Annotated in this window: 52 protein-coding genes (2 of these 52 only partly in view); 20 read left to right on the top strand and 32 right to left on the bottom strand. The window is 66.6% G+C overall.

The window, feature by feature from the left end:
• Both AB0L82_RS11445 and AB0L82_RS11440 read right to left on the bottom strand, forming a co-directional pair.
• On the bottom strand, nucleotides 1-598 hold the 5' portion of the coding sequence (locus AB0L82_RS11445; RefSeq protein WP_364635997.1) for a glycosyltransferase family 39 protein. It extends 947 nt beyond the left edge of the window; the window shows 598 of its 1,545 coding nt (coding positions 1-598); it begins with the start codon at nucleotides 596-598; the stop codon falls past the left edge of the window.
• Nucleotides 599-748: 150 nt separating this feature from the next.
• Nucleotides 749-1,129: a nitroreductase family deazaflavin-dependent oxidoreductase gene (locus AB0L82_RS11440; RefSeq protein WP_364633972.1), complete on the bottom strand. Its 381-nt coding sequence runs from the start codon at nucleotides 1,127-1,129 to the stop codon at nucleotides 749-751.
• Nucleotides 1,130-1,272: 143 nt separating this feature from the next.
• Here AB0L82_RS11440 and AB0L82_RS11435 point away from each other — a divergent pair, with 143 nt between their 5' ends.
• The gene (locus AB0L82_RS11435; RefSeq protein ID WP_364633971.1) at nucleotides 1,273-1,791 is read left to right on the top strand and encodes an NUDIX domain-containing protein; all 519 of its coding nucleotides are present in this window, start codon (nucleotides 1,273-1,275) and stop codon (nucleotides 1,789-1,791) included.
• A 334-nt stretch (nucleotides 1,792-2,125) separates the two neighbouring features.
• Here AB0L82_RS11435 and AB0L82_RS11430 read toward each other — a convergent pair whose 3' ends face one another.
• The gene (locus tag AB0L82_RS11430) at nucleotides 2,126-2,806 is read right to left on the bottom strand and encodes a TIGR00266 family protein (RefSeq protein ID WP_364633969.1); all 681 of its coding nucleotides are present in this window, start codon (nucleotides 2,804-2,806) and stop codon (nucleotides 2,126-2,128) included.
• Nucleotides 2,807-2,979: 173 nt separating this feature from the next.
• On the opposite strand from AB0L82_RS11430, the gene AB0L82_RS11425 reads away from it, so the two are divergent.
• Nucleotides 2,980-3,714, top strand: a complete 735-nt coding sequence (locus tag AB0L82_RS11425) for a peptidylprolyl isomerase (protein WP_364633967.1) — start codon at nucleotides 2,980-2,982, stop codon at nucleotides 3,712-3,714.
• A 6-nt stretch (nucleotides 3,715-3,720) separates the two neighbouring features.
• Here the strand turns inward: AB0L82_RS11425 and AB0L82_RS11420 are convergent, their stop codons facing one another.
• The 9 genes from AB0L82_RS11420 to AB0L82_RS11380 form a co-directional block, all read right to left on the bottom strand.
• Nucleotides 3,721-5,247 carry a glycosyltransferase family 39 protein gene (locus AB0L82_RS11420; RefSeq protein ID WP_364633965.1) on the bottom strand — a complete coding sequence of 509 codons (1,527 nt, stop codon included), beginning with the start codon at nucleotides 5,245-5,247 and terminating at the stop codon, nucleotides 3,721-3,723.
• Nucleotides 5,247-5,876 (bottom strand): TetR/AcrR family transcriptional regulator, encoded by a 630-nt coding sequence (locus AB0L82_RS11415; RefSeq protein WP_364633963.1) that lies wholly within the window; start codon nucleotides 5,874-5,876, stop codon nucleotides 5,247-5,249. Before AB0L82_RS11415 ends, AB0L82_RS11420 begins: the two co-directional genes overlap by 1 nt.
• 112 nt (nucleotides 5,877-5,988) lie before the next feature.
• Nucleotides 5,989-7,131, bottom strand: coding sequence for an ABC transporter substrate-binding protein (locus AB0L82_RS11410; RefSeq protein ID WP_364633962.1), 1,143 nt, complete (start codon nucleotides 7,129-7,131; stop codon nucleotides 5,989-5,991).
• A complete protein-coding gene (locus tag AB0L82_RS11405; protein WP_364633960.1) occupies nucleotides 7,128-7,901 on the bottom strand; it encodes an ABC transporter permease subunit in 774 nt (257 codons plus the stop codon). Before AB0L82_RS11405 ends, AB0L82_RS11410 begins: the two co-directional genes overlap by 4 nt.
• Nucleotides 7,898-8,749, bottom strand: coding sequence for an ABC transporter ATP-binding protein (locus tag AB0L82_RS11400; RefSeq protein WP_364633958.1), 852 nt, complete (start codon nucleotides 8,747-8,749; stop codon nucleotides 7,898-7,900). The genes AB0L82_RS11405 and AB0L82_RS11400 overlap by 4 nt, the downstream gene beginning before the upstream one ends.
• Complete coding sequence (locus tag AB0L82_RS11395; protein WP_364633956.1) at nucleotides 8,746-9,705, bottom strand: ABC transporter permease subunit; 960 nt, start codon at nucleotides 9,703-9,705, stop codon at nucleotides 8,746-8,748. The genes AB0L82_RS11400 and AB0L82_RS11395 overlap by 4 nt, the downstream gene beginning before the upstream one ends.
• A complete protein-coding gene (locus tag AB0L82_RS11390) occupies nucleotides 9,702-10,733 on the bottom strand; it encodes a TIGR03842 family LLM class F420-dependent oxidoreductase (protein WP_364633954.1) in 1,032 nt (343 codons plus the stop codon). The genes AB0L82_RS11395 and AB0L82_RS11390 overlap by 4 nt, the downstream gene beginning before the upstream one ends.
• Nucleotides 10,734-10,752: 19 nt before the next feature.
• A complete protein-coding gene (gene hydA / locus AB0L82_RS11385; RefSeq protein ID WP_364633952.1) occupies nucleotides 10,753-12,174 on the bottom strand; it encodes a dihydropyrimidinase in 1,422 nt (473 codons plus the stop codon).
• Nucleotides 12,174-13,010 carry a nitrilase-related carbon-nitrogen hydrolase gene (locus tag AB0L82_RS11380; protein ID WP_364633950.1) on the bottom strand — a complete coding sequence of 279 codons (837 nt, stop codon included), beginning with the start codon at nucleotides 13,008-13,010 and terminating at the stop codon, nucleotides 12,174-12,176. Before AB0L82_RS11380 ends, hydA begins: the two co-directional genes overlap by 1 nt.
• Before the next feature lie 122 nt (nucleotides 13,011-13,132).
• Between AB0L82_RS11380 and AB0L82_RS11375 the strand changes: the two genes are divergently transcribed.
• A complete protein-coding gene (locus AB0L82_RS11375; RefSeq protein ID WP_364633948.1) occupies nucleotides 13,133-14,584 on the top strand; it encodes an aminotransferase class I/II-fold pyridoxal phosphate-dependent enzyme in 1,452 nt (483 codons plus the stop codon).
• 3 nt (nucleotides 14,585-14,587) lie between these two features.
• On the opposite strand, the gene AB0L82_RS11370 is transcribed toward AB0L82_RS11375, so the two are convergent.
• Nucleotides 14,588-15,565, bottom strand: a complete 978-nt coding sequence (locus AB0L82_RS11370) for an alpha/beta hydrolase family protein (protein ID WP_364633946.1) — start codon at nucleotides 15,563-15,565, stop codon at nucleotides 14,588-14,590.
• 215 nt (nucleotides 15,566-15,780) lie between these two features.
• Here AB0L82_RS11370 and AB0L82_RS11365 point away from each other — a divergent pair, with 215 nt between their 5' ends.
• On the top strand, nucleotides 15,781-16,191 hold the full coding sequence (locus AB0L82_RS11365; RefSeq protein ID WP_364633944.1) for a hypothetical protein: 411 nt from the start codon (nucleotides 15,781-15,783) through the stop codon (nucleotides 16,189-16,191).
• Here the strand turns inward: AB0L82_RS11365 and AB0L82_RS11360 are convergent.
• Complete coding sequence (locus tag AB0L82_RS11360; RefSeq protein WP_364633943.1) at nucleotides 16,188-17,948, bottom strand: ABC transporter ATP-binding protein; 1,761 nt, start codon at nucleotides 17,946-17,948, stop codon at nucleotides 16,188-16,190. The two genes, AB0L82_RS11365 and AB0L82_RS11360, sit on opposite strands and share 4 nt — an antisense overlap.
• An 86-nt stretch (nucleotides 17,949-18,034) precedes the next feature.
• Here AB0L82_RS11360 and AB0L82_RS11355 point away from each other — a divergent pair, with 86 nt between their 5' ends.
• Nucleotides 18,035-18,481 carry a MarR family transcriptional regulator gene (locus tag AB0L82_RS11355; protein WP_364633941.1) on the top strand — a complete coding sequence of 149 codons (447 nt, stop codon included), beginning with the start codon at nucleotides 18,035-18,037 and terminating at the stop codon, nucleotides 18,479-18,481.
• On the opposite strand, the gene AB0L82_RS11350 is transcribed toward AB0L82_RS11355, so the two are convergent.
• The 5 genes from AB0L82_RS11350 to arc all read right to left on the bottom strand — a co-directional run bounded on the left by AB0L82_RS11350 (nucleotide 18,478) and on the right by arc (nucleotide 26,230).
• Nucleotides 18,478-20,010 (bottom strand): serine/threonine-protein kinase, encoded by a 1,533-nt coding sequence (locus AB0L82_RS11350; RefSeq protein ID WP_364633940.1) that lies wholly within the window; start codon nucleotides 20,008-20,010, stop codon nucleotides 18,478-18,480. The two genes, AB0L82_RS11355 and AB0L82_RS11350, sit on opposite strands and share 4 nt — an antisense overlap.
• Nucleotides 20,011-20,027: 17 nt before the next feature.
• Nucleotides 20,028-21,560 carry a serine/threonine-protein kinase gene (locus AB0L82_RS11345; RefSeq protein WP_364633938.1) on the bottom strand — a complete coding sequence of 511 codons (1,533 nt, stop codon included), beginning with the start codon at nucleotides 21,558-21,560 and terminating at the stop codon, nucleotides 20,028-20,030.
• A gap of 4 nt (nucleotides 21,561-21,564) precedes the next feature.
• Nucleotides 21,565-22,821 carry a hypothetical protein gene (locus tag AB0L82_RS11340; protein WP_364633936.1) on the bottom strand — a complete coding sequence of 419 codons (1,257 nt, stop codon included), beginning with the start codon at nucleotides 22,819-22,821 and terminating at the stop codon, nucleotides 21,565-21,567.
• Nucleotides 22,822-22,832: 11 nt separating this feature from the next.
• Nucleotides 22,833-24,302: a serine/threonine-protein kinase gene (locus AB0L82_RS11335; protein WP_364633934.1), complete on the bottom strand. Its 1,470-nt coding sequence runs from the start codon at nucleotides 24,300-24,302 to the stop codon at nucleotides 22,833-22,835.
• Between the two features lie 167 nt (nucleotides 24,303-24,469).
• Nucleotides 24,470-26,230: a proteasome ATPase gene (gene arc, locus AB0L82_RS11330; protein ID WP_364633933.1), complete on the bottom strand. Its 1,761-nt coding sequence runs from the start codon at nucleotides 26,228-26,230 to the stop codon at nucleotides 24,470-24,472.
• 243 nt (nucleotides 26,231-26,473) lie between these two features.
• On the opposite strand from arc, the gene AB0L82_RS11325 reads away from it, so the two are divergent.
• Nucleotides 26,474-26,935, top strand: a complete 462-nt coding sequence (locus tag AB0L82_RS11325) for a hypothetical protein (RefSeq protein ID WP_364633931.1) — start codon at nucleotides 26,474-26,476, stop codon at nucleotides 26,933-26,935.
• 40 nt (nucleotides 26,936-26,975) lie between these two features.
• Nucleotides 26,976-27,401 (top strand): hypothetical protein, encoded by a 426-nt coding sequence (locus tag AB0L82_RS11320; protein WP_364633929.1) that lies wholly within the window; start codon nucleotides 26,976-26,978, stop codon nucleotides 27,399-27,401.
• Between the two features lie 128 nt (nucleotides 27,402-27,529).
• Here the strand turns inward: AB0L82_RS11320 and AB0L82_RS11315 are convergent, their stop codons facing one another.
• Nucleotides 27,530-28,363, bottom strand: a complete 834-nt coding sequence (locus tag AB0L82_RS11315) for a tRNA (adenine-N1)-methyltransferase (RefSeq protein ID WP_364633927.1) — start codon at nucleotides 28,361-28,363, stop codon at nucleotides 27,530-27,532.
• Between the two features lie 105 nt (nucleotides 28,364-28,468).
• Here AB0L82_RS11315 and AB0L82_RS11310 point away from each other — a divergent pair, with 105 nt between their 5' ends.
• Complete coding sequence (locus AB0L82_RS11310) at nucleotides 28,469-29,341, top strand: PD-(D/E)XK nuclease family protein (protein WP_364633925.1); 873 nt, start codon at nucleotides 28,469-28,471, stop codon at nucleotides 29,339-29,341.
• Between the two features lie 91 nt (nucleotides 29,342-29,432).
• Here AB0L82_RS11310 and hisG read toward each other — a convergent pair whose 3' ends face one another.
• The 6 genes from hisG to AB0L82_RS11280 all read right to left on the bottom strand — a co-directional run bounded on the left by hisG (nucleotide 29,433) and on the right by AB0L82_RS11280 (nucleotide 34,920).
• Nucleotides 29,433-30,284, bottom strand: coding sequence for an ATP phosphoribosyltransferase (hisG, locus tag AB0L82_RS11305; protein WP_364633923.1), 852 nt, complete (start codon nucleotides 30,282-30,284; stop codon nucleotides 29,433-29,435).
• An 87-nt stretch (nucleotides 30,285-30,371) separates the two neighbouring features.
• Nucleotides 30,372-30,635, bottom strand: a complete 264-nt coding sequence (locus AB0L82_RS11300; protein ID WP_309230825.1) for a phosphoribosyl-ATP diphosphatase — start codon at nucleotides 30,633-30,635, stop codon at nucleotides 30,372-30,374.
• Nucleotides 30,636-30,737: 102 nt separating this feature from the next.
• Nucleotides 30,738-31,319, bottom strand: coding sequence for a TerD family protein (locus tag AB0L82_RS11295; RefSeq protein ID WP_364633921.1), 582 nt, complete (start codon nucleotides 31,317-31,319; stop codon nucleotides 30,738-30,740).
• Between the two features lie 47 nt (nucleotides 31,320-31,366).
• Entirely contained in the window at nucleotides 31,367-33,169 is a 1,803-nt protein-coding gene (locus tag AB0L82_RS11290) for a choline/carnitine O-acyltransferase (protein ID WP_364633919.1), read from the bottom strand.
• The gene (locus AB0L82_RS11285) at nucleotides 33,166-33,906 is read right to left on the bottom strand and encodes a class I SAM-dependent methyltransferase (RefSeq protein ID WP_364633917.1); all 741 of its coding nucleotides are present in this window, start codon (nucleotides 33,904-33,906) and stop codon (nucleotides 33,166-33,168) included. The genes AB0L82_RS11290 and AB0L82_RS11285 overlap by 4 nt, the downstream gene beginning before the upstream one ends.
• A 96-nt stretch (nucleotides 33,907-34,002) precedes the next feature.
• The gene (locus AB0L82_RS11280) at nucleotides 34,003-34,920 is read right to left on the bottom strand and encodes an arpA protein (protein ID WP_364633915.1); all 918 of its coding nucleotides are present in this window, start codon (nucleotides 34,918-34,920) and stop codon (nucleotides 34,003-34,005) included.
• A 201-nt stretch (nucleotides 34,921-35,121) separates the two neighbouring features.
• On the opposite strand from AB0L82_RS11280, the gene AB0L82_RS11275 reads away from it, so the two are divergent.
• Together AB0L82_RS11275 and AB0L82_RS11270 are read left to right on the top strand one after the other, a co-directional pair.
• Nucleotides 35,122-36,507 carry an FAD-dependent oxidoreductase gene (locus tag AB0L82_RS11275; protein WP_364633913.1) on the top strand — a complete coding sequence of 462 codons (1,386 nt, stop codon included), beginning with the start codon at nucleotides 35,122-35,124 and terminating at the stop codon, nucleotides 36,505-36,507.
• A gap of 245 nt (nucleotides 36,508-36,752) precedes the next feature.
• Nucleotides 36,753-37,679, top strand: coding sequence for a hypothetical protein (locus AB0L82_RS11270; RefSeq protein ID WP_364633911.1), 927 nt, complete (start codon nucleotides 36,753-36,755; stop codon nucleotides 37,677-37,679).
• 73 nt (nucleotides 37,680-37,752) lie between these two features.
• Here the strand turns inward: AB0L82_RS11270 and AB0L82_RS11265 are convergent, their stop codons facing one another.
• Both AB0L82_RS11265 and AB0L82_RS11260 read right to left on the bottom strand, forming a co-directional pair.
• Nucleotides 37,753-38,109, bottom strand: a complete 357-nt coding sequence (locus AB0L82_RS11265) for an MmcQ/YjbR family DNA-binding protein (RefSeq protein WP_364633909.1) — start codon at nucleotides 38,107-38,109, stop codon at nucleotides 37,753-37,755.
• A gap of 108 nt (nucleotides 38,110-38,217) precedes the next feature.
• Nucleotides 38,218-39,174 (bottom strand): YafY family protein, encoded by a 957-nt coding sequence (locus AB0L82_RS11260; RefSeq protein ID WP_364633907.1) that lies wholly within the window; start codon nucleotides 39,172-39,174, stop codon nucleotides 38,218-38,220.
• A gap of 104 nt (nucleotides 39,175-39,278) precedes the next feature.
• Here AB0L82_RS11260 and AB0L82_RS11255 point away from each other — a divergent pair, with 104 nt between their 5' ends.
• The 4 genes from AB0L82_RS11255 to AB0L82_RS11240 all read left to right on the top strand — a co-directional run bounded on the left by AB0L82_RS11255 (nucleotide 39,279) and on the right by AB0L82_RS11240 (nucleotide 42,987).
• Nucleotides 39,279-40,403 (top strand): epoxide hydrolase family protein, encoded by a 1,125-nt coding sequence (locus AB0L82_RS11255; protein WP_364633905.1) that lies wholly within the window; start codon nucleotides 39,279-39,281, stop codon nucleotides 40,401-40,403.
• Between the two features lie 156 nt (nucleotides 40,404-40,559).
• Entirely contained in the window at nucleotides 40,560-41,366 is an 807-nt protein-coding gene (locus AB0L82_RS11250) for an acyl-ACP thioesterase domain-containing protein (protein ID WP_364633904.1), read from the top strand.
• A gap of 436 nt (nucleotides 41,367-41,802) precedes the next feature.
• Nucleotides 41,803-42,234 (top strand): nuclear transport factor 2 family protein, encoded by a 432-nt coding sequence (locus AB0L82_RS11245; RefSeq protein ID WP_364635994.1) that lies wholly within the window; start codon nucleotides 41,803-41,805, stop codon nucleotides 42,232-42,234.
• Between the two features lie 78 nt (nucleotides 42,235-42,312).
• Complete coding sequence (locus AB0L82_RS11240; RefSeq protein ID WP_364633901.1) at nucleotides 42,313-42,987, top strand: CPBP family intramembrane glutamic endopeptidase; 675 nt, start codon at nucleotides 42,313-42,315, stop codon at nucleotides 42,985-42,987.
• On the opposite strand, the gene AB0L82_RS11235 is transcribed toward AB0L82_RS11240, so the two are convergent.
• From AB0L82_RS11235 to metH, 3 genes are all read right to left on the bottom strand, one after another.
• Entirely contained in the window at nucleotides 42,974-43,636 is a 663-nt protein-coding gene (locus tag AB0L82_RS11235) for an HAD family phosphatase (protein WP_364633899.1), read from the bottom strand. The genes AB0L82_RS11240 and AB0L82_RS11235 overlap by 14 nt on opposite strands.
• Before the next feature lie 119 nt (nucleotides 43,637-43,755).
• The gene (locus AB0L82_RS11230; protein ID WP_364633897.1) at nucleotides 43,756-45,465 is read right to left on the bottom strand and encodes a serine/threonine-protein kinase; all 1,710 of its coding nucleotides are present in this window, start codon (nucleotides 45,463-45,465) and stop codon (nucleotides 43,756-43,758) included.
• Nucleotides 45,466-45,549: 84 nt separating this feature from the next.
• On the bottom strand, nucleotides 45,550-49,128 hold the full coding sequence (gene metH, locus AB0L82_RS11225) for a methionine synthase (protein ID WP_364633895.1): 3,579 nt from the start codon (nucleotides 49,126-49,128) through the stop codon (nucleotides 45,550-45,552).
• Nucleotides 49,129-49,326: 198 nt separating this feature from the next.
• Between metH and AB0L82_RS11220 the strand changes: the two genes are divergently transcribed.
• Complete coding sequence (locus AB0L82_RS11220) at nucleotides 49,327-50,220, top strand: PAC2 family protein (RefSeq protein WP_309230821.1); 894 nt, start codon at nucleotides 49,327-49,329, stop codon at nucleotides 50,218-50,220.
• 69 nt (nucleotides 50,221-50,289) lie between these two features.
• Entirely contained in the window at nucleotides 50,290-52,911 is a 2,622-nt protein-coding gene (locus AB0L82_RS11215; RefSeq protein ID WP_364633892.1) for an AMP-binding protein, read from the top strand.
• Here AB0L82_RS11215 and AB0L82_RS11210 read toward each other — a convergent pair.
• The gene (locus AB0L82_RS11210) at nucleotides 52,813-53,118 is read right to left on the bottom strand and encodes a hypothetical protein (RefSeq protein WP_067562883.1); all 306 of its coding nucleotides are present in this window, start codon (nucleotides 53,116-53,118) and stop codon (nucleotides 52,813-52,815) included. The two genes, AB0L82_RS11215 and AB0L82_RS11210, sit on opposite strands and share 99 nt — an antisense overlap.
• A 244-nt stretch (nucleotides 53,119-53,362) precedes the next feature.
• Between AB0L82_RS11210 and AB0L82_RS11205 the strand changes: the two genes are divergently transcribed.
• From AB0L82_RS11205 to AB0L82_RS11190, 4 genes are all read left to right on the top strand, one after another.
• Complete coding sequence (locus AB0L82_RS11205) at nucleotides 53,363-54,502, top strand: XRE family transcriptional regulator (protein WP_364633890.1); 1,140 nt, start codon at nucleotides 53,363-53,365, stop codon at nucleotides 54,500-54,502.
• A gap of 133 nt (nucleotides 54,503-54,635) precedes the next feature.
• Entirely contained in the window at nucleotides 54,636-55,409 is a 774-nt protein-coding gene (locus AB0L82_RS11200) for a DUF2127 domain-containing protein (RefSeq protein ID WP_364633888.1), read from the top strand.
• Nucleotides 55,410-55,736: 327 nt separating this feature from the next.
• On the top strand, nucleotides 55,737-57,350 hold the full coding sequence (locus AB0L82_RS11195) for a TIGR02677 family protein (RefSeq protein ID WP_364635991.1): 1,614 nt from the start codon (nucleotides 55,737-55,739) through the stop codon (nucleotides 57,348-57,350).
• Nucleotides 57,350-57,671, top strand: partial view of a TIGR02678 family protein gene (locus AB0L82_RS11190; protein WP_364633887.1) — the 5' end (the start) only. The gene runs 1,229 nt beyond the window's last position; only the first 322 of its 1,551 coding nucleotides appear in the window; its start codon is at nucleotides 57,350-57,352; the stop codon falls past the right edge of the window. Before AB0L82_RS11195 ends, AB0L82_RS11190 begins: the two co-directional genes overlap by 1 nt.

Raw genomic sequence — 57,671 nt, 5'->3', positions numbered from 1 at the left:
AGACCAGACTGCTCGCGGCCACGGCCAGCCAGAAGAAGGGGATCAGCCATTTGACCTGCATGTCCACCGCGGTGACCAGGGCCGCGGCCAGCAGCAGGCGGTCATCGCGGGTGCGCACCCAGCGCACCACCAGCCAAGTGATGATCACCCATAACGCGGTGTCGACCGCGTTGGTGGTGAGCATGGTGCCCTGCAGCAGCAGGAACGGTGAGGTGGCATAACCGGCGGCGGCCAATGCCTGCGCCCAGCGTCCGCCACCGAATTCGCGAGCGAGCAAGGCGCACAGGACGATCGCGGTCACCGTCAACGCCACCGCGGGCAGGCGCAGCACGAAATAGGAGCCCGGCGCGATGGTGTCCATGAGGCGCGCCAGCAGCGGCAGCACCGGTCCCTGATCCGCGTAACCGAATGAAGGCCGTCGTCCGGCGGCCAGGAAATACAGTTCGTCGCCGAAGTAGCCGTACCGCGTCGCGGCGAGTAGCAACACCACAGCAGCCGGTACCGCGACGGCCGCGATCGCCGTCCACGCGATGATCGGACGATCCGGTTCCAGCCGGTGCCGACCGGAGGAATTCGGCTGGGCCGGACTATTCACCACCTCGGTCAACAGCATGCTCCTGCCCGGTGAAGTACTGCTCGACCTGATGACGACGGGACATCAGCAAATCTACAGCTTCACTTCGGGCGAGAGCGCTTACGACAGCAGGGGAAGACCGGGGCGGCCCGGACGGCGTCCGCGACCGTTCGGCTATTCCGCCAGCCGAGCCTGCACGTAGTACTCCACCGACAGCGCGGTCAGCACCTGGCGCACCCCGATCGGGGCCCAGGCCGCCGACGAGTCCTGCCTCAGCACCGGATCGGTGAGGGTGATCACGCGCCCCCGGGTCTCGAATTCGAATCTGCCCGCCGCCCGAATGTTCTTCAGCCAGTCCACCTTCGGTCCGTAGGTGAGCGCGATCCGGTAGCCGCCGTCGCGCCGGAACACCATCACCGGCGACCGGTACACCCGCCCCGATTTGCGCCCGGTATGGATGACGATCCCGTATCCCGGTGCGATCCGGGCCATTACACCGAGTACGGGATTGCTGATCCGGCGATTGACGCGCGCGAGCGCCTGGGGCAGCGGCATGGGTCTCGTCCTCTCCGACGAAATCGATTGCGCCCCAGACGCTACGCGCCCAGCACCCCCTCCGCGTCCCGGATCTTGCCCCGATATGGCTAGTCTGCTCCCGATGCCGCCGCCGACCCCCGGCGGCACGGAAGGGAACCGCCATGCCGGAGATGATCGCGGTATACGACGCCGCGGGCCGCGAGATCGGCGCCGAGGATCGCGCCGTCGTCTACGCCGAAGGTCTCTGGCACGCCAGTGCGGGCGTCCTGGTCCGCTCCCTGGACGGCACCCGCGTCTACGTCCACCGCCGCACCGACACCAAATCCGTCTTCGCCGGTATGCACGACTGCCTCGCCGGCGGCGTGCTGGACCCCGGCGAGGATCCCGCCGCAGCCGCCATCCGCGAACTGGGCGAAGAACTCGGCATCCATCTCACCCCCGCCGACCCCCGCCCCACTCCCCTGATCACCTCATCCTGGGACGGCGAATGGGCCGGAATCCCCATGCGCTGTCACCTGTTCGCCTACGAGGTCCACTCCGACGGCCCCTTCACCCATCAACCCTCCGAGGTAGCCGATGCCTGGTGGTGGACCGATACCGAACTCCGCACCCACCTGGCCGACCCCGCCTGGCCCTTCGTCCCCGACACCCGCACCCTCATCCCCCACCTGCTGCGCTAGCGGCATGGTCCGGACATGAGGACGGCCCCTTACGAATCCCGCGCGATTCGTAAGGGGCCGTTCGCGTTTCCGCGAGTTACTGGCCGGTGCTGCCGGTGAACAGACCCTGGAGGGTCTTGATCAGTACCTGGGCCAGGAAATCCGAGGCGGATCCGGACACGCGTTACTCCTCATCTATGAAATGACATGTCGACATGTGAAGCATGCACGATTCACTTTGGTTGGTGAATGATTTTCGAGAGAAAAGCATCGCCTGTCGACGGGCGCACCAAGTAGAACCTGTTCCAGCTGGGGTTATTTGAGAACAGGCGAAGAGTGATGTATCTCACAAGATCTAGCCGGAGGAGGCCGACGAACCGGCCCAGGCGGCGAAGGCACCGGGATTGCGGGTTTGCAGCAGGACGCGGCCCGGGCCGACGAAGTCGAAGACGAAACCCTCGCCGGATTTGAGGGATTGCAAGGAGCGGCCGGAGACTGCGCGGCGGATGGTGAAGTTCATGGCGAGGTCGTACGCGACGACGTGGCCGGTATCGATGGTGACCGGTTCGCCGGGAGCCAGGTCGATGACGTCGATGGCGCCGAAGACGCCCAGCACCACCTCGCCGTCGCCGTGCGCGCGCAGGCCGAAACCGCCCTCACCGCCGAAGAGATTGGCCAGGCCACCCCATTTGGCCTCGACGGTGACCCCGTGCGAATTGGCGATCCAGCCGCCGCGGCTGATGAAGTACGGGCGGTCCTGGGTGATGGAGAGCGAGAGCATGTCACCGGGGAGCGCGGGCGCGACATCGACCCAGCCGCCCGCGGCGGGCGCGGTGAAAGTGGACACGAAGAACGATTCGCCCGCGAGCACCGACCGCTTGAGTCCGGCGATGATGCCGCCTTCGGCCTTGGCGGCCAAGGTAACTCCGGCGGAGTGCGCCACCATGGCGCCGCTCTCGACCCGCATGGGCTCACCGCCCGCGAGGAAGCAGCGGGCGATGGTCGACGACGGATTGTGCCGCAGTTGAACCTTCATGTGCGCCAAGTTAGCAGCGAAAACCCGGGGCAGGGGTGTGATCCCGGCGCGTTGGCGCGAGCAGTCCGGTGAACCACCCCCGCGCACGGCCGGGAGATGGAATGATGCCGACCGCATAGTCCGATCACTATGCGGTCCGAAGCGCAATCCGCGAATGAAGGAGATCCCGACCGGTGAATACCGAACCGCACGCGCAGCCCGTCGACGGCGATACCGCCCGGCAGCCCCGCCGTATCCGCCTCGAACGCAAGGCGCTTCGGCGGGTCGGCCTGCTCGGGCTGACCATCGCGGTCGCCCTGCTGGTCACCGGACGGGCCCAGGCCGCCCCCGCGCCGCGGTTCGAGACCGCCCCCGGCTGCTCCCCCGCCGCGAGCGGACAGCCGAACGGTTTGCAGTGGCAGAGCGAACCGGGCATGACCATCGACCAGAACGCCGCGTACACCGCGGATCTGGCGACCAACTGCGGCACGGTCACCGTCGCCCTGGACGCCGCCCGCGCACCGCATACGGTGAATTCCTTCGTATTCCTGGCCCAGCAGCAGTATTTCGATCACACCACCTGCCACCGCCTGACCACCCAGGGCATTTTCGTACTGCAGTGCGGTGATCCGACGGCCACCGGCACCGGCGGTCCGGGCTACAAGTTCACCGATGAGAACCTCGCGGGCGCAACCTATCCCGCGGGCACGCTCGCGATGGCCAACTCCGGACCGAACACCAATGGCAGCCAGTTCTTCCTGGTGTACAAGGATTCTCAGCTGCCCCCGAACTACACCCCGTTCGGCAAGGTCACCGGCGGCCTGGACGTGCTGCAGAACATCGCGGCCGCCGGTGTGGCGGACGGATCCGGCGACGGTGCACCCGCCGCCGGAGTCACCCTCGACACCGTCTCCGCGAACCGGAACTGACCGGATTCACCCCAGCCGCAACATAGTCGGCCACTCGCGCGACCACGGTGCGCGCGGGTGGTCGCAGCGCCGGAGGGTGATATCGCGGGTGACGCCCGGAATCCCCAGTCGCGCATCGGCTCTGCCGATATCGCTGACCTGCTCGCACCGCGAGCGCGGTTCACCGCCGTCACCGCCGACCCAGATCACCGTGGTGGCATCATCCGGCGGGGTGCCGAAGTAACCGAACCCTCGATTGGGACTGTAAACGGGCGGCAGTCCATGCTTGGCCCGATCCAGGTCCAATGCGCTTGCCTGCCAGTAGGAATCGGTGATGATCACCGCACGCTCCCGCTCCGGCGCGGGCAGCGCCTGATAGGCGGCCTCGGTCGCCTGCGCCAGGTCCTCCCAGCCGAACCGGCCGTATACGCTCAGGCTCATCCACGCATCCTGTTCGGACGCAGCGGGTTTCACCTTCGATTCCGGTTGCAGCGGCAGCGTCAGCGCGAGGACCGCCACCGACACCACCGCCAGCGCGCCACCCACCCAGCGCCGCCACCCGGCGATACCGTGGCGAGTGGCGAAGACCGCACCGGCCGCCATCACCGCGGCGTAGCAGCCGACCACGTAATACGCACGGCCGCCGGTGATCACGAAGGCGATGGTCAGCAGCACCGGCACCAGCCCGAGGAACCGGTAGGGCCGCAGCTCGGGCATGCGCAGCAGCGCCACGATGCCGCCCAGCAGCAATACCGCGCCCAGTACGCCCGCCGAGGCGAGGGCCATGGGCACGAACATCGCGCGCCCGCCGATATCGGCCTGTTCGGATGCCACCTGCGCACCCATGCCCAGCTGCGGCCAGCCGTGCCGGGCCTGCCAGATCAGGCTGGGCACCATGGTCATCGCGACACCGGCCGCACCCGCCCACAGCACCGGGCGGCGCAGCAGCTCGCGCGGCCCGAAACAGAGCACCCCGATGGCGATCGCGCCCCACAGGAACGGCACCAGCCATTTCACCTGCAGATCCAGTGCGGTCACCACTGCCGCCCACAGCAGCAGACTGTCCTGCCGAGTGCGCACCCAGCGGATCACCAGCCAGCTGATGAACACCCAGAACGCGGTGTCGATGCTGTTGGTGGACAACTGGGTTCCCTGCACCAGCAAAAACGGCGAGGTGAGATAGGCCAGGGCGGTGAGCACCTGCGCCGCGCGGGAGCCGCCGAGTTCACGGGCGATCAGCGCGCTCACCACCAGGGCCGCCACGGTGAGCAGCACCGACGGAAGCCGCAGCGCCACCATCGATCCCGGTGCGAGCAGATCCATGAACCAGGCGATGGCGGGCACCAGCGGCCCCTGATCGGCGTAGCTCAGCGCGAGCCGATGCCCGGCCGAGACGAAATACAGTTCATCGCCGAAGAATCCGTACTGGCCCAGGGTGGCCAGTAGCGCCAGCGCGCCGATCGCGGCGATGGCGCTCACCCAGCCGAGCGCGAACGGCGGTAACTCATCCGCCGAATCCTGCCGTGTCACTTCGATATCCAGTGTTCTTGTCATTACTCCCCCGGTTTGCCCGTAGCCAGATCGAAAATGCGGCACACGTGTGCCGCGTACGCACGCGCGTCGAAATCCGGTTCATTGATGACCCGCCCGCCGGTGCCGTCGATGGCATCGCGAATGGATTTCGCCATCAGAATCGGATCGAAGTCCCCGAACTCGCCCTCGCGCTGCCCTTCTCGCAGCATGTCCGCGATGGGCCGCAGGATCTCCCGCGCGCTCTCCACGTTCACGAACCGCGATTTGCCCTCGGCGTCACGCAGATTGAGCACCACATCGGTCATGGCGGCCACATAGCGCTTATTGGCGGCGATGAACTCCAGATTGGATTCGATGTACGCCAGTACCTTGCCACGCCAGCCCGGCGCGGCACCGATGATCGGGGTCATGTACTCCGCCCCGGAGACGTACAGCTGGATGACCAGCTGCGTCATCAGATCGTCCTTACCGTCGAAGTGGTAGGAGATGACGCCCTTCGAGATTCCGGCGTGTTTGGCGATCCGAGCCAGTGAGGCATTGCCGTAACCGAATTCGGAGATCACCTCGACGGCCGCGGCGATGATCTGCCGTCGCCGCGCCTCCTCGATGAACGACCTCGGCTGACCGTCTGGCTCATTTTCTGACCGCACGGCCAAATTTTATGACAGACGGTCAACCTAGGGGAAGCCCCAGAAAACAGGGGTGCCCGCCGCCCCGGGCGCGAAGCGCGGGACGACGGGCACGATCAAGCCGGTGAGCTGGTTATTTACCGCCCTCGGTCAGGGTCACTGGCTGTGCGGTGTACCCGCTGCCGGTCACATCCAGGCCCTGCGACTTCAGCAGATCGAGGGCCTTGGTGGCGTATTCGGTCGTATAGGCGTCCGCGTCCGGATCCTTGGTGAGCACGGTCGCTCCCTCCTGATTGCGGGCGGTCTTGGCGATCGATACCGTCCGATCCCATGCGGCCTTGTCCATCAGGCCAATACCGTTGGGCGAGGGCCAGATGAGTTTGTTGACCTCGGTGATCTGCCACTGCTGATGGCTCGCGCCGAGCGTGGACCCGGCGGCGACGGTGATATCGCGGCATTTATCGACATTGTCGCGGCAGAACGCCCAGCCCTTGAGCGAGGCGGCGATGAACTTCACCGTCTGATCGGCGTATTTGGTGTCCTTCAGCTTGGACGTATTGGCCCAGATGGCGTCCTGCAACATGGCCACGCCCTGATCATTCCAGTCCAGGGCGGCGAAATCGTCCGCGGTGTAGAGCTTTCCGGTCGCCGGGTTCTTGGTTTCCAGCAGCTGCGCGTACTCGTTGTACGACATCGCCTGTGCCGCATCGATATCGTGCGCGAGGAAGGCGTTCATATCGAACTGCTGCTGCACGAGTTTGACGTCCTTGGCCGGATCGATACCGACCTTGGTCATCCCCGCGAAGAGCTCGAACTCATTGCCGTAGCCCCAGTTTCCGACCTTCTTACCGCGCAGATCCGCCGGAGCGTTGATGCCCGCGTTCTTGAACGACACCTGTTTGGTGCCCGAGCGCTGGAAGATCTGCGCCACATCGGTGATGCCCGCCCCGGCCTCGCGCGACGCCAGCGCCTTGGGCACCCACGCGATGGCATAGTCGGCCTGCCCCTGTGCCAGCACGGTCTGCGGCACGATATCGGTTCCGCCGTCGAGGATTTCGACGTCCAGACCCTGTTCCTTGTAGAAACCCTGGTCGACCGCCGCCAGATACCCGGCGAACTGTCCCTGTTTGAACCACTGCAGTTGCAGCTTCACTTTGGTCAGGCCGTCGGAGGTGGTGGTGCTGTCGGTGGTGCTGCACGCCGTCAGCGCTGCCAAGCCCAGCGCCGCGACGGCCAGACAGGCCCGGAATCGGTATTTGTGTGCGGTACTTCTCATTCGGATCTCCAGAGGGTGGTGCGGGGTCGGCGGGTGAGTTGTTCGAGCAGCAGGACCGCGGCCAGGAAGAGCAGGCCGAGCACCATGGCGGCGACCACATAGGCCCAGGCGCGGGGGTACGCGGTATTGGCCGCGGCCGAGGTGATCCGGCTGCCCAATCCGTGCTGCAGACCGCCGAAGTATTCGGCGATGATGGCGGCGATCACCGCGCCCGGTGCCGCGATGCGCAGGCCGGTGAACAGATGCGGCAGCGCGGCGGGCAATCGCACGGTGCGGGTGATCTGCCAGCCGGTGGCGGCGTAGGCGGTCATGAGGTCGTGCTGTACACGCGGGACCTGACGCAATCCCCGTGCGGTGCTGACGAATACGGGGAAGAACACCACGATGGCGGCGACCAGCCGGCGCGGTAGATCGGTGGTGGTCGAGTACATGGAGTTCAGCAGCGGGGCCAGCGCCACGATGGGCACGGCCGCGGCACCGGCGGCGAGTGCGCCGAGCAGTCCGCCCACCACCTCGAAGCGCACCGCCAGCATGGCGGCGGCGATTCCGAACCAGCTCCCGACGATCAGGCCGATGAGCGCATTGGTTCCGGTCGCGGTGGCGGCCTTGACGATCGCGTCGAAATTGCCGGTGAAGGCATCGGCGATCGCGGACGGTGACGGCAGCAGGAAGGATGGCACCCCGGCCGCGACGGTCAGCACCTGCCAGAGCACGAGAATGGTGATGCCGAAGAGCACCGGCGGCAGCGCGGTTCTGAGCAGTCGAGTCACCGGATATCCCGTCCCGGGGTGTCCTGCGGATCGGTGCCGTGACCCTCGTGCAACGCGGCGCGCACGGCCGCGACCGAGGCGAAGAAGGCGTCGCTGGAGCGCACATCGGTGTCGGTATCGCGATCCCAGCCGCCGGTATCGAGGACGGCGGTGATGCGTCCGGGCCGCGGTGTCATGACCACCACGCGATCGGAGAGGAAGACCGCTTCGGGAATCGAGTGCGTCACGAAAATGACCGCCGCGCCGGTCTCTTCGGCGATGCGCAGCAGTTCGCCCTGCATGCGCTCGCGCGTCATCTCGTCGAGCGCGCCGAACGGTTCGTCCATGAGCAGTAGTGGTGGTTTGCGAGCCAATGCCCGGGCGATGGCGACGCGCTGCTGCATACCGCCGGACAGTTCGGCCGGATAGCGGCGCGCGAAGTCGGTGAGCCCGGTGATCTCCAGCAGTTCGGCGCTGCGGGCGCGCCGCTCGCGTTTGCCGATTCCGTGCAATTGCAGTGGGAGCTCGACGTTTTCCTGCACGGTCCGCCAGTCCAGCAGGCCCGCTTGCTGGAAGGCGATGCCGTAGTCCTGGTCCAGGCGCGCCTGCCGCGCTGTCTTACCGTGCACCACAACGGTTCCCGAACTGGGTTGTTCGAGATCGGCGACAATGCGCAGCAGTGTGGATTTACCGCATCCGGAAGGTCCGATGAGCGAGACGAATTCGCCCGCGGCGACGGTCAGGCTCACCTGTTCGAGCGCGGTCACCGCTCCGGCGGTGAAGATCTTCCCGACCGCGTCCAATTCCACGGCGGGCACGGAATCCGTTGTGGTCGATGTTTTTTCGGATAGCGAGGGTTCGACGGTCAACGGGTATCTCCTGAAGAATGACCTGGTCTGCTGTAGCGGCGCAGGGCGAACTCGGCCAGCCCCACCAGCGCGGTGAGCACCACCCCGAGCAGCGCCGCCGCGATGACCGCCGCGTAGAGCCGGGCCGCATTACCGGTGGACTGCTGCGAGAAAACGATGATCTGGCGGCCGATACCGCCCGCGGTGCCGGTGGATATCTCGGCCACCACCACCCCGATCACGGCGGCGGCCGCGCCCAATCGGAGTGCGGGCAGCAGATACGGGACGGCGGCGGGCAGGCGCAGATGCAGCAGTGTGCGCCACCATCCGGCCGCGCAGCTGTGCAGCAGTTCGACCGAAGCCCTGGCGGGCGACTGCAAGCCGCGCAGCATGCCGATGGCGACGGGGAAGAACACCAGGTACGCGGCGATCACGACGATGCTCATCCACGGTTTCCAGGGCTGGCCCGCGATGACCACCCGCCCGCCCCAGCCCGCGACCAGTGGTGCGAGCGCAATGAGCGGAACCGTCTGGGAGACGATCACATACGGCAGTAGTCCGCGCTCGATGACCGAGAACCGCTGCATGAGCACCGCCAGCGCGATACCGACCACGGTGCCCAGCACGAGCGCCAGCAGTGCCAGGCCGAGGGTGAATCCGGCGGTGTGCAGCAGGGTCGCGCCGACCGACCGCTTACCGTCCTTCTCCCCCAGTACGGTGAGCACCGCCCATACATGCGGCAGTGCGCCGTCCGAAGTGCGCGGCAGTATCCGCTGATCCCCGATGCTGACACCGTTCTCCGGCACCAGCGTTTTCACCAATTCCCATGCGGCGAGCAGCAATACGAACGCGGCGACCGGATACCCGAGCGCGCGCAGCGTTGCCGCTCCGCGCACCGGGGCACGCCGTCGCATGGGCCGGACGACCGCGGCGGGTTCGAGCGCGGCCGCCGCGGTCAGCGTCGATGAATCGGTCATGCGCTGGTCGCCGTCACGGGATGGGCCAGGCGTGGTAGCACTGATTCGCCATAGGCCTCGAGTGTCGAGGTCTTGGCATCGTGTTGCAGGTACACCGCGAACTGGTCGACGCCGAGGGCTTCCAGCTCGCGGAGCCGCGCCAGGTGTTCATCGGGTGTGCCGAGGACGCAGAAGCGGTCCACGATGGCATCGGGGACGAAGTCCGCGTGTGTGTTTCCCGCTCGGCCGTGCTGGTTGTAGTCGTAACCCTGCCGCCCCGCGATGTATTCGGTCAGCGCGGCCGGAATCTCGCTGTCGGCACCGTATTTGGCGACGATATCGGCGACGTGATTGCCGACCATGCCGCCGAACCAACGGCATTGCTCCCGGGCGTGTTTCAGCCCGGCCTCGGTGCCATCGGTGATGTACGCGGGTGCCGCGACACAGATGGTCACCTCGTTCGGATCGCGCCCCGCGCGCTCGGCCGCCGCCCGCACCCGCGCGATGGTCCACGCGGTGATATCCGGATCGGCGAGCTGGAGGATGAAGCCGTCGGCCACCTCGCCGGTGAGATCCAGTGCGCGCGGGCCATATCCGGCCACCCACACCGGCAGGCGGGAATCGCCCGCCCACGGCAGTCGCACCGTGGTGTCACCGATGGTGACCTCACGACCATTGCCGAGTTCCCTGATGACACCGATGGATTCGCGCAGCGTCGCCAGATTCGACGGCCGCCCGCCCAGGGTGCGCACCGCCGAATCACCGCGTCCGATACCGCAGATGGTGCGATTGCCGAACATCTCGTTGAGGGTGGCGAAGGTCGAGGCGGTGACCGTCCAATCCCGGGTGGCCGGATTGGTCACCATCGGCCCGACCACGACTTTGCGGGTCACGGCCAGGATTTGGCTGTAGATGACGTACGGCTCCTGCCACAGCAGATGCGAATCGAATGTCCACACGTGCGAGAACCCGTGCGTCTCGGCCACTCTCGCGAGTTCGACCACCCGTGACGCGGGCGGCGTGCATTGCAGCACCACTCCGATATCCATCCCGCACACTCCCTTCGCGTCAGATGAGGTTCTGTGACAGTGCGCGTTTGACGAACCGGCCGTGTCCGGCCGCACCCAGGTACTGCCCGCCGTCGACGATCACCCGGCCACGCGAGAGCACCGTGTCCACATGCCCGTCGATCTCGAAGCCCTCGTAGGCGGAGTAATCCATATTCATGTGATGGGTCTTGTCCACCCCGATGCTGGTGTGCCCGTTGGGGTCGTAGATCACCACATCCGCGTCCGCGCCGGGGCTGATGATGCCCTTGCGCGGGTACATGCCGAACATGCGCGCGGGTGTGGTGCAGCAGATCTCCACCCACTTCTCCAGCGAGATGCGACCGTCCTTGACGCCCTGGAACATCAGATCCATTCGATGTTCGACACCGCCGATGCCATTGGGGATCTTGCTGAAATCGCCGAGCCCCAGCTCTTTCTGGCCCTTCATACAGAACGGGCAGTGATCGGTGGCGACATTGGCGACGTCACCGGTGCGGATATACCGCCACAGCTCGTCCTGATGCCCTTCCTCCCGGGAGCGCAGCGGGGTCGAGCACACCCATTTCGCGCCCTCGAAACCCGGTGCGCCCAACTGCTCTTCGAGTGAGAGGTAGAGGTATTGCGGACAGGTCTCACCGAAGACGTTCTGCCCCTTACCGCGTGCGGTCGCGATCTGTTCCAGGGCCTGTTTCGCCGAGACGTGCACCACGTACAGCGGCGCACCGGTCACATTCGCCAGCATGATGGCGCGGTGGGTGGCCTCCTCCTCCAATTGCCAAGGGCGACTGGTGCCGTGGAAGTACGGTGCGGTGTCACCGCGCGCGATCGACTGTTCGACGAGCACATCGATGGCGATGCCGTTCTCCGCGTGCATCATCAGCACCGCGCCCAGCTCACCGGCGGTCTGCATGGCGCGCAGGATCTGCCCGTCATCGGAGTAGAAGACGCCCGGATACGCCATGAACAGTTTGAAACTGGTGACGCCCTCGGACACCAATTCGCTCATGCCCTTGAGGGATTCGGCATTGACGTCACCGATGATCTGGTGGAAGCCGTAGTCGATGGCGCACTGCCCGGCGGCCTTCCGATGCCACAGCGCGAGACTGTCCTGAACGCGCTCACCGGGTTTCTGGATGGCGAAGTCCACGAAGGTGGTGGTGCCGCCCCAGGCGGCGGCGCGACTGCCGGTCTCGAAGGTGTCCGAGGCTTCGGTGCCGCCGAACGGCATCTGCATATGCGTATGCGCGTCCACGCCACCGGGAATCACGTATTTGCCGGTGGCGTCGATCACCGTATCGGAGGCGGCGGCCAGATCGGTCCCGAGCGCCGTACTGCCCGGTTGTACAACAGCCGCAATGGTTTCCCCGTCGATGAGTACGTCGAGGAGTTGGGAACCGGTGGGCGACACCACCGTTCCGCCGTGAATGAATGTGCGCGTCATCAGGGGTTCACCAGCGGTCCGTAGGCGTCCGGGCGGCGGTCGCGGTAGAAGGCCCAGCGATCGCGCACCACTTTGATCAGATCCATATCGAGATCGCGCACCACCAGTTCCGGGCTGGTGTCCGAGGCGACCTCACCGACGAATTTGCCTTCCGGATCGACGAAATAGCTGGTGCCGTAGAAATCGTCATCGCCGAGTTCCTCGATGCCGACCCGGTTGATCGCGCCGATGTAGTACTCGTTGGCCACCGCCGAGGCGGGCTGTTCCAGCTTCCAGAGATAACTCGACAGTCCGCGCGAGGTGGCCGAGGGATTGAATACGATCTCCGCGCCCGCCAGGCCCAGCGCCCGCCAGCCCTCCGGGAAGTGCCGGTCGTAGCAGATGTAGACGCCGACCTTGCCGACCGCGGTATCGAAGACGGGCCAGCCGGAATTGCCGGGGCGGAAGTAGAACTTCTCCCAGAAGCCCTTGACCTGCGGAATATGGTGCTTGCGGTATTTGCCGAGGTAGCTGCCGTCGGCATCGATGACGGCGGCGGTGTTGTACAGCAGTCCCGACTGCTCCTGCTCGTACACCGGCAGCACCATCACCATGCCCAGCTCGCGCGCCAGCGCGGCGAACCGGTCCACCGTGGGGCCGGGCACGGATTCGGCGTAGTCGTAGAACTTGGCATCCTGGACCTGGCAGAAATACGGCCCGTAGAACAGCTCCTGGAAGCAGATCACCTTCGCCCCGGCCGCAGCGGCCTGCCGCGCATAGTCCTCATGCGCCTTGATCATGGACTCTTTGTCGCCGGTCCAGTTCGTCTGGACCAGCGCAGCTCGAACGATTGCCATACTTTGTGATACTGCACCCGAAACGAATTTCGTTGTGTTACATGTTGACGGAAACAGTTTCGTGACCGTAAATCTTGCGGACCGCACCCGTCACCCGGCATGCGTCAACGCAGAATGAAAGCGTGACAACGGAACTCGGCCCCACGGTCCCGGACGACGCGCCCAGCGCCGATCCGGCCCCGGCCGGTCCGGCGGCCATCGAATTCCTGTCGGGGGTGCACGACCGCACCGCCGCGGGCATCGCCGCCGCCGTCAGCCGCCGTATTCGGTCCGGCGCGCTGGCGCCGGGCACCCGGCTGCCCACGGTTCGCGAGGTCTCCCGGGTGCTGAAGGTCTCCCCCGCCACGGTCACTCAGGCCTGGCGCGCCCTGGCCGCGGCGGGGGCCATTCGCGCGCGCGGACGCGCCGGGACCTTCGTCGCCGCCCTGCCGCAGCCGGTGCCGGTCACCGCCGCAGGCCGCTATCAGCGCCTGCATTCACACTCGGACAACAACTTTCGCATCGACCTCTCGCGCGGTGTCCCCGATCCGGCGCTACTGCCCGACCTGACGGCGGCCCTGCGCGCCCTGGGCGGCGAGGACGCCATCGATGATCTCTCCGCCACCTACCTGGGCGAGGCCGTGCTGCCCGAACTGGAAGCCACGGTGCGCGCCGACTGGCCCATGCGCGCCGAACGCTTCACCGTGCTGGACGGGGCCTTGGACGCCATCGACCGCCTGCTCACCGCCCACATTCACCTCGGCGACGCGGTACTGGTCGAGAACCCGTGCTTCCCGCCCTTCCTCGACCTGCTCTCCCGCATCGGCGCACGCCCCATCCCCCTCCGCATGGATGAATCCGGTCCGCTGCCCGCCGATCTCGCCGAATCCCTCCCCCGCCACTCCCCCGTGGCGCTGCTACTCCAGCCCCGAGCCCAAAACCCGACCGGCGCTTCCCTTTCCGCGACCCGGGTCCGCGAACTCGCGGACATCCTCACCGCGTCCCCCCTGCTGATCATCGAGGACGATCACTCGGACGGCATCGCCCACACCCCCATCCGCTCGCTCGGCAGCCGCCTACCCGCCCACACCGTCCACATCCGCTCCTACTCCAAATCACACGGCGCGGACCTGCGCCTCGCGGTCGCGGGCGGCCCCGCCGCCTACCTCGACCCCATCATCGAACGCCGCATGCTCGGCCCCGGCTGGACCAGCCGCCTCCTGCAGCGCGTCCTGCTCCACATGCTCACCGACGACACCGCCCGCACCACCGTGGCCACCGCCCGCACCACCTACCGCACCCGAGCCACCGCCCTGCGCAAAGCCCTGCACCGCCACCACCTCCCGGTCACCCGAGGCGACGGCATCAACCTCTGGCTCCCCGTCACCGACGAGAACGCCGCCATGATCTCCCTCGCCGCCGCCGGCATCAAAGCCGCCCCCGGCGGCCCCTTCGAGGTGACCGACCACCCCGACACCGACCACCTCCGCCTCACCATCGCCACCCTGCATGACAGCGAAATCGCTGATTTGGCAGCGCATTTGGCCTTGGCGGCAGCGGCAGCACCGGCCTACCGGCGCATCCGCCGGATATGAGTATCAGGCCTGCAACGCGGCCAGGATGGCGGGGCGGGCTTTCCAGAGTTCGGCTTCCCAGTACTTCCAGGTGTGGATGCCGGAGGCGGGGAAGTCGAAGGTGGCGGGGATGCCGAGGGAATTCAGGCGGGCCTGGAAGGATCTGGTGTTGACCAGGGCTACCGCTTCGATGCCCATGCTGACTCCGGTGTCGAAGACCTGAGCCACGCTCGCGGGGCGGTCGTCGGGGCCGGGCAGGGCGCTGCCCGCGGAGATGTACATGGGGAGGTTCTTCAGCTGGGGTGCGAAGACGAAGGGGTCCATGCGCAGCCAGGCGGGGCTCCAGGGGGCGGCCATGGCGTCGATATTGTATGCGCCCCAGCGCAATACGGCGACGCGAACGGCTTCGCGCATACCGGGGGCGGAGATGTTCAGGGCTCCGGAGAAGGTTCCGGCGAATTTGAACTGGTCACGGTGGAAGGCGGCAAGCATGAGTGCCGCGCCGCCGCTCATGGACAGGCCGACCACGGCGTTATTGGTGCGCGAGACGCCGTAGCCGGCGAGGAAATCGGGAAGTTCCTTGGTGAGGAACGTTTCCCAGCGGTACGTGTACTTCTGGCCGTTGGTATTGCTGGCCGAGGCCCAATCGGTGTAGAAGCTGGACTGGCCGCCGACCGGCATCACCAGGGTGACATCGTCGTCGCCGAACTGTTGCAGGGCATTGGTTTCGAAGGACCAGGCGTTGCGATCGTCCCGGGCCGCCATACCGTCGAGCAGATACAGCGCCGAGCCGCCACCGCGTTTGGCCCACTGCACCTGCACCTTGACCGGGCCCATACTCGACGGAACCATCAGTTCCACGAAGCCACCGGCGGGCGCGCGATGCACCGGACCTGATATCGGTGCGGCCGATGCCGTCGGCGGGGCGGCCACCGCGGCCGCGAGCGGAATGGCAAGAGCCGCCGCGCTCATCGCGAGCAGGCGTGCGGAATCGAAACGCATCAGGACTTTCCCCTCCAGGTGCCCATCATCCAGTCATGCAGCCAAATACGCTGCACACCAGCAGAACTCGTTCACTCGACAATCCCCCGACGGTCGAGGTAGACCGTATGCGATACCTCGGGTTATGACAACACGAACATCACGATGCAACGTTCGCCGGGGCGCGCACGATGGATGATCGACGCCGTATGGCATTCGAATTCGATGGAGGGGTAGTGCAGACAAGCGTTCGAAACATCACCCGCCTCGCCGCCACCGCGGCCGCGACCGGAACGGCCCTGGCCTTCGGTGCGGGCGTGGCGGCGGCCGATGACTGGCCGCAGCAGCAGCCGAACAGCCCGATCTACGTGATCGAGACCAAGAACTTCCTGACACCCACCGATATCGGGTACTGGAATCCGCTCGATTCCAGCCCCCGGCTCACCTCCCCGTACGGCACCAGCACGCGCATCGTGTGCACCGGATTCCACGGCGTGTCCACGGGCTGCTGGCAGGCCGACGCGGACGGCAACCCGCACAAGCTGATCGCGCTGCCGTTCAACTTCCCGTCCTTCACCGGATCGGGCGCGCCGGGCGGCGGCGCCAGCCATTACGTCTACCCGGGGTTCATTCCGGGCAGCGGTTAGGCCACCGCCAGCACCTCGTCGCGGGCGAGCAGATCGGCGTAGAAACCGTTGCTCGCCAGCAGTTCCGCGTGCGTACCGCGCTCCACCACGCGACCGTGGTCGAGTACCACGATCTGATCGGCATTGCGGATGGTGGAGAGCCGGTGCGCGATGGTGATCGTCGTGCGGCCCTGCGACAGCGCGTCGATGGCGGCCTGGACCTCGCGTTCGGTGCGGGTGTCCAGGGCGCTGGTGGCCTCGTCCAGCACCAGGATCGGCGGATTGCGCAGGATGGCGCGCGCCACCGCCAGGCGCTGTTTCTCACCGCCGGAGAAGCGGTAACCGCGCTCGCCGACCTTGGTGTCGTAGCCGTCGGGCAGCGAAGCGATGTGCTCGTGGATCTGGGCGGCGCGCGCGGCGGCGTACAGTTCCTCGTCCGTCGCATCGGGTTTGGCGAAGCGCAGATTCTCCGCGACCGAGGCGTGGAACAGGTAGGTCTCCTGGGAGACCACGCCGACGGTGGCGGACAGATCCGCGAAACTCAAGTCCCGCACATCGATTCCATCGACGGTGACCGCACCCGTGCTCGCGTCGTACAGCCGCGCGGCCAGATAGCCGAGAGTCGTCTTGCCCGAACCGGTTTCGCCGACGATCGCCAGGCTGGTCCCGGCGGGAACGTTGATATCGATATCGTTCAGCACATTCCGATCGGCGGGATCGTAGGCGAACCCGACCCGATCGAACCGCACCGCGCCGGTCACGCCCGCGGCGGGCAGCGCCACCGGATGCTCCGGTTCGGCGATGTCCGGTCGCAGATCCAGATATTCGAAGATCCGCCCGAACAGCGCCAGCGAACTCTGTACCTCGACACCGGTGGACAGGAGCATGACCGCGGGCCGCAGCAGTCCGGCCTGCAGGGTGGTGAATGCCACCAGCGTGCCGATGGACACCAGCGGATGTCCCGCCGCGACAGTCAATCCCGCCCCCCAGTAGACGACCGCGGGCATGGCGGCCATCACGATGGTGATGGTGGACTGCCGCCACCGACCGGCCATATTGGAGCGAATCTCCAAGTCCACCAGGCCCCGTGACTCACGGGAGAAATCATCGACCAGTGCGGGCGAGCGACCCATGGTGCGGCCCAACAGGATTCCGCTCACCGACAGCGATTCCTCGACGATCGCGGACATGCCGACCAGCTGCTTCTGCCGCTCCCCGGTGATGCGGCGGCGCTCGGAACCGACCTTGCGACTGATCCATACGAAGAACGGCAGCATGAGCAGCGATACCAGGGTGAGCCGCCAGTCCAGCGCGAACATGGCGATCACGGCGGCGAACACCGAGGTGAAATTGGAGATCAGCGAGGTCGCGGTCGAGGTGACCGTCGATTGCATCCCGCCGATGTCATTGGCGATCCGCGACTGCACCTCACCGGTGCGGGTCGCGGTGAAGAACGCGAGCGGCATGGACTGCAACCGCGAGTAGACCGCGGTCCGCAGATCATGCATGACCCGCTGGCCGACCGCGGTCGACAGATAGGTCTGCCAGACGCCGAACACGGCGGTGAGCGCCGCGACGGCGATCATGCCCGCCGCCAGCGCGGTCAGCAGTCCGGTGCGCCCCTGCGGCAGCGCGGTGTCGATGACCCCGCGCACCATGAACGGCGAGGCCAGTCCCACGATCGAGGACAGGCCGACCAGCACGCCGACGATGGCGAGCCGGGAACGATAGGGATGGAACAGCCGGAGTATCCGGCGGAGTTCGGATCGGGCAGCCATAGGCGCCTCCTTCCAACGGGAATCTCTCCCCATAACTGAGCTAGGCTCACAATTATTCCACATGACAGTGAGCTATGCTCAGCAATATGGAGAAGGTATCCGAAGGCGACCTGCCCGACCTGTTCCTGCGCACCGCCAAACGCATCCGGCACAGTCAGATGGCCAACCTCGCCCCCCTGGGCCTGACACCCGCCCAGGCTCGCGCGCTGCGCACCCTGAGCCGCGCGGCCGAACCCCTGCGCATGTCCGACCTCGCCGAGCGCCTGGGCATCGTCCCCCGCTCCGCCACCACCGTCGTGGACGCCCTGGAAGCCGCGGGCCTGCTCACCCGCACCCCCGACCCCACCAACCGCCGCGCCACCCTCGTAGAACTCACCGACGCGGGCCGCACCCTGCTCACCCGCATGTCCGAGGCCCGCGTCCAAGCCGCCCGCGACCTCTTCTCAACCCTCTCCCCCGACCGCCGCGAAACCCTGCGCGACATCCTCGCCGAACTCGACACCGCGAATTCGATATCGCGCGAACAGAATTAGATCGGCGCGTCCCGCCACCAGCGATCGAGAAGGTCCTGACCCGAGGTACCGCCGTAGGCCACCAGGCGGCAGAACCGGTGCGCCGCATCGTCGAACGAAACCGCCACCGTTCCTGCCGGATCACCGGCCGGACTCGGCATATCACCCCAGCGCACCTGTCCGCTCGCGGAGCCACGCCGCCATGCCTGATCACCGACCCCCGTCGCCTTGGAGTCCAGTTCCGGGGCATCCATCGCACTGCGATCTGCATTGCAGCGCACGGTCAGTAGATACACCGGATTCTTGTTGCCGCTGCAGGACAACAGATTCGAGCCGGTCGCCGGAACGCCGATGTCGGCCGGACGGCTATCGGAATCCAATGCGGCACAGTGAATCGATTGATAACCGGCACTTTCCGGCGCGGACGGCAACAGCGCCGGAAAGGCTTGCGCGATATAGGAATAGCCGCCCCACAGCGACACCGTATCCGCCACGCCGCTCGTCGCGCCGGTGGTCGCGAGTGCGGCAGTCCCGCCACCGGATACCCGATCGGACGAGATCGCCAACGCCACAACGGCTCCCAGTACGGCGACCGACAGCACCGCCCCGACGGCGAGACCGCGCCGACCACGAATCCCCCACCACGGCGACGTGATCGCGGTCCGATCCTGACCGCCACCGGCCGATCCGCCATACCGTCGGACGACCGGCTCATCCATGCCCAATGCCGCGGCGGCAGCGGCGGCCAGGGCACCGCAACTCCGATAGCGGTGCTCGGGCCGCTTGGCCAGGGCGCGGGCGATGACATCGTCGATCGCCTGCGGCAGTGCCGGATTCAGCGCGGTGGGCCGCGGCGGCGGATCCATCAGGTGTGCGTGCATGACCGCGACCGCGGACGGGCGCGGGAAGGGTTTCGCACCGGTCAGCAGTTCGTAGAGCGTGCAGCCGAGCGCGTACACATCGGTGCGCGCATCGATCGCGGCCGCGGCCAGCTGTTCCGGAGCCGCGTACGCCAGCGTGGCGAGCACCGTCCCGGTCTCGGTGAGCACCGTGCCGCCCGCACCGCGACCGATGCCGAAATCGGTGACGAGCACCCGATCCGGTTGTCCTGGACGAGATTCCACCAGTAGGTTCGCCGGTTTCACGTCTCGATGCACTACACCCGCGCGATGCGCCTCATCCAGTCCCGATGCCGCCTGCTTGACAATACGCAGCGCTCGTTCCGGTTCGAGCGCGCCCCGGCGCAGCAGGGCGGCGGCATCGGTTCCGTCGATGAGCTGCATGGCGATCCACAACCGCCCCTCCGCCACCCCACGATCATGGACGGCGACGATATTCGGGTGATTCAGGCGCGCGGTCAGATCCGCTTCGCGCGCGAATCTGGCCCGGAACTCGACATCGTCACCGTGTTCGGCCGACAACACCTTGAGCGCGTCCACTCGCGGCAGGCGCGGATGCCGGGCCGCGTAGACGGTTCCCATGCCGCCACCGCCCAGTACCCGCTCTATCCGGTAGTCGCCGAATACCGAGCCCGGACGCAACTCCACCACCGTCGAACCTCATCCCCTCACAGCGGCACATCGCGCCACCAGCGATCCACCAGTTCCTGCCCGTTCGCCCCGCCGAAAGCCGACAGATAGCAGAAGTTCCGCGCCGGATCGTCGAATCCGACCTCCAGCGAACCCATATCCGAATCGTCGATCGACTCGTTCCCCCAGACGATTCGGCCGCTGTCCGCGCCGCGCTGCCAACGGGTGTCGCCGAGCTGCACCTGTCCCAGGTATCCGCGCAGCGAGGTCGGCGTGCGACTGGTATTGCAAATCACCGCCAGGGTATTGAGCGGATTCTTATCGCCCCGGCAGAATATTCTGGCCAGCGTCTCGGGCCGGACATTCGGATCGAGCATCTTCCACTCCTTGTCCACAACCTGGCACCGAATCCCCTGATATCCACCGGCCACGGGGCTCACGGGCAGCAATTTCGGAAACGCCGCCACGATGAACGCGTACGCACCCCAGGTCAGCCCCGCCTGACCCGACGAGGTCACGGTCGGGACGGGACTCGCTGCCGTGGTCGGCGCGGCGGCACTCGGGCGCGAATGCGCTGTGCGCCCGGCGAATCCGAACCAACCCACACCCGCCAGCGCCAGCGCGACGACCACGGCCAGGACCACCGGCGCTCGGATCGCGCGCCGTCGACGCGGCCGATCGATTGCCGGGACCTGCGCGGGGAGGGGCGCCACAGCGGCACCGACATTCGGCGTATCGAAGGCCGCCGCGGCCGCCGCCGCCAGTTCCCCGCATGAGCGATACCGGGAATCTGGACGCTTGGCCAGGGCACAGGCGATCACTTCGTCGAGTGCGGCCGGGAGAGCGGGATTGTGCGCGCTCGGGCGGGGCGGCGGATCGGTCAGATGCGCCCGCATGATCCGCACGACATCCGCGTGCGGATACGGCTTGGCACCGGTCAGCAGCTCGAACAGGGTGCAGCCCAGCGCGTACACGTCCGCCCGATGATCCCGGGCAACCCCGGTGAACTGTTCGGGTGCGGCGTAGGCGAGGGTCACCAGGATCGTTCCGGTATCGGTCAGGACGGTGGACTCCGCGGCCGTACCGGCAATCCCGAAATCGGTGACGTAGACCCGTGGCGGACCGTCCGGGCGTGACTCCAACAGTATGTTCGCCGGTTTCACGTCCCGATGCAGCACCCCGGCTCGATGCGCCTCGTCCAGTCCGCGGGCGGCGTCGGTGACGATACGCACCGCCGATTCCGGAGTGATACCGCCCGGATGGCGGGCGATGAGTTGCGCGGCATCCTCACCATCGACGAATTGCATTGCGATCCATTGCGAATCGTCCTCGACCCCGCGGTCCCGGATCGCGACGATATTCGGGTGGTCGAGCCGCGCCAGCACATCGGCTTCCCGCGCGAATCTGGCGCGGAACTCCGGTTCATCGCCCGCGGCAAGCACTTTGAGCGCATCGGCGCGCGGCAGTCGCGGATGTTCGGCCAGGTACACCACGCCCATGCCGCCGCTGCCGAGCATACGGATTATCCGGTATCCCGCGAAAACCGTTCCCGCACTCAGTATTCGCACCATGGCGCTAGTCGCCCCTCGCCAGCAGACCGTACTGTGCCGCGACTCGCTGTAGCGTGTTCGTCCGCTCGGCACCCGACAGCACCGCGATATAGCGGCCGTAGAGAACACGGCAGGTGAATCTGGCGGTGTCCATCGGAGGCTTGTCGGACGCCTGCTTGCACTGCGCATCCGCCAGCCCGATAGGGCCCGGTATGACATCGGCCGCCACATCGGTGCGCACCGCCCGGGCGTACGCGGACCGGGCGGACTTCACATCGGTGAATCGGATGAGCGCGGTCGTTCCGGTGAGCGCGAACGCATCTCGCTTGCTCTGCGCCGCGTCCGTGACCATCCCCCCGTCCGCGGTGCGCTTGAACGACAGGTAGGTGGCGCGCGGCCCGAAAACGATGCCCACCGGATTCAACCCGCCCTGCCAGCCCGCGATCCGCTGCGTGGTCGTCATGGCCACCGCCGGATACGTCCAGCGCCGGGGTGCTTCCGGCACCATGCGCGCGAGCATGCCGTCCCGGTCCAGCGCGAGCTGGGTCAGACGCTCCGGCGGGGTGGCGACGAACTCTCGCAGGCGCGGCAACTGCGCGTTGAAAGCCTTGTGCGCCAAGTCCGTCAGGGCGCCCAGATCGGTGGTGGTATGTGCCACGAGCAGACTGATCACGTACGAACCCTCTGCCAGCGTCGCCGCCAGCGTGGGTGCGGTGGGACGCCAATGACCGTACGCGCCAGGATGATCCGGGATGCTCACCGCCACGTTCTCGGCGCTCACCGCCGCGTCCGCGGCATCGATTTCCCGGGCGGCCCGCCGCGCCGCCTCGGCATCGCCGAAGCGCAGCACCACCGCGACCAGTTGGCGCATCCCGCCGACCCGCACCGCGCCCGTCGCCGAATCGCGATCGCGCGCGCCCGTCGCCACACCGGCCACCATGCCCTCACGCTCCAGTACCGGACGCACCGCGTCCGACAGCAGCACCGTGGCCGTCGCCGGAGTCGGCAGCGGTACCACACTGTCACCCTCGAGCAGAACGTTCAGGGCCGGATCGGCTTCGACCGGATCGAGCAGAGCCTCACCGAGCCGCACGGATTCCAGTACCCGGCCATAGCGCTCGGCGTCGTTCACCGGAGTCGCCAGCGGAACGCTGCCGTAGCGACCCATATCCAGCGCCGCCAGGTCGACATGTTCGGGTTCCGGCTTCCCCGAAACGGTGCAGCCCACCGTCAGCACCATGAGTGCGACGGCGAACAGCACACGGACGTGACCGCTCCGCACGGTCGTCCCCCTCACAGCGGCGCATCCCGCCACCAGCGATCGCGCAGTTCCGCGCCGCCGGTCCCGCCCACCACCTGTATCCGGCAGAAGTTCCGATACGAATCCTCGAACAGCACCTCGAGGAAACCGATCGGCTGCCCCAGCGGATGCGAGATGAAGATCTCCGAATCCAGGCTGTGCCCCCAGAACACATGCCCCTTGCCGGAGGACCGCTGCCAGGATTCATCGCCCTCGACGGTGTCGAGCAGCGGACCGGGCAGAATCGCCTTTCGATCGGTCCGGCACACCACATCGACGCCCTCCACCGGATCACGATTGCCGAGACACACCATTCGCACCTCGGCGACCGTGGTGAAGAGTGAGATCTGGTGATCGCCCTCATCCATGGGCTGGCAGATGGACAATTCCTGATAGCCCGCGCCGATCTGCGAGGGCGGGAGCAATCGGGGAAACAGCTCGGCGATATACCCGTACACGCCCCAGCGATCCGGATCGACACTCGCGGGATCGACTGCCAGGAACTTCCGCGCCCCCGCACCGTCGTCCCTGCTCGTGACGAGCGCCGCGGCCACCGCGACGGCGGCGACCAGGGCGATGATCGCGGCACCGAGCAGCCACGGTCGACGCGATCGAGCCGAGGTTCGCACCCTGCCGTAGACGGCATCGCGCGCCGCGGCCGCGAACGCGCCACAGCTCTCGAAGCGATCCCCCGGCTGTTTCGCCATAGCGGTCGCGATCACCCGGTCCAGGGCCTTGGGCAAGGCCGAATCATGCTGCGAGACAAGGGGCGGCGGATCGTGCAGATGCGCGTAGATGATCGCGCCCGCACCCTCCCGCCGGAATGGAACTGTGCCGGTGAGCATCTGGTACAGCGTGCAACCCAGGGCGTACACGTCGGCCCGGCGATCCACCGGATCTCCGGCGAGCTGTTCCGGCGCGGCGTACGCGAGCGTCCCGACCGTGCCGTGTACGGACAGCGTGGCGGAATCGTCTGCGGCGCGGGCGATCCCGAAGTCGGTTACCAGCACCCGCTCCGCGCCACCGTTCGACGGGGCGATCAAGATATTCGCGGGCTTCACATCCCGATGCAGCAGTCCGACACGATGTATCTCGTCGAGCCCCGCCGCCGTCTCGTCCAGAATGCGCAGCGCTCGTTCGATATCGAGCGGACCCTGCCGCAGCAGCCCGGCGAGATCCGTCCCGGCGATATACTGCATGGCGATCCACAGCCGCCCGTCCTGCTCGCCGCGATCGTGAATCGTCACCAGATTCGGATGTTGCAGGCGCGCGGCGATTTCGGCCTCACGAAAGAACCCGGATCGGAAGTTGGCATCGCCGCTGCGTTCGGCGGACAGCACCTTCAGCGCGTCGAACCGATCCAAACGGGGATGCCGGGCGAGGTAGACCGTACCCATCCCGCCGCTGCCGAGCTCCCGCTCGATGACATAGCCGGAAACCACACTGCCCTGGGCGAATTGCACCCGGACCCCTCCCCCGCGACACGCTCTCGCCGACCACAGCGACCGTGGCGGCGTGCCTGCATACGATACGCCGCACGGTACAAACCCGCATGCGATATCGAACCCGCCGGTCCGGAAATACGAAAGGGGCGCGCCACCAATGGTGGCGCGCCCCTGACGATTCCGATCTACAGGTACTGACCCGTATTCGACTCGGTGTCGATGGCGCGGCTGGCGGAGGCGTTCTTGCCCGTCACCAGGGTGCGGATGTAGACGATCCGCTCGCCCTTCTTGCCCGAGATGCGAGCCCAGTCATCGGGATTGGTGGTGTTGGGCAGGTCCTCGTTCTCAGCGAACTCGTCCACGATGGAGTCGTAGAGGTGCTGAATGCGCAGACCCGGGTTGCCCGATTCCAGAACCGATTTGATGGCGTACTTCTTGGAGCGGTCCACGATGTTCTGAATCATGGCGCCGGAGTTGAAGTCCTTGAAGTACAGGACTTCCTTGTCACCGTTGGCGTAGGTGACCTCCAGGAAGCGGTTGTCCTCGCTCTCGGCGTACATCCGGTCCACCACCCGCTCGATCATGGCCTTCACGCACTTGGCGCGCTCACCATCGAATTCGGCGAGATCGTCCGCGTGCAGCGGCAGCGTCTCGGTGAGGTACTTGGAGAAGATGTCCTGTGCCGCTTCGGCATCCGGGCGCTCGATCTTGATCTTCACGTCCAGGCGGCCGGGCCGCAGGATGGCCGGGTCGATCATGTCCTCGCGGTTGGAGGCGCCGATGACGATGACGTTCTCCAGGCCCTCGACGCCGTCGATCTCCGAAAGCAGCTGCGGCACAACGGTGGTCTCCACATCGGAGGAGACACCCGAACCGCGGGTGCGGAAGATCGAATCCATCTCGTCGAAGAACACGATCACGGGGGTGCCCTCGGAGGCCTTCTCCCGAGCCCGCTGGAAGATGATCCGAATATGACGCTCGGTCTCACCGACGAACTTGTTCAGAAGCTCGGGGCCCTTGATGTTCAGGAAGAACGACTTGGCTTCCTTGGCATCCTCACCGCGCGCCTCGGCGATCTTCTTCGCCAGCGAATTCGCCACAGCCTTGGCGATCAACGTCTTACCGCAACCGGGCGGGCCGTAGAGCAGCACACCCTTGGGCGGCCGCAGCGCGTACTCGCGGAACAGATCCTTGTGCAGGAACGGCAATTCCACCGCATCGCGGATCTGCTCGATCTGGCGCCCGAGGCCGCCGATATCGTGGTAATCGACATCGGGCACCTCCTCCAGCACGAGATCCTCGACCTCTGCCTTGGGGATTCGCTCGAAGGCGAAACCGGCCTTGGTATCGACCAGCAGCGAATCACCCGGGCGCAGTTTGCGAATGGGGCGATCCGGATCTTCCATATCGTCCACGTCGACGAGCGCGGAGAGCGGGCCGGACAGCCACACCACTCGCTCCTCGTCGGCATGACCGACAACCAGTGCTCGACGGCCGTCGTCGAGAATCTCGCGCAGCGTGCCGATTTCGCCGATTGATTCGAACTTGCCCGCCTCGACCACGGTCAGTGCCTCGTTGAGACGCACGGTTTGACCGTAGATGAGGGTGTCGGTGTCGATATTCGGCGAGCACGTCAAGCGCATCTTGCGTCCTGAGGTGAACACGTCGACCGTCTGATCGTCATATACACCAAGCAGAACGCCGTAACCGCTCGGTGGCTGACCGAGCCGATCGACTTCCTCACGGAGAGCGACGAGTTGCTGTCGCGCTTCCTTGAGGGTGTCCATGAGTTTGGTGTTGCGAATTGTCAGCGAATCAACGCGCGCTTCCAATTCCCGTGAGCGATCCGGCGAGTCGGCGAGTTGCCTCCGGAGTGCAGCCGCCTCGGCGCGGACGGCCTCGAGTTCCCTCCAGGCCGCCGAGTCCGAATGTTCGTTGGGGCTCATGATGCTGCTCCTCCCAGTCCCGGTCTATCAACGCTACCGGGCGATACTCGTTCTCGCTTTCCGACATGGTTTCGTCGTGATCACATCTAGGCTGCGGCTAGCGGACCGGACGGACATGTTAGCCTGCCCTAACATGTTTCCGGTGAGTTAATCACCGGCCGATCCGAAAGGGTGCCGTTGATGCTCCTTCCCACCAGTCGAACTTCTGGTATGCGCAACGCCTCGCGGACGCTTCGTGTTTCCGTGGCTACCGTTGCGGCGGCCCTCGCCGTTACCGCAACCCTGGCTGGCTGCGGCTCGGATGACAAGACCTCCACCGACTCCGCGGCCACCACCTCGGCCGCGGTGACCAAGGCGGCCACCGCCCCCGCACCCACCGCCGAGCAGCTCCAGGGCGTGCTGACCGCGTTCGCGGATCCGGCGAAACCCGCCGCGGACAAGGCGAAACTCGTTGTCGACGGAGACAAGCGAATCGCGCTCATCGAGACAATGAACCAGGGTCTGGCGCATTACGCGGTGTCTTTCACCGTCGGCGAAATCAAGCAGACCGGCGATAAGGCCGATGCCAAGGTCTCGGTGGTGTCCCCGCACGGCACCATGGCCGATGTACCGATGTCGTTCCAGTACGTGGACGGCACCTGGAAGCTCGCCGATGCCGGCGCGTGCACCATCCTCGGTATGGCGCGCGCCGCCTGTCAGCCGTAAACCCAGCAGTAACCGCTCCGATCGAAAGGCTCGACCGCTCATGCTCGCTCGCTCCGCCCGCATCTGTTTGGCCGCCCTCGGCGCGAGTCTCGCGCTCGTCTCGGGTGCGGGACTCGCCAACGCCGATTCCCCCGCGCCCTCGCCGGAGGAGTTGCGGTCCACCCTGGAACGCTTCGTCGACCCGAATATCGCCACGGTCGACAAGGAGCAGCTCATGGTGGGCGGCGATCGGCGCGCGAGCAATATCGACACCATGACCTCGAAGCTGGGCAATTACGGCAAGATCGGCTTCGGCGTCTCGAACATCCAGGTCGACGGCGATAACGCCAATGCCTCGGTCGCGGTCATCTCCCCGCACGGCACCATGCCGGGCGTGCCGATGTCCTGGCAGCACACCGCCGCGGGCTGGCAGCTCTCGGAGAGCACCGCCTGCACCATCCTGTCGATGGGCCGCGCCCCCTGCTGATTCGCACGGGGTGAAAACCCGCACGGGCTGAAAAACTCTCGGCCCGGAACACACGAATGTGCCCCCTTTCCAAGCGGAAAGGGGGCACATCGTGTTGAAAAGCATGCGAGGCAGGCCGATTCGCGGTGTCAGCCCTTACCGGCGCGACGCTGCGGCTTGGGCGCGACCACACCGTCGGCGAGGCGGCGGGCAGTCACCAGGAACGCGGTGTGACCCTGCATGCGGTGCTCCGGGCGCACGGCCAGGCCGACCACATGCCAGCCGCGGACCATGGATTCCCAGGCGCGGGGTTCGGTCCAGCATTCCTGGCGGCGCAGATGCTCGACCACCTCGGACATCTGCGTGGTGGTGGCCACATAGACCATCAGCACACCGCCCGGGACCAGCGCCTTGGCGACCGCGTCCAGGGTGTCCCAGGGCTTGAGCATGTCCAGGATGACCCGGTCCACCTGCGGGCCGGAGTACTCGGCGACATCGCCGAGGGTCAGTTCCCAGTTGTCCGGGCGCTCACCGAAGAAACGCTCGACATTGCGGACGGCGTGTTCGGCGTGATCCTCGCGGATCTCCCAGGACACGACCTTGCCCTCCGGGCCGACCGCGCGCAGCAGCGAACAGGTCAGCGCGCCGGAGCCCGCGCCGGCCTCGAGCACGGTCGCGCCGGGGAAGATATCGCCCTCGTGCACGATCTGCGCGGCGTCCTTGGGGTAGATGACCGCCGCGCCGCGCGGCATGGACAGCACATAGTCGGTCAGCAGCGGCCGCAGCGCGAGGTAGGCGGTGTTCTTGGCGGAAGTGACCACACTGCCCTCATCCGCGCCGATCAGATCGTCGTGGGCGATCTCGCCCGCATGCGTGTGGAAGGTGCCGCCCTGCGCCAGGATCACGGTGAACTTGCGTCCCTTGGCGTCGGTCAGCTGCACCCGGTCGCCGATCTGGAAAGGCCCGGTCCGTCTGGCCGTCATGAATCTCCGTTCTGGTTCGACCCCGGCGCATGCCGAAAGTCGCTGCGATTTTGCTGCGTGAATCAGGTTCGCACCTTGTCGGTGCCTGCGTTTAGCCTGCCAGGTATGTCGGTACCCGCGATCACTACCCCGGACTCAGCGGGCGCCCAGCCGCGCAGGCTCGCACTCTCACCTTCGCGCGCAATGGATTTCAAACAGTGCCCACTCAAGTATCGGCTACGTGCGATAGACAAGATCCCGGAGGCCCCCGCCCGGGTCGCGGTGCGCGGCACGCTCGTGCACGCGGTGCTCGAGGCGCTGTTCGGACTGCCCGCGCCCGAACGCGATCTGGCACACGCCGGTGATCTGATCGCGCCCGCCTGGACCCGCCTGCTGGAATCGCGCCCCGAAACCATCGATCTGATAGCCGAAGAGGAACTGCCCGGCTTCCTGGCCGAGGCGTACGACCTGGTGCGGGTCTACTTCAACCTCGAGGATCCCACCGCCTTCGAACCGCAATCGCTCGAGGCGTTCATCGAGACCGATCTGCCCGATGGCACTCCGCTGCGCGGTTTCGTGGATCGAATCGACCGGTCCCCCGATGGATTACTGCACGTCATCGACTACAAGACCGGCCGCTCCCCCAGCCCGGAACGCGAAACCCGGGCGCTGTTCCAGCTCAAGTTCTACGCCCTGGTGCTGATGCGAACCCTCGGCGCGGCCCCGGCCGAACTACGGCTCATGTACCTCGCCGATGAACAAACCCTGAGCTACGAACCCGATGCCGAAGAGTTGCTACGGTTCGAACGTATTGTCTCCGCGCTCTGGCAGGCCATCGAATCCGCCTCCAAGACAGGCGATTTCCCGCCCAGCCGATCCTGGCTCTGCCAGTACTGCGATTTCAAACCGCTGTGCCCGGAGTTCGGCGGCACCCCGCCGCCGTATCCGGCCATCGCCGCTCCCGACACCATCACCGTCCTCACCGAAACGGCCGACTGAGCATCGAACACACCATCGCCCGCCGCGAAAACGCGGCGGGCGAGGCTATTTCGGCTATTCCGCGTTCGCTACTTCGCGCGGACGCGACCGATCAGAACGCTCGGCAGGAGCGAATATCGGTGGCCAGGATGGCCTTCGCACCGAGATCGGCCAGCTTGTCCATGAGCTCGTTGCCATTCTTGCGCGGCACGAGCGCACGGACCGCGACCCACTCCGGATCGCTCAGCGGTGCGATCGTCGGCGACTCGAGACCCGGGGTGATCTCCACGGCCGCGTCGAGCAGCGACTTGGGGCAGTCGTAATCGAGCATGAGGTACTGCTGGGCGAATACCACGCCCTGGATACGCGCCACCAGCTGGTTGCGGGCCCTATTGCGCTGATCCGCGCCCTTGGCCTCGATGAGCACACCTTCGGAGTCGCAGAGCGAATCGCCGAACGCGACCAGGTTGTGCTGACGCAGGGTGCGACCGGAGCCGACCACATCGGCGATGGCATCGGCCACACCGAGCTGAATCGAGATCTCGACCGCGCCGTCGAGGCGAATGACCTCGGCCTCGATGCCGCGCGACTTCAGATCGCTGAGCACCAGATTGGGGTACGAGGTGGCGATGCGCTTGTCGTAGAGATCCTCGACCTTCCATTCGCGGCCCGCGGGGGCGGCGTAGCGGAAGCTGGAGTTGCCGAAGCCCAGGGCCAGGCGCTCCTGTACGGGCGCGCCGGAGTCCAGGGCGAGATCGCGCCCGGTGATGCCGAGATCGAGCTCACCGGAGCCGACGTAGATCGCAATGTCCTTGGGGCGCAGGAAGAAGAACTCGACCTGGTTGGCATTGTCGAGCACGCTCAGATCGCGGGCGTCCTTGCGGCCGCGGTAACCGGCCTCGGCGAGGATGGCGACGGCGGATTCGGACAGCGAGCCCTTATTTGGGACGGCGACGCGAAGCATAGATATTCCTTTCGGGACGGGTGGGGGGACGTGAGGACAGTGGACGCGGGGTTGTCGGCCGCACGGGCTGTGCGGTGAAACGGCGCATCACAGATGTCGGTACACGTCTTCGAGCCGCAGACCGCGGCCCACCATCAGCACCTGAACCCAATAGAGCAGCTGGGAGATCTCCTCCGACAGCGACTCGTCACTCTCATGTTCCGCGGCCAGCCATACTTCGCCGGCCTCCTCCAGTACCTTCTTGCCCTGCGCATGTACACCGGCGTCCAGAGCGGCGACGGTTCCGGACCCCTCGGGGCGGTTTACTGCACGATCCTGTAGCTCGGCGAACAGGGCTTCGAAAGATTTCACGGTAAGTGATTGTCGCAGATCGCCACCCCTGCCCCATGAACCGGCCGGTCCGGGCGGTTCACCCGCACGGCGGGAACCACCCGGACCGGAGCGAATCCCAGGTCAGGCCATGGCGAATCGCAGCAGGGCCTGCATATCGCCCTGCTTCACCTTGCCTTTGCGGTCGAGCACCTCGAGCTGCCAGGCCGGGCCGTTGCGGAAGGCGCGGGCGATGGCATTGGCATTATCCGCGCCGAGCAGCGACGGCCAGATATCGGCGACCTGCTGGGTGCTGCCACCGGTCGCGTCGTAGATCTTGAAGGACACATTGTTGGCCTTCTCGAAGCTGCTGCCCTTCTTGAAGGCGGCCGCGACGAAGATGATGCCGTCGATGGCGGGCGGCACATTGGCGAAGGTGACGTGCACGGTCTCATCGTCACCGGAGGCCGCGCCGGTCTGCTCATCGCCGGTGTGCTGCACCGAACCGTTGCCGAAGGGGTCGAGGGAATCCAGGCCGGCGAACCGCACGGGTTCGCTGCCCTGCATGAGCACCGCGATCAAATCCAGGTCGACGCCTTTTTTGCGCCGAGCGATACCGAGTAGTCCACCACTGCTGCCCGAGGAGGGATCCCAGCTGACCCCGACGCTCATCTTGGTGATGCCGCCGAGATCCGCTGCGCCGTCTTCTTTCTTGAGCGTAATCACGATTGTCACGTTACCGACAAATCAGACAGCAGTGGCGGGCTCCGAACTCATCCGGCCAGCAGCTTCTCCAATTCCGCTGCGGCCGTGCGCAGTTGAGCGGCGAAGTCGTGCATCTGCTGTGCCACGGACTTCGGGGTGGCCAGGTAGAGGTTCCAGCGATCGGGCAGCAGCACGTACGCGATACCGATGCAGGTCGGGCTCGTCGATCCGAAACCGAAGTACTGGATGTTCACCGACGGAGCCGAACTGGTGCTCAGATAGTCATCGCGGGTGATCTTCCAGCCGGGGCTGTCGTAGAACGCCATCGGCTCGGTCGCACCGAGCTGCTCACCGCGCCGCCGCTGAATCCATTCGAGTTCCCACAGGTGCTGTTCGGGTGCCTCCCCGCGCTGGCACTCCTGCGCCCGTCGCACATGCGCGGTGGCGGCCGCCCGCACGGCTTCGCGCTTGCGATCGTCATCGGCGGCCGGATTCTCCATGGCGGCAATGAATTCCAGGATCTCCGGGGTCACCACGCGCATGGCCTCGGTGCGGCCGTTGCGGAACTGCCGGGTCGCGATCGACTCGTAGGTCGCGCCCGTCAGGCCCTTGCTGCGCCGATGCGCGAGCTGATAGCTCAACTGCGCGAAGGCATCCGGGGAAATACCGAGGGTTTTGATATGCCCGGTGCCGAAATCGAAGGACACCGTACTGGTGGCGGTGTCCAGCGCGAACTGCGAGAACGACGCCGCCGCGGCCGAGGTCACCGACCGCTGCGCCGCATCGAGGGTGAACTCGATGGGTTCGGCGGCGGGCAGACCCTGCGGCTGCGCCCCGGATTGCGCGGCGTGGTCGGCGACCGAGGTCTCCAGCAGCGTGTCCACGAACGACAGGATGGTGGTGCCGTCCAGCCCGCAGTGCTCGACATTGATACCGGTCCGGCCGTCGGCGAAGACGATGAACGACACCGCCTTGTCGAACCAGCGATTACCGCTGTCCCCGTGCAGGAGTTGATCGCACGCGTGCAGGGTGTCGCGCGGGCTGAAATCCTCCAGGCAGAGGCAGAACAGCGCGGTTTCGATGGTCTCGAACGCCGCGGCGTTGACCGGCCGCAACTGCTGGTACAGCGGGGCCCAATCCTTGCGCGCCAGGGTGGTGAGGTGTCCGGCCGAGGTGTTCACCGGTGCGCGCCGCGATCCGGCCTTCATGACCCCGAGCAGTCCGGCGGTCAGATCCTCCGGGCTGTACGGCACGCCGTCCGCGCCGAGTACATCCATCCGGAACATGTTGCCGCGGTACAGGACCACGATATGGCGCGCCTGCGACGGCCCCGGCCATTCATCGGTGTACGGCACTCGCACGGTGTCCTGCGGAGCACCCGGAATCCGGGTCTCGGAGAACAGGAACTTGTTCTGCGCCATATTGAGTTTCTGCCCGCGCTGGGTGACCGGCGGGATCTCCTCGGCATCGAGGCGCAGTTTGTAGTTCACCGCCGCGGTGACCAGTGCCGAGGCCCGCTCCGCCTGTCCGGCGGAGGTGGAGGACGCGAGCACGGTGTCATCGCGGAACAGGAAGAAGAAGTTGGCGTTCAACGCGATTCGGTCCCGGCGCCCGAGGTAGCGCGAGGGCCAGAATTCGTCCAGCCAGCTGCCGACGCCGGGTTCGGCGTCGAACCGCTGTAAGTCCGCGTGCAGGGTGCGGGCCGGGCTGTCGGGGCGCAGCAGATCCTCGACGGCCGCCGCGGTGGCGGCGTACTCGTCGCTGGAGAGCAGCGGCGCGGACCAGTGCAGGAAGCGAGTGCAGCTCTCCTCCAAAGTGGGGAGCGGCACCCGCGGCAGCTGATCGTCGTAGGCGAAGGTCCGTTCGCTCAATGCAGGTCCTCGTGGTCGAAGGATAGGTTCGGGCGGGACAGGTGGAGCTGGGCGTAGAGCCAGCCATCGGATTCGTAGCCTTGTGTATCGATTCCATTGGCCGCCAGTGCATTACACACCTGCGCCTGCTCCTCCGGCGAGGCGAACCGGCGTTGCCGGAAGGCGCCGGGCGCGAGTTCGGTGTGATAGCCGAGTGCGGCCAGATGTGCGGCTATCGGATCGAAGGAGAACATGCGCAGCACGAAATGCGCCATCCAGGGCAGCTTTCCACCATGGGCGCGGGCCACCCGCAGCAGGGTGTGCTCGGTGACATAGCCGACGCAGCCGGTGGAGATCACCAGATCGGCGGTCGCCAGGACGCGGCGCTGGGCCTCGGTGGGATCGCCCGCCTCCAGATCCGCGTGCACGGTGTCGTGCAGCAGTCCGGCATTGCGGGCGTAGTCCAGCGCGACACCGGAGGCGTCCATACCCAGGAATCGGACACCGGGTAGCTGATCCTCCTCGGCCAGGCGAGCGCGGTCGCGGGCCAGCAGATCGGGCGGGGTGGGTTCGGCGTAACTGTCGAACAGGTCGGACATGGTGGTGTCCAGGCGCAGCAGGGCCGCGTTCACCCCGTACGAACAGCCGATATCGAGCACGGTCGGGCTCGTGATGCCGGTGGCCGCGTGATGGTCGGCCAGCAGCTGCTGGAAGTGTGGTTTCGCCAGTTCCGGTATCCGATAGTCCAATTCGGACATTCGGGCGTAGTACGCACGAGGGTCGGGGCTCTCATAGATATCGTCGAACGACGCTTTCCCAGTGCTGTGTAAGGAAACCGGCACGTGGTCCTCTTCTCAGTCGAGCAGGCGGTCGCCGCGGACAGCATCGGCCGCGAGATGATCGGGCAGCACGCGCCCGAACAGTTGCCGGGTGCGCTCGGCGGTGCCGATGACGCCCTGGGAATCGCTGTAGGCGAAGATCGCCGAATGCCGCTGCACGGTACCGCCGACGGGCGCGACGCGATGCAGCGAGAACCGCCCCTGGAACAGTTGCAGGTCGCCGGGGCGTAGTTCCAGCCGCCGGATGAGGTGGTCACCGTGACCGGTGAGCACCGCGCGCACATCGTCGAGGTGCTCGGCCTCGCGGGAGCGAATATTCGGGCAATATTCGAACACCCCACCGGCTTCCGGCTCCTGGGTGAGCATGCTGACGGTGAACTCATTGGTGTCGAAATGCCACGGATGCGACATACCGGGCGCAACGACATTGAGGCACAGGCCCGCCAGTGGATCGGTGTACTCGTGCAGCGCGTCCAGGCCGAAACAATCGGCGATGAAACGCTGGAAGCGCGCATCGGTGTAGAGCCGGTGGATGAGCGCCGCGCGCGGGATCAGATCCCTTGCGACGAAGGCGTTTCCACGTCGCAGCACAATGCGGCCGGGATGATCGGCGGGTAGGTCGGCATCGATCGGGATGTTGTAGGCGTTGACGTTCTCGACCGTGTAGTAGGCGTGCGGTGCGAGCGCCACGCCCTCGGTGCGCATGGTCTCGACCTCATCGGGCCGAATGAAACCGCGCAGTACGGTGCAGCCGTCGGCGGCCAACTCGGCGCGCGCGGCCGCCACCGCGGCGTTCCACCCGGCGCCGCCGGGCGAGTCCAGCGGATAGCGGGCGATGTCCACACCGGGGACAGCACTGCCCGCCGGCGCGGCCACCACCACCCCGGCGCCGTCCGTATCGCACACGTCTGCCCTACCCCCTGTCGCAACCATGTCGATCATTCTGGCGGGCAAACCGCCCGACACGCCCGGGATGTACCGGGATTGTGGATATTCACTATTCCTGTGCACCAAGAGTTTTCATGCGCCAATCCGGCGCGCCCGCCGCATCGCGCGCCCGGCCGGTTCCCACTCCCCGGGACCATCTGAAAATGCCGGTGGCCGAATGCTCGGAGATAGCTCAGGATGTCTGATATGTCCTTTGTCAATGGTTCGGTGTCGTATTGGTTCCGTGAACTCGCCCCCGTCGACCCGGGAGCCCCGCTGTCCGGGCACACCCAGGCCGACGTGTGCGTTATCGGAGCCGGATACACCGGATTGTGGACGGCCTACTATCTGAAACAGGCACAACCGGACCTGCGAATCGTGGTGCTGGAGAAGGAATTCGCCGGATACGGCGCGTCCGGCCGCAATGGCGGCTGGGTTGTCGGAGAGATAGCGGGATCGGCGCAGGCGTACGCCCGCGTACACGGCCGCGATGCCGCGGTGCGGTTGCAGCGCACCATGTTCGACACCGTCGACGAGATCGTGCGGGTGGCGGCGGCCGAGGGTATCGACGCCGATGTGATCAAGAGCGGACAGCTGACCGTCGCCCGCAACGACGCACAGCGGGCGCGACTCGGCGACACCCTGGCGCATGCGCGCGAATGGGGTTGGGGCGAGGACGATCTCATGACCGTCGCCGCCGACGACCGAATCCGCATCGCCGGAGCCACCGGGGCACTGTGGACACCGCACTGCGCGCGCGTGCAGCCCGCGAAACTCGCACGCGGACTTGCCGATACGGTGCGAGCGCTCGGGGTGCGGATTCACGAGAACACCACGGTGGAATCCATACGACCGCGCACGGCGTCCAGCTCGGCCGCCGCGATCACCGCGCGCGGCACCGTCACCGCCGACTACGTCATCCGCGCGACCGAGGGCTTCACCGCGACTTTCGCTTCCAGCCATCGCGATTGGCTGCCGATGAACAGTTCGATGATCGTCACCGAACCGCTGCCCGAGGCGATGTGGCGCGAAATCGGCTGGCAGGACAGCGAATTGCTGGGCGATATGGCGCACTACTACATGTACGCCCAGCGCACGGCGGACGGCCGGATCGCCTTCGGCGGACGCGGTAAGCCGTACCGATACGGCAGTCGCATCGATGCGGACGGGCAGACTCGGCAGTGGACCGTGGATGTCCTGCGCGCGATGCTCACCGACTTCTTCCCCGCCACAGCCGAAGTCCCGCTCGCACATGCCTGGTCCGGGGTGCTCGCGGTCCCCCGCGACTGGTGTTCCAGCATCGCCCTCGACCACGACACCGGCCTGGGCTACGCGGGCGGCTACACCGGGCACGGTGTGGCGACCACCAATCTGGCCGGTCGCACCCTGCGAGATCTCCTGCTGCGCAGGGATACCGAGCTCACCGCACTACCGTGGGTGAACTGGCGGGTGCGCCGCTGGGAGCCGGAACCCTTGCGCTGGATCGGAGTACAGCTCATGTACAGCCTCTACCGAGCGGCCGATCACCGCGAAAACCGCCTCGGGCACACCTCGCGCATCGCGCGAATGGCCGATCTCATCTCGGGTCGCTGATACTCCGCCCTGCTCGCGGCCGTCGTCGCGAGCAGGAACGTTCCGCCGGAACCGCACCGGTGCACAGTGAGCCACGCCCGAGTTACATGCTTGGATGCGCATATTTCCATTGACTAATTGTGCAATTGCCACATAGATGCCGATCCAGCACATCTGCAAGCACGATTTACCGTGCACTCCAACGGGTTTCGATCTGTTTGACAGTCCCCGCGATCCGGGTACACCGGTAGTGAGAGGACTTCGCTATGGACTCGAACCGATCCTGGGACACCATCACCACCGCCCTGAACCGGGTATCCGGTCCCGGCCGGCGCGGTGCCGACTGGACCACCTACCTGTGCCCCGTTCACGAGTCCGACGGCCGCCATCACCATCCCTCGCTGGGCGTCGTTTACAACCGGCAGCGCGGGCGCACGGTGGTGCGCTGTTTCGCGGGCTGCCCGGATGAGCAGGTGCTCGAGCGCCTCGGGCTCGGCGTTCGCGATCTCTTCGACACCCCGCGCGCGCCGACCGGAGCGGGCCGATCCCACTCCCCCGCAATGGCTTTGGCCGATCGGGCGCTACAGGAGGCGGGACTGTCCCTCGAAGTCCACAAACGCGATCTCGGACCCCAGTTGGCCCGCCCGAAGGATGTGGCGACCTACCTTTACCGCTGGCCCGACGGTCGCTCGGCGGGATGCGTGGTCCGCGTTCACACCGAGCATCGGAACGGCCGCGCGAAGTCCTTCCGGCAGTATCGCCGTACCGAGAGCGGTTGGACCCCGGGCGGTTTCGCGCACCTGCCCTTCCATCTCCCCGATGTGCTCGACGCGGTCCACTCCGGCCGCGATATCCACATCTGCGAGGGTGAGGCCGACGCGCTCACCGCCACCCACGCCGGTCTCACCGCCACCTGCAATGCCGGTGGCGCACAGGGCTGGCATCCGGATCACGCCACCTGGTTCACCGGCGCGTACCGGGTCTGGATCATCGCCGACCGCGACGCACCGGGTTACCGTCACGCCGCCCGGGTCGCCGAATCCCTGGTCGACCTCGTCCGCGAATTACGCATAGTCCAGGCCCGCGACGGCAAGGATCTCACCGAGCACTGCGATGCGGGCCACCACATTTCCGACCTCGACCCCGTGCCGGTTCTGGACGCCCACTACAGCCTGCGAAGTCACGATCGCTGACCGCACCCGTTATTCCGGTGCGGGGTTCTGCTCGCGGCTGGGTGGCGATTGCCAGGAGGCGGGGACCAGCGCGCTACGAGTCCAACTGGGCCACCAGGGCTTTGGGGGCGATCAGCCGGTACGCGTCCTGCACTATCTCGGCGATCTCGGACCAGTCGACGGGGACGTCCAGGTAGACGCCGAGCCAGCCGCGGTGGCCGACGTACGGCGGTCGGAAGTAGTTGTCCGGTTGTCCGGCGACCAGTTCCTCCTGCACGCCGGGCGGGGCCGCGCACCAGAAGCCGAGGCGGTCGTCGTGATGGTGGTCGGCGAACATGACGAAGGTCTTCTTACCGCGCACGAACCAGGTCGGTTCGCCGTGGCTGAGGCGTTCGGTCACCTCGGGCAGCGCGGTGCACAGCGCCCGCAACGATTCGAGAGGTTCACCCATGGCCGAAGGCTAACCGATCTCTCAGGTCCCGGACTTGTACGAATGGGAACCGCACCGCATCGAACAGCAGGTCTTTCACCTCCGCCTTCCCCCGGCAACGCCGCCGAGCTATTCGGGGGCGAGCGCACGTTCGTAGCGGCCGATCAGATCCTGTAGCGCGGCGGCCAGTTCGGGTGAGTCGACGATCTCGAAATCCACGCCGAGCATGCCCAGGTGGAGGGCGAGCTGTTGCGGATTGTCCGATCCCGGTTCGAAGGCGCAGCGGTTCTCGCCCAGTGTCTCGATATCGACCTGGATCGGGAGGCGTTGGCGCACATGCGAAGCCGGGGCATGCACGATGACGCGGGCGCGGAATCGCCAGACCGCTTCGCCGACCGAGCGTTCCACGCGGGTGGCGATATCGGCGTCCGGCGGGAGCGGGCGCGGGGTGAAGCGCGGGCCGGTCGGCGTGCGCGGATGCACGCGGTCGACGCGGAAGGTGCGCCAATCGTCGCGCTCGCGGTCCCACGCCATCAGATACCAGCGCTGGCGCAGGCTGACCAGGCGATACGGTTCGACCTCGCGGCGGGTGGACGCACCGCCGTGCGATTCGTAGTCGAAGCGCAGGCGTTCGTGATCGCGGCAGGCGGTGGCGATGACGGTCAGCACATCCGGGTCGACCAGCGGACCGCGGGCGGGCACCGGCAGCGTGTGCTGGAAGGCGCTGACCCGATGCCGCAATCGCGAGGGCAGGATCTGCTGCAGTTTTGTCAGCGCGCGCAGCGCCGTCTCGTCGATACCGGCGATGGAACTGCTTGCGGCCGTGCGCAATCCGACGGCAACGGCGACTGCCTCGTCATCATCGAGCAGCAGTGGCGGCAGCGCGCCGCCCGCACCGAGCCGGTAGCCGCCATCCACGCCCGATTTGGCCTCGACCGGATAGCCGAGTTCGCGCAGCCGGTCGACGTCATTGCGGATGGTGCGGGTGGTGACGCGCAGGCGTTCGGCGAGTTCGGGTCCGGTCCAATCGCGCCGGGACTGCAGGAGCGAGAGCAAACGCAGCAGGCGGGCGGAGGTTTCCAACATTTTCCGATGGTATCCGGCGATCGCGGAACGAACCTTTCCGCGATCGTTCCTAATGTTGGTCCCATCGAGTAAGCCACTCCCCTCGAAGGAACGGAAAACCCCTGATGAGCACCGAGATTCGCCCCTTCCGCATCGATATCCCGCAGGCCGAGCTGGACTACCTGCACGACCGCCTGGCGCATGCCCGCTGGGCCGCCGGACTCCCCGGCGTCGGCTGGGAGCGCGGTATCCCGGTGGCGGAACTGAAGGAGCTGGCCGAGTACTGGCGTACCGAATTCGATTGGCGGGCACAGGAAGCGGCGCTCAACTCCTTCCCGCAGTTCACCACCGAGATCGACGGACAGCAGATCCATTTCCTGCATGTGCGCTCGACGCGCCCCGATGCCACTCCCCTGCTCATCACGCACGGTTTCCCCAGCTCGATCGCCGAATTCAGGCATCTGATCGGGCCGCTCACCGAGCCGGAGGAAGGTCCGGCATTCCATGTGGTGGCCCCGTCGCTGCCGGGATATGGCTTCTCCACCCCGCTGTCGGATACCGGCTGGTCCATGGCCCGCACCTCGCGCGCCTGGATCGAGCTGATGAACCGGCTCGGCTATGCCCGCTACGGCGTACACGGCGGTGATATCGGCGGCGGCGTCTCCGGTATGGTCGGCGGTCTCGATCCCGAACATGTGCTCGGCGTACACGTGGTCACCGATCCGCTGACCGCCGCGAATGTCGCCACCTTCCTGCCCGGTGTGGCCGACCGCCTCGATGCCGATGATCCGGTCGACAAGGTGATTCTCGAGCGTATGGACGCCTTCCGCCGCGAGGGTTCGGGCTATCTGGCGATCCAGAACTCACGCCCGCAGACCATCGGCTACGGGCTGGTCGATTCCCCACTGCTGCAATTGGCGTGGATCGCGGAGAAGTTCGAGCAGTGGACCGATCTCCCGATCGATCGCGATCAACTGCTGACCACGGTCAGCCTCTACTGGTTCACCGGCGCCGGTGCCTCCGCCGCGCACACTCTCTACGAACAGGCGCATTCGATGGACTGGGGCTCGGCACCGATCGCACCCCAGGGTTTCGCCATCTTCGGTTCCGATGAGACCGTGCGCCGGGTGGTCCCCGCCCCTGCCGATGCGCACTGGACCGAATTCGAGCGCGGTAAGCATTTCCCGGCCATGGAGGCTCCCGCCGATCTGGCCCGGGACCTGCGAACCTTCTTCGGCCCGCTGCGGTGACACGCCACCGGGCGCGCGGGTGGCCCGCCCTGCCCCGCGCCCGGTTCTGCACTACGCTGACCTCATCGCGACCCGGCATTGCCGCCGCGGACTCTTGGCACCGCAGCCCTTTCGCACTCCCCGCCCCACTCTGATGGATGTCCCGGAGGTTTGCCGATGATGAACCAGCTCACCGATCCGCCGCCGGTGCTGCCCGCACTGGACGACCATCCGATGCTGCGCCCGCTGCCCCCGGTCCCGTCCTCGGGCCATATCTTCGATTTCCCGGGCCGCCTGGGCACCGTCGATATGGATGAGAACCAGGGTTTGCGCATCGACGGCATCGCACGCCATATCCAGGACGCGGGCGTCGACCACCTGGTGCATTGCGGCGCACTGGAATCGCATCCGCACTGGATTGTCCGCCGCACCGTCATCGACGTGATCCGCCCGATCACCTGGCCCGCGAAACTCCGCACCCGCCGCTGGTGTTCGGGCATATCCCCGCGCTGGTGCACCATGCGCGTGCGCATCGACTCCGAATCCGGCGGCCTCATCGAAACCGAGGGCTTCTGGATTCATATGAACAAAGAGACCATGAGCCCGTCACGGGTCGACGACAAATTCTTCGAATTGATGTGCACCACAACCTCGGAACAGCGGCTGCGCTGGCGGCAATGGCTCACCGATCCGCTGCCGCCGATCGCCCCGGCTCATTTTCCACTGCGCCGCACCGATATCGACCACTTCCAGCACGTCACCAATACCGCGTACTGGCATGCCGTGCATGAATTCACTTCCGACACAGCGGATCTCACCGCCGGCCCGCATCGCTTCATCCTCGAATACAACAAACCCATTCGGCACGGCGAGCCCCTCGATATCCATACCCGCCGGACCCCCGACGCACAGACCCTCTGGTTCACCATCGAGGGCGATGTGCGCGCGGTGGCCCAACTGCGTTCTCTCCCACAGATTTCCTGAGCCGATTCGCCGAGCTACGGCAGTGCGGCGAATACCTTGCGGGCGGATTCGGCGATCAAGTCCTCACTGGGCCGGGAGTCGCATCCGTCCCGAACCCCCACCGTCATTCCGGTATCCACCCGATCCTGGGTCACCGGTGAAATCGATCGAACGAGTCACCAATCCACCATAACCAAGATCAATATGGCCGTGCAGGTTCGCCATTGCGCCATTGCCACAGCGTCGCCGGCTCACCGAGGCGGGCGCACGGCACGGCGAGCCACCGCCGCGGTGCCGCCGAGTTCGGCGAGCAATTCGGCCAGCTGGGATCGGACGGCGGCGAGGGCCTCGGTACCGAAACGCTCCGTCAGCCAGCGATCGAGATCCGCGCGAGCGGTGCGCGCGGCCGCGACGGCGGCATGGCCGCGCGCGGTGAGGCGAACACGGCGGATGCGGGCTGCAACAGCACCCCAATATCGATATCGCCGTCCGCTACCACCGCGCCGTCTCCCGATCAGCGGTCGGTGACGAGCTCGCCGAGTTCTTCCACCCCGACGCCGTACATCACGAACTACCGAACGCGCTCTTCCCCCATGGCGTCGTCCGCGATATCGCCGGACTGCGCGCCGCCGCCGAGGCGGGCCGAAAGAATGTGCGCGAGCAGAACTTCGAAGTGCTCAATGCCATCGCCGCGGGCGATCAGGTTGCGCTGGAAGTGCTTTGGGAGGGCACCACGGCGGTGGCCATGGGCGAGCTCCCGGCGGGCCATGTGCTGCGCGCGCATATCGCGACCGTGCTCGAATTCCGCGACGGCAAGATCCTCGCCCAGCGCAATTACGACTGCTATGAACCCATCACCGCCGACGCCGGAGCGGCACCGCGGCGCTGAACCCCAGGTCAGCCACCGGAACCCAATGTTCAGATTCGGCGGTCAGCGCGGTGCGCCCGCGGAAATTATGGTGAGCTCATGAGGATTGGATCGCGGCGGCGGGTGTATCTGGCGGCGGAGTACGCGGGGCTGTTCTTCGGCGGGACGACCCTGTACAACGCGGTGGGCCGGGGCAGATCGCCGATTCCGGTACTGCTCGCATTGGCCGCGGGCGCAACGGTTTACCTGCGCCGGTCCTCGGGTTTCGATCGGGACGCGCTGTGGCGCAGTGCGGCCGTGCGCGAGCAGGCGCGGCCGATGGCGGCGCTGGCGGGGGCGAGCGCACTGGCGCTCACCACGGCGGTCGCGGTGCGGCGGCGCGAGGATCTGTTCGATCTGCCCCGCAACAACCCGGCGATCTGGCTGGCGGTCATGGTGCTGTACCCGGCATTGAGCGTGTACCCGCAGGAGTTGATCTTCCGATCATTCCTGTTCCACCGGTACGCACCGGTTTTCGGTGAGGGCCGCGCCATGGTCGCCGCCAGCGCCGCGGCCTTCGGCTACGTGCACATCGTATTCGGCAGCTGGTTCTCGGTCGCCGCGAGCGGGGTGGGCGGCTGGATCTTCGCCGATCGCTATGCGAAGACCCAGTCGCTGTTCACCGCCTCGGTGGAGCATTCGGTGTACGGCATCATGGTTTTCACCGTCGGCCTGGGCCGGTACTTCTATCACGGGGCCGCACCGGCGGCGCGGGTTCAGCTCAACGGGCGATGAGCCCCCGCAGATCCGCCTGCGTCAGACCCACCAGCGAATCCCGGAAGGTGCGCCCGGGAGCCGCGGGAACCGCTATCTCACAGGGGATTACGAGCACCGTGCAGCCCGCGAGAGCGGCGGCCTCGGCGCCGGTGGGCGAATCCTCGATGGCCACCGTATGTTCGGGCGCGACCCCGAGCAGCTCGGCCGCCCGCAGATAGACATCCGGCGACGGCTTACCGTGCGGCACTTCATCGGCGCACACGGTCGCGGCGAAATGGTGCCGTCCCAGGGTGTCCAGGCCGTATTCGGTCAGTGCCCGTTTGGTATTGGTGACCAGCGCCATCGGGATACCCGCCGCGTGCAGCGCACCGAGTACATCCTGTGCGCCCGGCCGCCACGGCACCGGATCCCGGAACAGTTCGATGATCCGGCGTTCGATCCAGGCGTCGGCCTCGGCCAGCGCCTCGGGTGTGGCCGCCACGCCCAATCCGCTGAACATGATGCGCAGCGCGTTCGGGCCGGACGCGCCGATGAGCGCGTGCCGCATCGCATCGTTCATCTCATGACCGAGTTCGCCCGCGAGTTCCCGGACCGCGATATCCCAGAGCTTCTCCGAATCGAGCAGCGTTCCGTCCATATCCCACAACACCGCGTCCAAACGCGTCACCGGAACACCACTCCTGTCATCCACTGCCACTGGCGCTCGCGGAGGCGAGGCGGTGTACAGGTTATCGGGCGATTGGTCTGGACCGAATTCGCGGGTGCGATCCGGTCCAGACCAATCGACTACAACCCCGAGGCCGCGATCAGAATCCGGCCGCCGGTGGAATCGACCTGGATCCACCTGCTCTCGCGATCGACCTGACCGTTCCGCATGGTGTAGGTCAGATTCACCACCGCGCGATTCTCACCGGTGGTGGTGACCCCGCCGACGCTCACCGCGGCGACGCTGCCCCAGAACTGGGAGTACGCGCCGAAACCACCGGTCGAGGCCTGATAGCCGGGCGACAGCATGGACCACGCGCCGCCGACATTGCCGGGCAGCATGCCGTAGTAGCCCTGGATGAACGAGGCCACCGAGGCGGCGGACGGCGGACCCGCGGGGGTCGTGGTCGGCGGTGCGGGGGTCGTCGTACTCGGCTTGGCCGGGGTCGTGGTGGTGCTGGCGGGCGGCGGTGTGGTCGTGCTGGCGGGCGGACGCGTAGTGGTCGGCTGGGCGCCTTGGCTGGGTTCGGTATTCCCGGCACCGCCGTCGGTCGGACCGATGGCGGCCTGCGTGGACGGCGGGGCCGACGGATTCACCGGAGCCACAACCGAAGTGGTTTCGTTGGCGACCGGGGAATTGTCATTGCCGCCGCGGCTCACCGCGTACGCCACCAGCGCGGCCAGCACCAGCGCGCCGACGACGCCGACGGCCACCAGTCCGAGTTGTCGCCAATTCCGTTCCTGCCCACCGGATTTCGGCGTGAACGGTGGTACGGGCGGCACCGGCGTCTCTGGCGAAGTGGAGCGGGCGGACGGCCCACCGGTGGCGATATGCACCGTCGGATCGGTGGCATTGGCCGAAGACTGCCCGGTCGTGGACGTGGCGAGCACCGTGGTGGCGGCCGAAGTGTCCACCGCCACACCACCATTGACCGTGGGCAGCACCTTGGTCTGCTGAATCGGCGCGGTGACCCGCCCGTCGGCGACGGCCTGGAGTCGTTCGGCGGCCTGTTCCATGGTCGGCCGGTCCGCGGCTTCGGCGGCCAGCAGATCCATCAGCACCGGGCCGAGCGCGCCCGCGTGCGCGGGTTCGGGCACCTGCGCCCGCGCCACCGAATGCAATACCGCCAGGGGGTTATCGCCCTCACCGAACGGCGGCATTCCCTCGACGGCCGCGAAAAGCGTTGAGCCCAGCGCGAATACATCCGAAGGCGGCTCCGGATTCTCGCCGCGCGCCACCTCCGGCGATAAGTACGCGGGCGTTCCGGCCAGGAACCCGGTGGAGGTCACCGTCACATCGCCGATGGCGCGCGAGATGCCGAAGTCGGTGATCTTCACCGTCCCGTCATCGGCCACAAGGATATTGGCGGGTTTCACATCGCGATGCACGATCCCGGCCTTGTGCGCGGCCGCGAGCGCCGCCGCCACCTTGGCCCCGATCCGGGCGACCTCGGTGGGCGCGAGATTGCCCTTCTCACGCATGAGCGCGGCCAGCGAGACCGCGTCCACGTATTCCATGACCAGCCAGGGCTGGCCGTCCTCCTCCGCCACATCGAAGACGGTGACCGCGTTCGGGTGATGCAGTCGCGCCGCGATGCGCCCCTCCCGCATCGCGCGCATCTTGGCCTCGATCGCCTGGGACCGGGTGAGCCCGGGACCCAACAGCAACTGCTTGACCGCGACCGTGCGCCGCAGTCGAACATCGGTCGCGCGCCACACGACCCCCATCGCACCGGTGCCGATCGGATCCGTTAGTCGGTACCGCCCCGTGATCAACCGGTCTGAAGTCATGTGGTTGTGCCCCTCCTGCTGGCTTTCGCGCCGAGCCACCCTGCAACGTTGCGCGACGAGCCCGCCGGTAACTCTTCGAAAATCTTAGGCGTTGAAGTACTTCGCTTCCGGGTGCAGAAGTACGAACGCATCCGTCGACTGCTCCGGATGCAGCTGCAGTTCCTCCGAGAGCTCCACTCCGATCCGGCCCGCCTCCAGCAGGTCCACCAGTTTCGCCCGATCTTCCAGGTCGGGGCAGGCGCCGTACCCGAACGAGTACCGTGCGCCACGGTAGCCGAGTTTGAAGTACTCCAGCACATCGGAAGGATCGTCGTCGGCGACGGAATGCCCTTCCAGCACAAGTTCTTCCCGGATGCGGCGATGCCAAAACTCCGCGAGCGCCTCGGTGAGCTGTACACCGATGCCGTGCACCTCGAGGTAGTCGCGGTAGTTATCGCCCGCGAACAGCTCATTGGCGAAGTCCGCGATCGGCTGTCCCATGGTGACCAGCTGGAACGGCAGCACATCGACCTGTCCGTGCTGTACCGCGAGTTCGCGCGAGCGGATGAAATCGGCGATGTTCAGGAACCGGTCGCGCTGCTGACGCGGGAAAGTGAACCGATACCGTTCCGGCGCATCGGGTTTGGGCTCGGTGAGAACAATCACATCGTCGCCCTCGGATACGGCCGGGAAGTAGCCGTACACCACCGCGGCATGCTGGAGCACGCCCTCGGCGATCAACCGGTCCAGCCAATACCGCAGCCGCGGACGGCCTTCGGTCTCCACCAGCTCCTCATAGGAGGGGCCCTCACCGCCACGCTGACCGCGCAGACCCCACTGGCCCAGGAACAGTGCCCGCTCGTCCAGCAGACCCGAGTACTCGGCCACCGAGAGGCCCTTCACCACGCGGCTGCCCCAGAACGGCGGGGTCGGCACCGGCAGGTCCGCGGCCACGTCCGAGCGTGCGGGCACCTCGATCGGCACCTCTTTGGCCTTGCGCTCCTCCGCGATTCGCTTGGAGCGCTCATGCCGAGCCTTGCGCTCGGCGATCTTCGCCGCCTCGGCCAGGGCTTCGGGGCTGTCCGGATCCGGGCCACCGCCGCGCTTACGGGTCATGATCTCGTCCATGAGGTGCAGACCCTCGAAAGCGTCACGGGCGTAGTGCACATCGCCCTCGTAGACGTCGGTGAGATCGTTCTCCACATAGCCGCGGGTCAGCGCCGCACCACCCAGCAGCACCGGGAACTGTTCCGCGACACCGCGGACATTCATCTCCTGCAGGTTCTCCTTCATGACCACCGTCGACTTGACCAGCAGTCCGGACATGCCGACCACATCGGCCTTCTTGTCCACCGCGGCATCCAGGATCGCCGAAATCGGCTGCTTGATACCGAGATTCACGACCTCGTAGCCATTGTTGGACAGGATGATGTCCACCAGGTTCTTACCGATATCGTGCACATCACCCTTGACCGTGGCCAGCACGATGCGACCCTTACCGGAGTCGTCGGTGGCCTCCATATGCGGTTCCAGGTGCGCGACAGCGGTTTTCATCACCTCGGCCGACTGCAGCACGAACGGCAGCTGCATCTGCCCGGAGCCGAACAGCTCACCGACGGTCTTCATGCCCGAGAGCAGGGTCTCATTGATGATCTGCAGCGGCGGAACCTCTTTCATGGCCTCATCGAGGTCCGCGTCCAGGCCGTTGCGCTCACCGTCGACAATGCGGCGGGCCAGGCGTTCGAACAGCGGCAGCTGCGCCAGCTCCTCGGCGCGCGAGGCCTTGGACGAGGCCGCCGAGACGCCTTCGAACATGGCCATCAGCTCTTGCAGCGGGTCATAGTCCTCGGTGCGGCGGTCGTACACCAGATCCAGCGCGACCTTGCGCTGATCCTCGGGAATCCGCGCCATCGGCAGGATCTTCGAGGCGTGCACGATCGCCGAATCCAGTCCGGCCTCGACGCATTCGTTCATGAACACCGAGTTCAGCACCTGGCGCGCGGCCGGGTTCAGGCCGAAGGAGATATTGGAAAGACCCAGCGTGGTCTGCACATTCGGATGCCGCTGCTTCAAAAGCCGGATGGCCTCGATGGTTTCGATGCCATCGCGCCGCGACTCCTCCTGACCGGTGCCCAGGGTGAAGGTCAGCGTATCGACGATGATGTCGGACTCGGCCAGCCCCCAGTTCTCGGTGATATCGGCTATCAATCGCTCGGCGATGGCCACCTTGGTCTCGGCGGTGCGCGCCTGACCGGTCTCGTCGATGGTCAAGGCCACCACGGCCGCACCGTGTTCGGCGACCAGCGCCATGGTCTGCTGGAACCGCGACTCCGGTCCCGCGCCGTCCTCGTAGTTGACCGAGTTGACCGCGCAGCGCCCGCCCAGCTGCTCCAAACCCGCACGCAACACCGGCAATTCGGTGGAGTCCAGCATGATCGGCAGCGTCGAGGCGGTGGCCAGGCGCGAGGCCAGCTCGGTCATATCGACCGCGCCGTCGCGGCCCACGTAGTCCACGCACAGGTCGAGCATGTGCGCGCCGTCGCGAATCTGATCCTTGGCGATATCGAGGCATTTCTGCCAATCCTGCGCCAGCATGGCGTCCCGGAACGCCTTGGAGCCGTTGGCATTGGTGCGCTCACCGATCATCAGCACCGACGAGTCCTGCTCGAACGGCACCGCGGAGTAGATCGAGGACACCGCGGGCTCGTGCACCGGCTGGCGCACCGCAGGGGTCACCGCATGCACCGCTTCGGCGACCTGGCGAATGTGCTCGGGCGTGGTACCGCAGCAGCCGCCCACCAGCGCCAGGCCGAACTCGGAAACGAAGCCGCTCAACGCAACAGCGAGTTCCTCGGGCGTGAGCGGGTATTCCGCGCCGTTCGCCCCGAGCACCGGCAGACCGGCATTGGGCATCACCGATACCGGCAACTGCGCGTGCTTGGACAGATGGCGCAGATGTTCGCTCATCTCGTCCGGGCCGGTGGCGCAGTTCAATCCGATCATGTCGATGCCGAGGTTCTCCAGCGCCGTGAGCGCCGCCCCGATCTCCGAACCGACCAGCATGGTGCCGGTGGTCTCCATGGTCACGTGCGTGATGATCGGAATCTTGCGACCCGCGCGCGCCATGGCGTGATGACTGCCCACGATCGCGGACTTGACCTGCAACAGGTCCTGGCAGGTCTCGATCAGGATGGCGTCCGCGCCACCGTCGAGCATGCCCAGCGCCGCCTCGGCGTAGGCATCGCGCAGTGAGGCGTAGGGCGCGTGACCCAGGGTCGGCAGTTTGGTGCCCGGGCCCATGGACCCGAGCACATAGCGCGGCGTGCCGTCGGCGGACGGACCCATCTCATCGGCGACCTGGCGCGCGATGCGGGTGCCGCGCTCGGATAGATCGCGAATGCGATCGGCGATGTCGTAGTCGGCGAGGTTGGGCAGATTGCAACCGAAGGTATTGGTCTCGACGGCGTCGGCACCGGCCTCGAAATAGGCGCGGTGAATGTGTGCGAGCACGTCAGGGCGGGTTTCGTTGAGAATCTCGTTGCAACCCTCGAGGCCGCGGAAGTCGTCCAGCGTCAGGTCCGCGGCCTGCAACATGGTGCCCATCGCACCGTCGCCGATGACGACACGCCGACTGAGCGTGTCGAGTAGGGTGGTGTCGAACTCGGCGCGGGGGGACACAGACATGTCCTCAAGAGTAGTGGGGAGCACGGACAATCCGGTCCCCGGTGTAGCGCGCCGGGTCGCGAACCCCGCGCGCCGCCCGGCGGGTCGCCCTTCTCACCGCTTTCGCAGGCCACTTCGGCCTTCTCCGCATCGGCTCGCCGACCAGCACGGTTGCGCGTCGCTGGCGCGTCCGGGTGTCCAACCCCCTAAGCTGACCGGGTGAACGCCAGTGAACCCCCGGTGCCACCCGATTCGGACCTGCCTACGCTGCGGGATCCGATCCTCGTCGCCGCCTTCGAAGGGTGGAACGACGCGGCGGATGCGGCGAGCGGAGCCGTCGAGCATCTGGAATTGATCTGGGACGCACAGCCGCTCGCCGAGCTGGACTCCGAGGATTATTACGATTACCAGGTGAACCGGCCCACCGTTCGCCAGGTCGACGGCGTGACCCGGGAAATTCACTGGCCGTCCACCATGCTCTCGGTGTGCTCCCCACCCGGCAGCGATCGCGATGTGGTGCTGCTGCGCGGGGTCGAGCCGAATATGCGCTGGCGTTCGTTCTGCAATGACCTGCTCGAATTCGTGGAGCAGCTCGATGTCTCGACCGTGGTGATCCTGGGCGCACTGCTCGCCGACACCCCGCACACCCGGCCGGTGCCGGTCACCGGTACGGCGTACAGCAAGGAAGCCGCGGAGCGCTTCAATCTGGAGCAGACCCGCTACGAGGGACCGACCGGTATCACCGGGGTGCTGCAGGACGCGTGCGTGCGCGCCGGTGTTCCGGCCATTTCCTTCTGGGCCGCGGTACCGCACTATGTCTCGCAGCCGCCGAATCCCAAGGCGGTCATCGCGCTGCTGCATCGCGTCGAGGATGTGCTCGATGTCGAGGTTCCGCTCGGCGGTCTGCCCGAACAGGCCGAGGAGTGGGAGGGCGCGGTCAACGAGATGACCACGGGCGATGAGGAAATCGCGGAATACGTCCGCTCGCTGGAGGAGCGCGGCGATGCCGAGGTCGATCTCAACGAGGCCATGGCCAAGATCGACGGTGACGCCATCGCCGCGGAATTCGAGAAGTACCTGCGCAGGCGGGGTCGGGGCGGATTCGGTCTCTAGGCGTTAACTTCGGGTTCATTCGGGAGTGGCTTACCGACAGGTAAGCCTACCCTGCCTAGAATGTCCCGAATGAGCTCGCCACGGATTGCCGCGCACCTGAACGGATTCGGCGATCGAACGGCGATCATCGGTGATGACGGCCACGAGCTCAGCTATGCCGAACTAGCCGCGCGAATCTGTGATTTCGCGAACAGACTGCGCGCGGAACAGGTTTCACCCGAGCCCGGTGGCGAATGCCGGGCAACCGAACCGGTCCGGCGGCTCGTCGCCCTGGCCGCCCGCAATGACATCGGTTCGCTGGTGGCCTATCTCGGTGCGCTCGAGGCGGGCTGCGCGGTGCTGCTCACCGGTTCGGTCAGTGACGAAATGCTCCGCGTCTACGACCCGGATATCGTCGTGGAATCGGGCGACGGAGCGATTCCCGAACCGCGCCGGCGGCGAACCGGTTCCGCGCACACCCTGCATCCGGAGCTGGCGCTGCTGCTCAGCACCTCCGGCTCGACAGGCTCCCCCAAGCTGGTGCGGCTCTCCTATCGGAATCTGCTCGCCAATGCGGAATCGATCGCGGAGTATCTCGATATCCGGGAGACCGATCGCGCGGCCACCACCCTGCCGCTGTTCTACTGTTACGGCCTCTCGGTGGTGCACAGCCATCTGCTGCGCGGTGCCAGCCTGCTCATGACGAGCCGCTCGGTACTGGAACCGGAGTTCTGGGATGAGTTCCTATGGCATCGCGCAACGTCTTTCGCGGCTGTGCCCTATACCTTCGATCTGCTCGAACGCGTCGGCTTCGAGCGCATGGCGCTACCACATCTGCGCTATGTCACCCAGGCGGGCGGCAAACTCGACCCCGGCCGGGTGCGGCAGTACGCCCGGATGGGTGCGCGCGCGGGCTGGGATTTCTATGTGATGTACGGCCAGACCGAGGCCACCGCGCGAATGGCCTATCTGCCACCGGGATTGGCGGCCGCCCAGCCCGACTGCATCGGAATCCCCATTCCCGGAGGCTCATTCAGTCTGGAACCGGTCGACGAGGGCGGTGATGAACTCGTCTACCGTGGCCCGAACGTCATGATGGGCTATGCCGAATCGCCCGCCGAACTCGCGCTCGGTCCGCGGCTCACCGAGTTGCGGACCGGGGATCTGGCCTGCCGCACCCCCGAGGGGCTCTATCGGGTGATCGGCCGCCGATCGCGGTTCGCCAAGATCTTCGGATTGCGAATCGATTTGCAGCGCATCGAATCCGGGTTGGCGGCGGCGGGCTATACGGTCTGCTGCACCGATGACGCGGAATCGCTGGTGGTGGCCGTCACGGGTGAGGATGCCGCCGCCGCGGCGCAACTCGCGGCGCAATTGTCCGGTCTGCCGGTCTCCGCGGTGCGGGTGTGCACGGTCGGCGAGATCCCGCGGTTGCCCTCCGGGAAACCGGACTATCCAGCTATTCGGCGCTTACCGGTCGCGCGCAGCAGACCATCAGCGAATGTCCGGACCCTGTTCGCCGATGCGCTCGGACTCGACACCGCCGCAATCACTCCCGAGGCCACCTTCGCCGATCTGGGCGGCGATTCGCTCACCTATGTCGCGCTGTCGGTGAAACTCGATCGGGCGCTGGGACAGCTCCCGGCGAACTGGCAGAGCATGACGGTGGCCGAACTGGAGTCGCTGCCCCGGCGCAAACGGCGGTTCGGCCGATCGCTGGACACCACGAGTCTGTTGCGCGCCGCCGGGATCATCACCGTATTGGGTTCGCATATCGGACTTTTCGTACTGTGGGGTGGGGCGCATGTGATGCTGGCGGTCGCCGGGTTCAACTTCGCCCGGTTCGGTGTGACGCCCGCACCGGCCGCGCAGCGATTGCGCAAAACCCTGCGCACGGTCGCGCTGATCGCCGTACCGACCGGCCTGTGGGTTGCACTCACGCTCGCCTTCACCGATTACTACGGCTGGCAGAACGTGCTGCTGCTCAACAAGATTCTGGGACCGCGGGACAGTCCGACCGCCGGACATCTGTGGTTCGTCGAGGTCGCGGTCTACTTCATGCTCGCGGGCGCGCTACTGCTGCGGCTGCCGCTGGTCGATGCCCTGGAACGGCGGGCGCCGTTCTGGTTCGCCATGGCGGTGCTCGCGGTCGCGCTGATCTTCCGCTACCGGTCCTTCGATCTCTATGCGCCGCACGATATTCCGTTCTCACCGCTGGCGGTGTGGTTCTTCGTGCTCGGCTGGGCGGGCGCGAAGGCCACGTCGGTACGACAGCGGGCGCTGCTGACCGGGGTCGCATTGCTCACCGTGCCCGGATATTTCGGCGAGAGCAATCGCGAACACCTGGTGCTGGCCGGTCTGCTACTGCTGATCTGGGTGCCGTCGGTGCGGGTGCCGGCACTGATCGCGGGCGCGGCCGCGCTGCTCGCCGACTCGTCACTGTTCGCGTATCTCCTGCACTGGCAGGTGTATCCGCTGTTCGGCGAGCATCACATCCTGGCGCTGACGGCGTCGGTGGCAGCCGGAATCGCGGCCGCACAGCTCATGGGCAGGGCCCGGAATGTGACAGCGCGAATAACGGTGCACCACCGGCCGGTTCGCCGGATGCTGGAATCAGTGCTCGACGGCCCAGATCTGCGCGGCCGCCTCATGAGCCAGTTTCGCGATCAGCAGATCGCGCGGAATCGTCTGGCCGGCAAGATGATCGAGTGATGGCACCACCACATGGTGTGCATCAGCACGCTTGAGTTCGGCTGTCAGCTCCGCGAACGCGGTGCCATCGCCGGGGGTCGATTCATGGAACGTGGCCGCGAAGCAGAAACCGGCTGATTGCGCCAGGCTGGTCATAGCGTCTTCGAGCTCATCGCTACGGCCGTCTGCCAAATCGTCACGCACGTACCCATAGATCAACGCTTCCACCCGAACCTCCGTTGGATTGGGGATCGCTGTCCTGAAGTGTGCCCGAAACCAGCATGGTGTATTCGCGAATGCAATTGCAGATGTCAACCCACTGACATCTACATGCCCTATCCGGGTCCATCCAGCGTTAACCAGTGGGATACTACAGAGTGTGTCCGCTGGCGATGATCGACCTGTCTGGGCTGTCCGAATGCGCGCCGAACGCGATGCTCGGGGGTGGTCACAAGCCGATGCCGTGCGCACCATGCGGAGCAAATCGAGCCACAATCTGCCAACCGACAGCACACTTCTGCGCAACTGGCGGCGCTGGGAATCCGGGGAGTCCCGGCCCGATGATTTCTACGCCCCGATAATCGCGGCGGCGTTCGACACCGTCACGGCCGCATTCTTTCCCAAGGCCCGGCCCAATCGCGATGACGAGTTGCTCTCGGCGACCGGGATGGACACCCTCGAGTTCATCGGGCGGCTCCGCATGTCCGATGTCTCCTCGGCGACCTTGGACGCCATTCGCATCACCGCGGATCGGCTGTGTTCGGAGTATCCGTGCGCGGATCCGCATGAACTGCATACCGAGGGCACCGCCTGGCTGCGGCGCATCACCTCGCTGCTGGACGGGCGACTCACGCTGGCACAGCATCGCGAGGTGCTGGTGCTCGCGGGATGGGTTGCCCTACTGGTCGGTTGCGTGGATTACGACCTGGGCTGGCGCACCGCCGCCGAGGCCACCCGCCGGGCCGCGGTATCGCTGGGCCAGGAGGCCGAACACGTCGAAATCATCGGCTGGGGAGCCGAAATGGCGTCCTGGTTCGCGCTCACCCAGGCGAACTATCGTGGGGCGATCGAGACCGCGGAGGCCGCGCACGCGAGCACCGGGCGACTCGGGGTCGGGGTGCAATTGTGCGCGCAGCGCGCCAAGGCGTGGGCCCGGCTGGGTGATCGCCGCGAGGTGGAAGCCGCACTCGCGCAGGGCCGTTCGATACTGGACGGATTGGACCATCCGGCCAATCTGGACAATCACTTCGTCGTCGATCCGCAGAAGTTCGACTTCTACGCCATGGACTGCTGTCGTGTCGCCGGTGACGATCGCCTCGCCGAAAGCTATGCGCGCCAGGTCATCCTGTCCGCCACCCGCCCCGACGGCACCATCCGCAAACCCATGCGGGTCTCCGAGGCGCACCTGACCCTGGCCGTCGTCGCGGTCCGCGACCGCAACCTCGAACTCGCCCTCGACGAGGGTATGCGCGCCTTCACCGGCAAACGCCGCTCCCTACCCTCCCTGATGTGGATCGCCGGTGAGACCGCCCGCGAAATGATCCAGCGCTTCCCGAGCGATCCCCGCACCCGCACCTACCTCGATCAGCTGAGAGCCCTAGCGGCAGGCTGAGGCTGAGTCTCAGTGCCGGCCGCGCGCGTTCGGGGCGAAGGCTGAGTGCCCGCGGCGGGCGTTCGAGGCGAAGGCCGGGTGTGCACGGCGGCGTTCGGGGCGAGCGCCGGGTGTTCCGGTTACGCTCCAGCCCATGGACTTCAGTCTGTGGACCTGCGCTACCCGCGGGCATGAGACCTACGCGCCCGATGAACCCGAGCTAGCCGCCCGACTGCATGTGACAACGCCCGCCGGGGAGTCGTGGCGTTGCCTGCGCTGCGGTGATTTCGTGCCCGGTGAGCCGCGCCGCACGGGTCCGGCCGATAACGCGCCGGAGGTGCCGCGCGGACATCTGCTGCGGGACCGGATCATCATGCGCTTGCTGGCCGCCGAGCGGGTGCTGCGGGCACTGGTGCTGATTCTGGTGGGCGCGGGCGTACTGAAACTACGCGGCTCACAGGAACATTGGCGAGACAAGTGGGGCGAGGAGCTGCCGCTGATCCGCCAGCTGGCCGACCAGATCGGCTGGGACCCGGACCATTCCAAGATCGTGCACTGGATCGATACCGCCTTCACGCTCTCCCCCACCACGCTGACCTGGGTGGCCGTGGGCATATTCGCCTACGCCGCAATCCAACTCACCGAGGCGGTCGGCCTGTGGCTGGTCAAGCGCTGGGGTGAATACTTCGCCGTCATCGCCACCAGCCTCTTCCTGCCGTTCGAAATCTACGAACTCACCGAGAAGGTGACCGTCATCCGCGCGGGCGCCCTGCTCATCAACCTCGCCGCGGTCATCTGGCTGCTCTGGAGCAAGCGCCTGTTCGGCCTCAATGGCGGTGCGAAGGCGTATTACGCCGAACACCACACCGAAAGTCTGCTGACAGTGGAGCGTTCGGCGGTAGCGGCCGACGCCGCCGGGACCACGTAGGGTCCGCGCACACCGGAGGAAGCGATCACCGGGAACTCACGGGCCGAACACGCGCGATCGCGACGGCCGGGTCCCGGTGATCACTCGTGTGGGCCTCGGGTGACTGCGTGCCCCGGATGACCGGGAGCGCGCCGCAGGCGCCGAGTGACCTCCGGCCGGTCCACCGCCGTCATCGGGCGGAAACCGGGTGTGGGCGCGCCGACACCCGCCGCAATGCCAGACCGGTCGGTGGGCGGTACTAACCTTCCTTCGGTGACCGAAGCCGCTGACGGATTGCTGCCCGACCCCGGAGGGGCCGGCGTGGAGGAGTTCGCGCATGCCGAGCGGCTGCGGTTGTTCTCCTTCGCAACGGCTGAGAAGCGGGGCGACTACCTGTGGGTTTTGCGTGCTTTCGATATGGCGCGCGGAGCCTATGTGGTGCTGTTGCACGCGTCCGACGTCGTGGAGACGCTCAATCGTTGCCCCGGTGGGCCGCGGCTGACCCCCACCGAGGTGGGGCCGCTGCTGGAGCAGCTGCATCAGTGGGGGGTGCTGGAGCGCAGCTATGACGGGACGCGGGCGGCGACGCTGGCGGAGTACCGGAATCGGCATTTCGTGTACCAGTTCTCGCAGGCCGGATTTCAGGCATATCGGGCAGTGTCGGAGGTACTGGAAGCGCGGCTCGATGAGGCGTCGCTCTCACGACTGGTGCTGCCCGAATTACTCGCGGATCTGCACACCCTCGCGGAGGCGAATCGAAGCGGCGACGCACCTCGGGTGTACCGGGTGCTGAATCGACTCGATCGGGCACTGTCGGATCTGGCGGATCGGGCGGCGCATTTCTATCTCACGCTCGGTGATCTGGTGCGGACCACCGAGGCCACCCCGGAAGCCTTCCTGGCGCATAAGGACGCGCTGCTGGCACATATGCGCGAGTTCTCCATGGACCTGGCACGGTTCGCGCCCCGGCTGGCCGCGGCCATTCGCGAGGTGGAGGAGACCGGGGCCGAGGAGCTCATCGAACGGGCCGCTCGCTGTGACGAGCGGGTTCTGCTCAATACCGCTGAGCGCGAGGCGGATTGGCGGGCGCGCTGGCAGGGCCTGCGGGCGTGGTTCATCGGTGACGGCACCGAGGGCGGACTCACCGAATGTGAACGGCTGCGCGAGGCGACCATGAGCGCCATCGCCGCGGTGCTGTCGCTGTTGCGGCGGGTCACCGAGACCCGCAAGGGCGGGGTGAGCCGGGAATCGGCGCTGCGTCATCTGGCGGGCTGGTTCACCGCGGCTCCCAGCGCGGATGCCGCGCACGCGCTGTTCGATGCCGTCTTCGGGCTCGGCAGGCCCCGGCATCTGGCCATGCACCACCCCGACGCCGATATCATTCCGGCGATCCGATCCTGGTGGGACGCACCGCCGTTGGAGATCGCCCGCACCCTCGCCGAAACCGGCCGGCCGCCGACGCCCGGCGCTCCGGCACGCCTGCAACGCAATGACGCGGGCATCCGCCGGCTGCGCGAGGCGCAACTCGACGCCCAGCGCGCCCGCTCCCAGGCCGCGCGCTCGCTGGCCGCCGCCGACGTCCACGACCGTGAACTCGACGAACGCGAAACCGAGGTCCTGCTCCGCCTCATCGACGCCGCCTCCACCGCCTGGGTGCCGGTCAGCGGACGCGTCTCGGGCACAACGGGATCCGATAGCGGCGTCACCCTCACCGTCTCCGAGCACGAGGGTTCCACGGTGGTGCGCACCTCGCGCGGGCTCCTGCACCTGAACAACCGCAAACTCCAGGTGCGTGAGACGGCGTCCACGCGCAAGAGCAAAGTCGTGGCCGCGCACGCCGCCAACCGCACATCGACCGGCGGTGGATCAGAGCCCGGTGCCCACACCGCAACCGGTGGCGGCGCGAGTGACGGCTCAGGGGATTCGCAGGCCGTGAACGGTTCCGGGGAGGGAGTGGGCTGATGCATGCGCGGACTATCGATTCGCTGGCGCTGGACAACTATCAGCGGGCGGCTCGGGTGGTGCTGGCGAACCATCTGATCACCCGGAGCTATCCGGATCGGATTGCGCTGCCGTTGATTCGGCGGTGGGCGACCGAGTTGCGCGAGGATCTGGCGGAGCTGTTCGGGTATCGGCTGGAGGTCACCGAATCCACGGCTCGGCTGTTCCCGGTGCTGGACAGCCTCGATGCGGGGCGGCCCGCGCGCACAGCGGCGGATCGGCTGTTCGATCGGCGGCGGTACGCCTATCTGGCGCTGGCACTGGCGGCGCTGGGGCGAGCCG

Source organism: Nocardia sp. NPDC052001 (assembly GCF_040680615.1).
Classification (GTDB): domain Bacteria; phylum Actinomycetota; class Actinomycetes; order Mycobacteriales; family Mycobacteriaceae; genus Nocardia.
The sequence above is the reverse complement of the archived record's forward strand: the minus strand, read 5'-3'. Positions and strand labels throughout refer to the sequence as shown.

Coding starts and splice junctions, on each gene's coding strand:
- AB0L82_RS11420 (WP_364633965.1), bottom strand. CDS start 5,247: ATGACAAGAACACTGGATATCGAAGTGACACGGCAGGATTCGGCGGAT.
- hydA (WP_364633952.1), bottom strand. CDS start 12,174: ATGACGCGCACATTCATTCACGGCGGAACGGTGGTGTCGCCCACCGGT.
- AB0L82_RS11205 (WP_364633890.1), top strand. CDS start 53,363: ATGCGGAGCAAATCGAGCCACAATCTGCCAACCGACAGCACACTTCTG.
- AB0L82_RS11395 (WP_364633956.1), bottom strand. CDS start 9,705: ATGACCGATTCATCGACGCTGACCGCGGCGGCCGCGCTCGAACCCGCC.
- AB0L82_RS11355 (WP_364633941.1), top strand. CDS start 18,035: ATGGAGAAGGTATCCGAAGGCGACCTGCCCGACCTGTTCCTGCGCACC.
- AB0L82_RS11315 (WP_364633927.1), bottom strand. CDS start 28,363: ATGACGGCCAGACGGACCGGGCCTTTCCAGATCGGCGACCGGGTGCAG.
- AB0L82_RS11390 (WP_364633954.1), bottom strand. CDS start 10,733: ATGGATATCGGAGTGGTGCTGCAATGCACGCCGCCCGCGTCACGGGTG.
- AB0L82_RS11310 (WP_364633925.1), top strand. CDS start 28,469: ATGTCGGTACCCGCGATCACTACCCCGGACTCAGCGGGCGCCCAGCCG.
- AB0L82_RS11250 (WP_364633904.1), top strand. CDS start 40,560: ATGATGAACCAGCTCACCGATCCGCCGCCGGTGCTGCCCGCACTGGAC.
- AB0L82_RS11430 (WP_364633969.1), bottom strand. CDS start 2,806: ATGAAGGTTCAACTGCGGCACAATCCGTCGTCGACCATCGCCCGCTGC.
- AB0L82_RS11345 (WP_364633938.1), bottom strand. CDS start 21,560: ATGGTGCGAATACTGAGTGCGGGAACGGTTTTCGCGGGATACCGGATA.
- AB0L82_RS11360 (WP_364633943.1), bottom strand. CDS start 17,948: ATGGCTGCCCGATCCGAACTCCGCCGGATACTCCGGCTGTTCCATCCC.
- AB0L82_RS11260 (WP_364633907.1), bottom strand. CDS start 39,174: ATGTTGGAAACCTCCGCCCGCCTGCTGCGTTTGCTCTCGCTCCTGCAG.
- AB0L82_RS11410 (WP_364633962.1), bottom strand. CDS start 7,131: ATGAGAAGTACCGCACACAAATACCGATTCCGGGCCTGTCTGGCCGTC.
- AB0L82_RS11230 (WP_364633897.1), bottom strand. CDS start 45,465: ATGACTTCAGACCGGTTGATCACGGGGCGGTACCGACTAACGGATCCG.
- metH (WP_364633895.1), bottom strand. CDS start 49,128: ATGTCTGTGTCCCCCCGCGCCGAGTTCGACACCACCCTACTCGACACG.
- AB0L82_RS11270 (WP_364633911.1), top strand. CDS start 36,753: ATGGACTCGAACCGATCCTGGGACACCATCACCACCGCCCTGAACCGG.
- AB0L82_RS11320 (WP_364633929.1), top strand. CDS start 26,976: ATGCTCGCTCGCTCCGCCCGCATCTGTTTGGCCGCCCTCGGCGCGAGT.
- AB0L82_RS11215 (WP_364633892.1), top strand. CDS start 50,290: ATGAGCTCGCCACGGATTGCCGCGCACCTGAACGGATTCGGCGATCGA.
- AB0L82_RS11275 (WP_364633913.1), top strand. CDS start 35,122: ATGTCCTTTGTCAATGGTTCGGTGTCGTATTGGTTCCGTGAACTCGCC.
- AB0L82_RS11285 (WP_364633917.1), bottom strand. CDS start 33,906: ATGTCCGAATTGGACTATCGGATACCGGAACTGGCGAAACCACACTTC.
- arc (WP_364633933.1), bottom strand. CDS start 26,230: ATGAGCCCCAACGAACATTCGGACTCGGCGGCCTGGAGGGAACTCGAG.
- AB0L82_RS11265 (WP_364633909.1), bottom strand. CDS start 38,109: ATGGGTGAACCTCTCGAATCGTTGCGGGCGCTGTGCACCGCGCTGCCC.
- AB0L82_RS11280 (WP_364633915.1), bottom strand. CDS start 34,920: ATGGTTGCGACAGGGGGTAGGGCAGACGTGTGCGATACGGACGGCGCC.
- AB0L82_RS11380 (WP_364633950.1), bottom strand. CDS start 13,010: ATGGCAATCGTTCGAGCTGCGCTGGTCCAGACGAACTGGACCGGCGAC.
- AB0L82_RS11240 (WP_364633901.1), top strand. CDS start 42,313: ATGAGGATTGGATCGCGGCGGCGGGTGTATCTGGCGGCGGAGTACGCG.
- AB0L82_RS11200 (WP_364633888.1), top strand. CDS start 54,636: ATGGACTTCAGTCTGTGGACCTGCGCTACCCGCGGGCATGAGACCTAC.
- hisG (WP_364633923.1), bottom strand. CDS start 30,284: ATGCTTCGCGTCGCCGTCCCAAATAAGGGCTCGCTGTCCGAATCCGCC.
- AB0L82_RS11255 (WP_364633905.1), top strand. CDS start 39,279: ATGAGCACCGAGATTCGCCCCTTCCGCATCGATATCCCGCAGGCCGAG.
- AB0L82_RS11435 (WP_364633971.1), top strand. CDS start 1,273: ATGCCGGAGATGATCGCGGTATACGACGCCGCGGGCCGCGAGATCGGC.
- AB0L82_RS11370 (WP_364633946.1), bottom strand. CDS start 15,565: ATGCGTTTCGATTCCGCACGCCTGCTCGCGATGAGCGCGGCGGCTCTT.
- AB0L82_RS11440 (WP_364633972.1), bottom strand. CDS start 1,129: ATGCCGCTGCCCCAGGCGCTCGCGCGCGTCAATCGCCGGATCAGCAAT.